This window comes from Devosia sp. 919 (genome assembly GCF_013185965.1).
Classification (GTDB): domain Bacteria; phylum Pseudomonadota; class Alphaproteobacteria; order Rhizobiales; family Devosiaceae; genus Devosia.
In genome coordinates this window covers 1,634,756-1,689,718 of record NZ_JABAOL010000001.1, presented here as the reverse complement: position 1 = coordinate 1,689,718, position 54,963 = coordinate 1,634,756, and the positions used below count along the sequence as shown (strand labels likewise).

Annotated in this window: 58 protein-coding genes, 1 tRNA gene and 1 riboswitch (2 of these 60 only partly in view); of the genes, 21 read left to right on the top strand and 38 right to left on the bottom strand. The window is 62.7% G+C overall.

The genetic code is table 11. The features are described 5' to 3' along the window. Both glpX and HRQ64_RS08120 read right to left on the bottom strand, forming a co-directional pair. Nucleotides 1-574, bottom strand: partial view of a class II fructose-bisphosphatase gene (gene glpX / locus HRQ64_RS08125; RefSeq protein WP_172122918.1) — the 5' portion only. 410 nt of this gene lie to the left of the window's left edge; only the first 574 of its 984 coding nucleotides appear in the window; it begins with the start codon at nucleotides 572-574; its stop codon lies beyond the left edge, outside the window. Between the two features lie 41 nt (nucleotides 575-615). Beyond that, the gene (locus tag HRQ64_RS08120; protein WP_248305319.1) at nucleotides 616-1,956 is read right to left on the bottom strand and encodes a homoserine dehydrogenase; all 1,341 of its coding nucleotides are present in this window, start codon (nucleotides 1,954-1,956) and stop codon (nucleotides 616-618) included. A 502-nt stretch (nucleotides 1,957-2,458) separates the two neighbouring features. Here HRQ64_RS08120 and HRQ64_RS08115 point away from each other — a divergent pair. The 5 genes from HRQ64_RS08115 to HRQ64_RS08095 all read left to right on the top strand — a co-directional run bounded on the left by HRQ64_RS08115 (nucleotide 2,459) and on the right by HRQ64_RS08095 (nucleotide 5,182). Continuing rightward, on the top strand, nucleotides 2,459-2,848 hold the full coding sequence (locus tag HRQ64_RS08115) for an AtpZ/AtpI family protein (protein WP_127752554.1): 390 nt from the start codon (nucleotides 2,459-2,461) through the stop codon (nucleotides 2,846-2,848). Nucleotides 2,849-2,873: 25 nt separating this feature from the next. Then, on the top strand, nucleotides 2,874-3,650 hold the full coding sequence (locus HRQ64_RS08110) for a F0F1 ATP synthase subunit A (protein ID WP_127752553.1): 777 nt from the start codon (nucleotides 2,874-2,876) through the stop codon (nucleotides 3,648-3,650). Between the two features lie 61 nt (nucleotides 3,651-3,711). After that, entirely contained in the window at nucleotides 3,712-3,939 is a 228-nt protein-coding gene (locus HRQ64_RS08105; RefSeq protein WP_127752552.1) for a F0F1 ATP synthase subunit C, read from the top strand. 101 nt (nucleotides 3,940-4,040) lie between these two features. Continuing rightward, the gene (locus tag HRQ64_RS08100) at nucleotides 4,041-4,691 is read left to right on the top strand and encodes an ATP F0F1 synthase subunit B (RefSeq protein ID WP_172122917.1); all 651 of its coding nucleotides are present in this window, start codon (nucleotides 4,041-4,043) and stop codon (nucleotides 4,689-4,691) included. Nucleotides 4,692-4,696: 5 nt separating this feature from the next. After that, nucleotides 4,697-5,182, top strand: coding sequence for an ATP F0F1 synthase subunit B (locus HRQ64_RS08095; protein WP_172122916.1), 486 nt, complete (start codon nucleotides 4,697-4,699; stop codon nucleotides 5,180-5,182). 842 nt (nucleotides 5,183-6,024) lie between these two features. Here HRQ64_RS08095 and HRQ64_RS08090 read toward each other — a convergent pair. Beyond that, complete coding sequence (locus HRQ64_RS08090) at nucleotides 6,025-7,239, bottom strand: LL-diaminopimelate aminotransferase (protein WP_172122915.1); 1,215 nt, start codon at nucleotides 7,237-7,239, stop codon at nucleotides 6,025-6,027. Nucleotides 7,240-7,651: 412 nt separating this feature from the next. Here HRQ64_RS08090 and HRQ64_RS08085 point away from each other — a divergent pair, with 412 nt between their 5' ends. Then, a complete protein-coding gene (locus HRQ64_RS08085) occupies nucleotides 7,652-8,956 on the top strand; it encodes a glycosyltransferase (protein WP_172122914.1) in 1,305 nt (434 codons plus the stop codon). A gap of 65 nt (nucleotides 8,957-9,021) precedes the next feature. Here HRQ64_RS08085 and HRQ64_RS08080 read toward each other — a convergent pair whose 3' ends face one another. The 4 genes from HRQ64_RS08080 to HRQ64_RS08065 all read right to left on the bottom strand — a co-directional run bounded on the left by HRQ64_RS08080 (nucleotide 9,022) and on the right by HRQ64_RS08065 (nucleotide 12,315). Further along, nucleotides 9,022-9,660 carry an SdpI family protein gene (locus HRQ64_RS08080; RefSeq protein WP_172122913.1) on the bottom strand — a complete coding sequence of 213 codons (639 nt, stop codon included), beginning with the start codon at nucleotides 9,658-9,660 and terminating at the stop codon, nucleotides 9,022-9,024. Between the two features lie 431 nt (nucleotides 9,661-10,091). Continuing rightward, nucleotides 10,092-10,574, bottom strand: a complete 483-nt coding sequence (gene rpsI, locus HRQ64_RS08075; protein WP_127752546.1) for a 30S ribosomal protein S9 — start codon at nucleotides 10,572-10,574, stop codon at nucleotides 10,092-10,094. Next, nucleotides 10,574-11,038, bottom strand: coding sequence for a 50S ribosomal protein L13 (gene rplM / locus HRQ64_RS08070; protein ID WP_127752545.1), 465 nt, complete (start codon nucleotides 11,036-11,038; stop codon nucleotides 10,574-10,576). Before rplM ends, rpsI begins: the two co-directional genes overlap by 1 nt. Nucleotides 11,039-11,187: 149 nt before the next feature. Next, on the bottom strand, nucleotides 11,188-12,315 hold the full coding sequence (locus tag HRQ64_RS08065) for a COX15/CtaA family protein (protein ID WP_349236683.1): 1,128 nt from the start codon (nucleotides 12,313-12,315) through the stop codon (nucleotides 11,188-11,190). A 79-nt stretch (nucleotides 12,316-12,394) separates the two neighbouring features. On the opposite strand from HRQ64_RS08065, the gene HRQ64_RS08060 reads away from it, so the two are divergent. Further along, entirely contained in the window at nucleotides 12,395-12,604 is a 210-nt protein-coding gene (locus HRQ64_RS08060) for a DUF2842 domain-containing protein (protein WP_172122911.1), read from the top strand. On the opposite strand, the gene HRQ64_RS08055 is transcribed toward HRQ64_RS08060, so the two are convergent. Both HRQ64_RS08055 and HRQ64_RS08050 read right to left on the bottom strand, forming a co-directional pair. Beyond that, nucleotides 12,601-13,635: a polysaccharide deacetylase family protein gene (locus tag HRQ64_RS08055; RefSeq protein ID WP_172122910.1), complete on the bottom strand. Its 1,035-nt coding sequence runs from the start codon at nucleotides 13,633-13,635 to the stop codon at nucleotides 12,601-12,603. The genes HRQ64_RS08060 and HRQ64_RS08055 overlap by 4 nt on opposite strands. An 8-nt stretch (nucleotides 13,636-13,643) precedes the next feature. Continuing rightward, nucleotides 13,644-16,178, bottom strand: a complete 2,535-nt coding sequence (locus tag HRQ64_RS08050; RefSeq protein WP_172122909.1) for a GumC family protein — start codon at nucleotides 16,176-16,178, stop codon at nucleotides 13,644-13,646. Nucleotides 16,179-16,330: 152 nt separating this feature from the next. On the opposite strand from HRQ64_RS08050, the gene HRQ64_RS08045 reads away from it, so the two are divergent. The 3 genes from HRQ64_RS08045 (at nucleotide 16,331) to HRQ64_RS08035 (ending at nucleotide 19,620) form a co-directional block, all read left to right on the top strand. Next, nucleotides 16,331-16,882, top strand: coding sequence for a polysaccharide biosynthesis/export family protein (locus tag HRQ64_RS08045; RefSeq protein ID WP_172122908.1), 552 nt, complete (start codon nucleotides 16,331-16,333; stop codon nucleotides 16,880-16,882). Between the two features lie 44 nt (nucleotides 16,883-16,926). After that, entirely contained in the window at nucleotides 16,927-18,024 is a 1,098-nt protein-coding gene (locus tag HRQ64_RS08040; protein WP_248307010.1) for a glycosyltransferase family 4 protein, read from the top strand. A 72-nt stretch (nucleotides 18,025-18,096) separates the two neighbouring features. Then, nucleotides 18,097-19,620 (top strand): undecaprenyl-phosphate glucose phosphotransferase, encoded by a 1,524-nt coding sequence (locus HRQ64_RS08035; protein ID WP_172122906.1) that lies wholly within the window; start codon nucleotides 18,097-18,099, stop codon nucleotides 19,618-19,620. Here the strand turns inward: HRQ64_RS08035 and HRQ64_RS08030 are convergent. Together HRQ64_RS08030 and HRQ64_RS08025 are read right to left on the bottom strand one after the other, a co-directional pair. Further along, entirely contained in the window at nucleotides 19,617-20,594 is a 978-nt protein-coding gene (locus tag HRQ64_RS08030; protein ID WP_172122905.1) for a phosphotransferase, read from the bottom strand. The genes HRQ64_RS08035 and HRQ64_RS08030 overlap by 4 nt on opposite strands. A gap of 37 nt (nucleotides 20,595-20,631) precedes the next feature. Continuing rightward, nucleotides 20,632-20,708: transfer RNA gene (locus HRQ64_RS08025), tRNA-Pro, on the bottom strand. Between the two features lie 858 nt (nucleotides 20,709-21,566). Between HRQ64_RS08025 and HRQ64_RS08020 the strand changes: the two genes are divergently transcribed. From HRQ64_RS08020 to purU, 4 genes are all read left to right on the top strand, one after another. Then, the gene (locus HRQ64_RS08020) at nucleotides 21,567-22,217 is read left to right on the top strand and encodes an isoprenylcysteine carboxylmethyltransferase family protein (RefSeq protein WP_127752536.1); all 651 of its coding nucleotides are present in this window, start codon (nucleotides 21,567-21,569) and stop codon (nucleotides 22,215-22,217) included. 84 nt (nucleotides 22,218-22,301) lie between these two features. After that, entirely contained in the window at nucleotides 22,302-22,613 is a 312-nt protein-coding gene (locus HRQ64_RS08015; protein WP_172122904.1) for a glycosyltransferase, read from the top strand. Nucleotides 22,614-22,707: 94 nt separating this feature from the next. Further along, nucleotides 22,708-22,848: riboswitch (FMN riboswitch) on the top strand. A 108-nt stretch (nucleotides 22,849-22,956) separates the two neighbouring features. Then, entirely contained in the window at nucleotides 22,957-23,871 is a 915-nt protein-coding gene (locus HRQ64_RS08010; protein ID WP_248305250.1) for a DMT family transporter, read from the top strand. A gap of 139 nt (nucleotides 23,872-24,010) precedes the next feature. Continuing rightward, on the top strand, nucleotides 24,011-24,880 hold the full coding sequence (gene purU / locus HRQ64_RS08005) for a formyltetrahydrofolate deformylase (RefSeq protein WP_172122903.1): 870 nt from the start codon (nucleotides 24,011-24,013) through the stop codon (nucleotides 24,878-24,880). Nucleotide 24,881: 1 nt separating this feature from the next. Here purU and HRQ64_RS08000 read toward each other — a convergent pair whose 3' ends face one another. The 6 genes from HRQ64_RS08000 to HRQ64_RS07975 all read right to left on the bottom strand — a co-directional run bounded on the left by HRQ64_RS08000 (nucleotide 24,882) and on the right by HRQ64_RS07975 (nucleotide 29,097). Then, nucleotides 24,882-25,337, bottom strand: a complete 456-nt coding sequence (locus tag HRQ64_RS08000) for a MerR family transcriptional regulator (protein WP_127752533.1) — start codon at nucleotides 25,335-25,337, stop codon at nucleotides 24,882-24,884. Between the two features lie 25 nt (nucleotides 25,338-25,362). After that, the gene (locus tag HRQ64_RS07995; protein WP_127752532.1) at nucleotides 25,363-25,674 is read right to left on the bottom strand and encodes an integration host factor subunit alpha; all 312 of its coding nucleotides are present in this window, start codon (nucleotides 25,672-25,674) and stop codon (nucleotides 25,363-25,365) included. Between the two features lie 222 nt (nucleotides 25,675-25,896). Beyond that, nucleotides 25,897-26,874, bottom strand: a complete 978-nt coding sequence (locus HRQ64_RS07990) for a beta-ketoacyl-ACP synthase III (protein WP_172122902.1) — start codon at nucleotides 26,872-26,874, stop codon at nucleotides 25,897-25,899. Further along, nucleotides 26,871-27,941 (bottom strand): phosphate acyltransferase PlsX, encoded by a 1,071-nt coding sequence (plsX, locus tag HRQ64_RS07985; protein WP_127752530.1) that lies wholly within the window; start codon nucleotides 27,939-27,941, stop codon nucleotides 26,871-26,873. Before plsX ends, HRQ64_RS07990 begins: the two co-directional genes overlap by 4 nt. Nucleotides 27,942-28,027: 86 nt before the next feature. Further along, the gene (locus HRQ64_RS07980; protein WP_172122901.1) at nucleotides 28,028-28,573 is read right to left on the bottom strand and encodes a DUF177 domain-containing protein; all 546 of its coding nucleotides are present in this window, start codon (nucleotides 28,571-28,573) and stop codon (nucleotides 28,028-28,030) included. Further along, on the bottom strand, nucleotides 28,570-29,097 hold the full coding sequence (locus HRQ64_RS07975) for a ubiquinol-cytochrome C chaperone family protein (protein ID WP_172122900.1): 528 nt from the start codon (nucleotides 29,095-29,097) through the stop codon (nucleotides 28,570-28,572). The genes HRQ64_RS07980 and HRQ64_RS07975 overlap by 4 nt, the downstream gene beginning before the upstream one ends. A 166-nt stretch (nucleotides 29,098-29,263) precedes the next feature. Between HRQ64_RS07975 and bamE the strand changes: the two genes are divergently transcribed. Next, complete coding sequence (gene bamE / locus HRQ64_RS07970; RefSeq protein ID WP_127752527.1) at nucleotides 29,264-29,716, top strand: outer membrane protein assembly factor BamE; 453 nt, start codon at nucleotides 29,264-29,266, stop codon at nucleotides 29,714-29,716. Between the two features lie 55 nt (nucleotides 29,717-29,771). On the opposite strand, the gene nusB is transcribed toward bamE, so the two are convergent. From nusB to glyA, 3 genes are all read right to left on the bottom strand, one after another. After that, nucleotides 29,772-30,266: a transcription antitermination factor NusB gene (gene nusB / locus HRQ64_RS07965; protein WP_127752526.1), complete on the bottom strand. Its 495-nt coding sequence runs from the start codon at nucleotides 30,264-30,266 to the stop codon at nucleotides 29,772-29,774. A 72-nt stretch (nucleotides 30,267-30,338) separates the two neighbouring features. Next, nucleotides 30,339-30,818, bottom strand: a complete 480-nt coding sequence (gene nrdR / locus HRQ64_RS07960; RefSeq protein WP_127752525.1) for a transcriptional regulator NrdR — start codon at nucleotides 30,816-30,818, stop codon at nucleotides 30,339-30,341. Between the two features lie 9 nt (nucleotides 30,819-30,827). Continuing rightward, nucleotides 30,828-32,129, bottom strand: coding sequence for a serine hydroxymethyltransferase (gene glyA / locus HRQ64_RS07955; RefSeq protein ID WP_172122899.1), 1,302 nt, complete (start codon nucleotides 32,127-32,129; stop codon nucleotides 30,828-30,830). Between the two features lie 184 nt (nucleotides 32,130-32,313). Here glyA and HRQ64_RS07950 point away from each other — a divergent pair, with 184 nt between their 5' ends. Then, nucleotides 32,314-32,730, top strand: coding sequence for a BA14K family protein (locus HRQ64_RS07950; protein WP_127752523.1), 417 nt, complete (start codon nucleotides 32,314-32,316; stop codon nucleotides 32,728-32,730). Between the two features lie 42 nt (nucleotides 32,731-32,772). Here HRQ64_RS07950 and HRQ64_RS07945 read toward each other — a convergent pair whose 3' ends face one another. The 6 genes from HRQ64_RS07945 to HRQ64_RS07920 form a co-directional block, all read right to left on the bottom strand. Continuing rightward, a complete protein-coding gene (locus tag HRQ64_RS07945) occupies nucleotides 32,773-32,979 on the bottom strand; it encodes a serine hydroxymethyltransferase (RefSeq protein WP_127752522.1) in 207 nt (68 codons plus the stop codon). 94 nt (nucleotides 32,980-33,073) lie between these two features. Beyond that, complete coding sequence (locus HRQ64_RS07940) at nucleotides 33,074-34,240, bottom strand: L,D-transpeptidase family protein (RefSeq protein WP_172122898.1); 1,167 nt, start codon at nucleotides 34,238-34,240, stop codon at nucleotides 33,074-33,076. 341 nt (nucleotides 34,241-34,581) lie between these two features. Continuing rightward, entirely contained in the window at nucleotides 34,582-35,091 is a 510-nt protein-coding gene (locus tag HRQ64_RS07935; protein ID WP_127752520.1) for a MarR family winged helix-turn-helix transcriptional regulator, read from the bottom strand. Between the two features lie 240 nt (nucleotides 35,092-35,331). Further along, nucleotides 35,332-36,144 (bottom strand): class D beta-lactamase, encoded by an 813-nt coding sequence (gene blaOXA, locus HRQ64_RS07930; protein ID WP_172122897.1) that lies wholly within the window; start codon nucleotides 36,142-36,144, stop codon nucleotides 35,332-35,334. Between the two features lie 38 nt (nucleotides 36,145-36,182). Continuing rightward, the gene (locus HRQ64_RS07925) at nucleotides 36,183-36,521 is read right to left on the bottom strand and encodes a DUF4440 domain-containing protein (RefSeq protein ID WP_172122896.1); all 339 of its coding nucleotides are present in this window, start codon (nucleotides 36,519-36,521) and stop codon (nucleotides 36,183-36,185) included. Between the two features lie 94 nt (nucleotides 36,522-36,615). Beyond that, complete coding sequence (locus HRQ64_RS07920) at nucleotides 36,616-37,005, bottom strand: hypothetical protein (RefSeq protein WP_172122895.1); 390 nt, start codon at nucleotides 37,003-37,005, stop codon at nucleotides 36,616-36,618. A 98-nt stretch (nucleotides 37,006-37,103) separates the two neighbouring features. Here HRQ64_RS07920 and hemB point away from each other — a divergent pair, with 98 nt between their 5' ends. The 3 genes from hemB to HRQ64_RS07905 all read left to right on the top strand — a co-directional run bounded on the left by hemB (nucleotide 37,104) and on the right by HRQ64_RS07905 (nucleotide 39,503). Further along, complete coding sequence (gene hemB / locus HRQ64_RS07915) at nucleotides 37,104-38,117, top strand: porphobilinogen synthase (RefSeq protein WP_210258525.1); 1,014 nt, start codon at nucleotides 37,104-37,106, stop codon at nucleotides 38,115-38,117. Nucleotides 38,118-38,185: 68 nt separating this feature from the next. Continuing rightward, nucleotides 38,186-38,704: an RDD family protein gene (locus tag HRQ64_RS07910; RefSeq protein WP_172122894.1), complete on the top strand. Its 519-nt coding sequence runs from the start codon at nucleotides 38,186-38,188 to the stop codon at nucleotides 38,702-38,704. A 61-nt stretch (nucleotides 38,705-38,765) separates the two neighbouring features. Beyond that, nucleotides 38,766-39,503, top strand: coding sequence for an arginyltransferase (locus tag HRQ64_RS07905; RefSeq protein WP_172122888.1), 738 nt, complete (start codon nucleotides 38,766-38,768; stop codon nucleotides 39,501-39,503). Here HRQ64_RS07905 and HRQ64_RS07900 read toward each other — a convergent pair. The 11 genes from HRQ64_RS07900 to dapA form a co-directional block, all read right to left on the bottom strand. Continuing rightward, nucleotides 39,500-39,817 carry a Dabb family protein gene (locus tag HRQ64_RS07900; RefSeq protein WP_172122887.1) on the bottom strand — a complete coding sequence of 106 codons (318 nt, stop codon included), beginning with the start codon at nucleotides 39,815-39,817 and terminating at the stop codon, nucleotides 39,500-39,502. The two genes, HRQ64_RS07905 and HRQ64_RS07900, sit on opposite strands and share 4 nt — an antisense overlap. A gap of 29 nt (nucleotides 39,818-39,846) precedes the next feature. Next, nucleotides 39,847-42,144, bottom strand: coding sequence for a DNA topoisomerase IV subunit A (parC, locus tag HRQ64_RS07895; protein WP_172122886.1), 2,298 nt, complete (start codon nucleotides 42,142-42,144; stop codon nucleotides 39,847-39,849). Between the two features lie 113 nt (nucleotides 42,145-42,257). Next, a complete protein-coding gene (gene recO / locus HRQ64_RS07890; protein WP_172122885.1) occupies nucleotides 42,258-42,968 on the bottom strand; it encodes a DNA repair protein RecO in 711 nt (236 codons plus the stop codon). A gap of 290 nt (nucleotides 42,969-43,258) precedes the next feature. Further along, a complete protein-coding gene (gene era, locus HRQ64_RS07885) occupies nucleotides 43,259-44,179 on the bottom strand; it encodes a GTPase Era (protein WP_172122884.1) in 921 nt (306 codons plus the stop codon). Continuing rightward, nucleotides 44,176-44,883, bottom strand: coding sequence for a ribonuclease III (gene rnc, locus HRQ64_RS07880; protein ID WP_127752510.1), 708 nt, complete (start codon nucleotides 44,881-44,883; stop codon nucleotides 44,176-44,178). Before rnc ends, era begins: the two co-directional genes overlap by 4 nt. After that, nucleotides 44,880-45,674: a signal peptidase I gene (gene lepB, locus HRQ64_RS07875; protein WP_172122883.1), complete on the bottom strand. Its 795-nt coding sequence runs from the start codon at nucleotides 45,672-45,674 to the stop codon at nucleotides 44,880-44,882. Before lepB ends, rnc begins: the two co-directional genes overlap by 4 nt. Nucleotides 45,675-45,703: 29 nt before the next feature. Further along, nucleotides 45,704-46,123 (bottom strand): holo-ACP synthase, encoded by a 420-nt coding sequence (gene acpS / locus HRQ64_RS07870; protein WP_172122882.1) that lies wholly within the window; start codon nucleotides 46,121-46,123, stop codon nucleotides 45,704-45,706. 39 nt (nucleotides 46,124-46,162) lie between these two features. Further along, on the bottom strand, nucleotides 46,163-48,454 hold the full coding sequence (locus HRQ64_RS07865) for a bifunctional (p)ppGpp synthetase/guanosine-3',5'-bis(diphosphate) 3'-pyrophosphohydrolase (RefSeq protein WP_127752507.1): 2,292 nt from the start codon (nucleotides 48,452-48,454) through the stop codon (nucleotides 46,163-46,165). A gap of 144 nt (nucleotides 48,455-48,598) precedes the next feature. Next, nucleotides 48,599-48,964 (bottom strand): DNA-directed RNA polymerase subunit omega, encoded by a 366-nt coding sequence (rpoZ, locus tag HRQ64_RS07860; RefSeq protein ID WP_127752506.1) that lies wholly within the window; start codon nucleotides 48,962-48,964, stop codon nucleotides 48,599-48,601. 153 nt (nucleotides 48,965-49,117) lie between these two features. Further along, the gene (gene smpB / locus HRQ64_RS07855; protein WP_127752505.1) at nucleotides 49,118-49,615 is read right to left on the bottom strand and encodes an SsrA-binding protein SmpB; all 498 of its coding nucleotides are present in this window, start codon (nucleotides 49,613-49,615) and stop codon (nucleotides 49,118-49,120) included. 6 nt (nucleotides 49,616-49,621) lie between these two features. Then, on the bottom strand, nucleotides 49,622-50,497 hold the full coding sequence (gene dapA / locus HRQ64_RS07850) for a 4-hydroxy-tetrahydrodipicolinate synthase (RefSeq protein WP_172122881.1): 876 nt from the start codon (nucleotides 50,495-50,497) through the stop codon (nucleotides 49,622-49,624). Nucleotides 50,498-50,737: 240 nt separating this feature from the next. Here dapA and HRQ64_RS07845 point away from each other — a divergent pair, with 240 nt between their 5' ends. Both HRQ64_RS07845 and HRQ64_RS07840 read left to right on the top strand, forming a co-directional pair. Continuing rightward, entirely contained in the window at nucleotides 50,738-52,843 is a 2,106-nt protein-coding gene (locus HRQ64_RS07845; protein ID WP_172122880.1) for a lytic transglycosylase domain-containing protein, read from the top strand. Nucleotides 52,844-52,911: 68 nt separating this feature from the next. After that, complete coding sequence (locus HRQ64_RS07840) at nucleotides 52,912-53,847, top strand: alpha/beta hydrolase (RefSeq protein ID WP_172122879.1); 936 nt, start codon at nucleotides 52,912-52,914, stop codon at nucleotides 53,845-53,847. A 9-nt stretch (nucleotides 53,848-53,856) separates the two neighbouring features. On the opposite strand, the gene HRQ64_RS20470 is transcribed toward HRQ64_RS07840, so the two are convergent. Next, nucleotides 53,857-54,963, bottom strand: the 3' portion of a protein-coding gene (locus HRQ64_RS20470) for an OmpA family protein (protein WP_172122878.1). Its footprint extends 330 nt past the window's final position; 1,107 of the gene's 1,437 nt are visible here — the last part of the coding sequence; its start codon lies beyond the right edge, outside the window — the gene reads right to left on this strand; it ends in the stop codon at nucleotides 53,857-53,859.

The window sequence follows — 54,963 nt, the reverse complement described above, 5'->3', positions numbered from 1 at the left end:
CGGTGCGCAGTTCCTCGATCAGCGCGGAGTGGCGAGGCCGGTCGAGCACGATGGCGGTGATTTCGCTCAGCGGTACGCCCTTGGCCTTGGCCAGCGCGGTGACGTTTTCGGTGGCGGTCCAATCGATGTGGACGGTATCGGCGGGATAATCCGAGCCGATGGCGATCTTGTGCATGTAGACATCGCGCGCGACGTTGAGCAGGCCGCCGCGCTCGGCCATGGCGAGGACCACAATCGAATCAGGCTGGTTCTTGGCGCAAAGGGTGACGCCTTCGAGGGGATCGACGGCGATATCGACCTGGGGCCCCGCGCCGGTGCCGACGCGTTCGCCGATGAACAGGCGTTCGCATTCATGCTCTTCGCCTTCGCCGATGACGATACGGCCATCGATGGCAACGGTGGCAAGCTCGTCGCACATGCCCCCGACAGCGGCCTCATCGGCCGCTTGTTCATTGCCCTTGCCGCGCCACTGGGCCGCAGCGATGGCGCCCCGTTCGGTGACGCGAACGAGCTCCAGCGTCAGGCTGCGGTGAAGATTGGCCGGGCTCTCGGCCTCGACCTTGCTTAGTTTCATGCTGGCTCCCCCCGGGCCCTGTTCTTATCCCGGTGGGAGTGTCAGAGCATTTCGATCCGGATCAACTGCGGTTCACCCACTATGAACCCGTCAGCGGCGATCTGCGCAAGCGATTCACGCACATCCGATTCCAAAGTCCGCTGGGTGATCATCACCACAGTGCGGACAGGCGTACCGTCTTCGGCCACAGCCTTAACGCCAAGATCGGACCGTTGAATGACAGAATCGATGGAAATCGAGCGCTCACCCATGCGGGTGGCGATGGCGGCGAGGGCGCCGGGCACGTCCTTGGCGCTGAGGCGGATATAATAGCCGCCCTCATGGGCCCGCATGGGCGCCTGTTTATAGGGCATCAGCTCTTCGGAGGGCACGCCGAGCGGGGGCACGCGGGTGCCGCGGGCGATGTCGAGAATATCAGACAGCACCGAAGCGGCGGTGGGCGGGCCACCGGCGCCGGGGCCGGCCAGGAGCAATTCGTGGACGTGATCGGTTTCGAGCGCGATGGCGTTCATCACCCCGTCGACGCCCGCAATGGCCGAGCCCTTGGGCACGAAAGTGGGGTGCACGCGCTGCTCGATGCCGTCTTCGGTGCGCTGGGCAATGCCGAGGAGCTTGATCTTGTAGCCCAGCTCGGCGGCGACCTTGATGTCGTGCTGGGTGATGCGCGAGATACCTTCCACATGGATCTTGTCGGGGGCGATCTCGTAGCCAAAGCAGAGGGTGGCGAGGATGGAGAGCTTGTGGGCGGTGTCAAAGCCCTCGACGTCAAAGGTCGGATCGGCTTCGGCATAGCCCAGGGCCTGCGCGTCCTTGAGGCAATCGGCAAAGGAAATGGCCTCATTGCCCATGCGGGTGAGGATATAGTTGCAGGTGCCGTTCATGATGCCAAAGACCTTGGCGATGCGGGCCGAGCCCAGGCCTTCACGCAGGGTCTTGATGACGGGAATGCCGCCGGCAACCGCTGCTTCGAAGCCGAGCTGGGCCGAGGATTCTTCGGCAAGGCGCGCGAGGGCGACGCCGTGCTTGGCGAGGAGCGCCTTGTTGGCAGTGACGACGGGGCGGCCGATCTCGAGCGCGGCTTTCACCGCAGCAAAGGCCGGGCCGTCTTCGCCGCCGATCAGCTCGACGAAGAGATCGATGCCGTCGGATTTGGCCAGGGCCACGGGATCGTCGAACCATTCAAGGCCCGAGATATCGATGCCGCGATCGCGCGAGCGGGAACGGGCGGCAACGGCAGTGACGACGATCTGGCGGTTGAGCTTGCGCGTGAGTTCGGCGCCATCGCGCTGCAGGATGCGCACGAGGGTCGCGCCGACATTGCCGAGGCCCGCGACACCGATGCGCAACGGCGGGGCGGTTTCCCCTTCCCCGAATTCCTGCATGGCGCGCAGAATACGGGCGCGGGTTTCGCTGCGCGGTTCACGCCCTTCGCGCAGGTCGAACACAAACAGCGGATCGCCCGCCACCGTGCGCCCGAACCGGGTCGGGGTCCAGCCGCGCGCGGCAATGAAAGATTCAACAGACTGGCGGAAAGACTTGATATCGCTCATGGGCGCGCATCTGCATAGGAAATGACCTAGAGGTCAATAGGAGTTCACCGACGAGCGCTATCGGCGATTGCGCCGGCCAGTCCATAGGCAGGAATGGCGCCGAATGGGAGGCCCGGGTGGGGCACAGAATCTGCCCTGCTCGCCTTAACTTTGCCACACCGGGGACAGGACAGCATGCCGCACCCCTAGGTAAAACCGGAAAGGCTATTATTAACAAGCATTTGCGCCAATTGCAGTGTTCTTGACACCCGTAGGGGGCGCCACTATGTTGCGGCCACTTAGAAAAGGGCGCCCTGCCAAGTGCAGGTTCAAGCCGGCCAAGGGGAAGAGGCGGATGCAAGAGCCGCAAGATACCGAAGGTCGGCCCAGTGCTGCAGGGGTAACGCGCGATCTGGCATTGCGCATTGCCCAGGCCAGGCGGGAACGGGAGCGCGAGGACAACAGAGCCTCGCAGGACCATTCCAGGCAGATGAGCGGACTGGCGCGCGGCATGCGCATCGGCACCGAATTCGTCGCCGCCATCATGGTTGGTACAGGTCTTGGCTACCTGATCGACCTGGGATTGGGCTCAAGCCCCTGGGGCATGCTGATCCTGCTGTTGGTGGGCTTTGCTGCCGGAGTATTCAATGTCATCCGCGTGGTGACGGAAATGAACGCCGCTTCACCGCCTCCGCCGGGCTCCGATATGGGACCCGAGCCGGATGAGGAAGAGCGGATCGATTAGATGATGACGCGCAAGGGGCTCTCCATTGGCCGGTACTGATCCGATCCACCAGTTTGTCATCGAAGACATTTTTCCCATTGCCACGATTGGTGGCGATGGCACCCCCGGCTCGGGGCTGAATATCGCCTTCACTAACTCCTCGCTTTATATGGTGCTGGCAGTGGTGGTGATCACGGGCTTTTTGCTGCTGGCAACGAGCCGGCGCAGCATCATTCCCGGCCGGCTGCAGCTGGTGGCGGAAATGGGCTATGAGTTCATAGCCAATATGCTCAAGAGTTCGGCCGGCACCGAAGGCATGCGCTTCTTCCCCTTCGTGTTCTCGCTGTTTGCCTTCGTTCTGGTGGGCAACCTGTTTGGCATGATCCCCTATGCCTTCACCTTTACCAGCCACATCATCGTGACCTTCGCGCTCGCCATGCTGGTGATCAGCGTGGTGTTCATCTATGGCGTGATGCGCCATGGCCTCAAGTTCTTCAAGCTGTTCGCCCCCGCCGGCATCCCGACCCCGATCCTTTTCATCGTCGTGCCGATCGAAATCGTGTCGTTCCTGTCGCGTCCGATCAGCCTGTCGGTTCGTTTGTTCGGCAATATCCTGGCTGGCCACATCACGCTTAAAGTGTTCACCGGCTTTGTGGTGACGCTGGGTGCCGCCGGGTTCCTTGGCTGGATGGGCGCCATCCTGCCGCTCTTCATGGGCGTTGCCCTGACAGCACTAGAATTCCTCGTGGCAGCAGTGCAGGCCTATGTGTTTGCAGTGTTGACTTCGATGTATCTCAACGACGCGGTTCACCCTTCACACTAGGCGTTGAGTTTTTCCCCGGCGAACCCGCCAACTTCTTTGACCCCTCGAAAGGACTACCCAAATGGACGCTGAAGCCGCAAAGTTCATCGGCGCTGGTATTGCAACCCTCGGTATGGCCGGCGCTGCCCTTGGCGTGTCATCCATCTTCTCGAACTTCCTGACGGGCGCACTGCGCAATCCGTCCGCTGCTCCTTCGCAGGTCGGTAACCTGATCTTCGGTTTCGCCGTGACCGAAGCACTGGGCATCTTCTCGTTCCTGGTCGCCCTGATCCTGCTGTTCGTCGCCTAATCCAAGGCAGCACGACGCTGATGCAGCCGGGGCTCTAGACCCGGCTGCCTTTTCTCGACCGGCCGACCGCCGGTTTCTCCGGATCGAACGGAACCAAGCCGATGGCCACGCAAGCCTTCGCCCAAGAGGCGGAAACACCGAGCGAGCAAAACCTCGACACGGTTATTGATGTCCCCCATGGGGAGCCTGTGGAAGGCGCCACGGGGCATGACCCCGCTGCCGAACACCACGGCACCGAAGTGGGCGCCGATGCCCATGACACCGGCGTGTTCCCGCCCTTCGACCCCGCAACATTCCCCTCACAGCTGTTGTGGCTGGCGATCACCTTCGCCGCGCTCTACCTGCTGATGAGCAAGCTGGCCCTGCCCCGCCTCGGTTCGATTATCGACGAGCGCAAGGCGCGGCTGGATGCCGACCTGGCTGCCGCCGATGCGAGCCGCCAGAAAACCGATGCCGCCATCGCTGCCTATGAGGCGGCCCTTGCCGCTGCCAAGAGCAAGGCGCAGGGCATTGCCACCGAAACGCGCGAATCCATCCAGACCGAACTGGCCGCGAAGCGCCAGGCCGTGGAAACCGACCTTGCCGCCCACATGACTTCGGCCGAGGCGCGCATCGCCCAGACCAAGGCTGCCGCCCTCACCCAGGTCGACGATATCGCCGCCGAAACGGCGCAGACCATCGTCGCCCAGCTCGTGGGCGAAGTTTCGCCTGAAAGCGTTCGCGCTGCAGTCGCCAAAGTTGGCAAGGAGTAAGCAGCATGGAATGGATGGATAACAGCTTCTGGGCCACCGTCGCGCTGGTTCTGTTTTTTGCCGTGGCTGCCTGTTTCGGCATTCCCAAAACCATTGCCAAACTACTCGACGGCCGGATCCGGCAGATCGCCGATGAGCTGGAAGCAGCCAAGCGGTTGCGCGAAGAAGCCGCGGCATTGTTGGTGGAATATGAGCAAAAGCGTGTTGCGGCCGAAAGCGAAGCGGAGAGCATCATCGCCACCGCTCGGGAAGACGCCGTGCGCCTGACCAATGAAGCCCAGGCGTCGCTGGCTGAACTTGTCGCCCGCCGCACCAAGACGGTGGAAGACAAGATCGCTCAGGCAGAGGCCCAGGCCATTGCCGAAGTGCGCGCCCGCTCCGCCGATGTTGCCATTGAGGCTGCGCGCGTGGTGCTCACCGACGAGATGAACAATCGGGGCGGCCAGGTAGTCGACCGGGCGATTGCCGATGTGGGTTCGCGGTTGAACTAAGGCTTTTGCGGTTTGAAGTTTGAAGAAGGCGGGTTTTCGGACCCGCCTTTTTTGTTGTTTTGGACCGGGTGGGCAGAAGCCGCGGCTTGGACTCCAGGGCTAAATGCAGGACCAGCGGCTCTTGGGCTTCCCTCCCCCTTGAGGGTGGGGGTGCTGGCTCCTCCGCCCATTGGAGCCCTGTCGGAAGCGCCGGTAACCCATCGTGACCTCCACTCCTATCCATCCACCTGAACCCCCACCCCTGACCCCTCCCCTCAAGGGGGAGGGGAGGCAGGCTGATGGGGTGGTGCAGGATGGTCGATACTGCTGGCGCCCTACAGAGACGCCAGAGAGCGCCCAGGCGCCTGAACCCCCACCCCTGACCCCTCCCCTCAAGGGGGAGGGGGACGGAGGGGCTGGTGGGTGGATATCAGGGGGCGGCCGGTCAGCCTCAGCTCTCGATCGGTAGCTTGGCTTAGTTCGGAACCAGCGGCTCTCGGGCTTCCCTCCCCCTTGAGGGGAGGGATTGAGGGTGGGGGTTCGGGCTCTTCCGCCCAGTGGAGCATTGTCGGAAGCACCGGTTAATCCTAGCGCCTCCCACTGCTGCCGATCGGCCTGAACCCCCTCCCTTGGCCCCTCCCCTCAAGGGGGCGGGGAGGCAGGCTGATGGGGTGGTGCAGGATGGTCGATACTGCTGGTGCCCTACAGACACACCGGGGAGCACCCAAGCGCCTGAACCCCCACCCCTGACCCCTCCCCTCAAGGGGGAGGGGGACGGAGGGGCTGGTGGAGTTAGGCGGACCGAGGGGTTGCGCGTGGGTTAGGTGGGGCGGGAAGTGGATTAACCCCTGCCCTGCCCAAAATCAGGCGGTCAGGGGGACGACGTTGCCGGTGCCGGATTTGGTGCCGAGGAGCTTTTTGATGTTGCGGGCGGCCTGGCGGATGCGTTGTTCGTTTTCGACGAATGCCAGGCGGATATACTGATCGCCATATTCGCCAAAGCCGACGCCAGGGGCCACAGCGACGCCGGTCTCCTGGATCAGCATCTTGGCGAATTCAAGCGAGCCCATATGGGCGTACTGGGCGGGGATGGGCGCCCAGGCGAACATGGTCGCCTTGGGGACCGGGATGTCCCAGCCGGCGCGGGCAAAGCTTTCCACCATGACGTCGCGGCGCGCCTTGTAGATCTTGCGCACTTCCTCGATCACTTCATCGGAGCCGTTGAGGGCGGCGGTGGCGGCGACCTGGATGGGGGTGAAGGCGCCGTAATCGAGATAGGATTTGACGCGCGCAAGGGCGGCGATCAGGCGCTCATTGCCGACGGCGAAACCGACGCGCCAGCCGGGCATGGAATAGGTCTTGCTCATGGAGGTGAACTCGACCGAAATGTCGATGGCGCCCGGGATCTGCAGCACGGAAGGCGGCGGGTCCTTCTCGTCGAAATAGATCTCCGAATAGGCGAGATCGGACAGGATGAAGATGTCGTTGGCGCGGCAGTACTTGACCACTTCGGCGTAAAAATCGAGCGAGGCCGTATAGGCGGTCGGGTTGGCGGGATAGTTCAAGACCAGCGCGATGGGCTTGGGGATGGAGTGGCGCACGGCGCGATCGAGCGAGCGCATGAAATCTTCATTGGGATCGGCCGGCATGGAGCGCACGACGCCGCCGGCCATGATGAAGCCAAAGGAATGAATGGGATAGGTGGGGTTGGGCACCAGCACCACATCGCCCGGGGCGGTAATGGCCGAAGCCATATTGGCAAAGCCTTCCTTGGAGCCAAGGGTGGCGACTACCTGGGTATCGGGGTTGAGCTTGACCCCGAAACGGCGGCCATAATAGCTCGCCTGCGCCTTGCGCAGCCCCGGAATGCCACGGGAGGTGGAATAGCGATGGGTGCGCGGGTCCTTCACCACTTCCTGGAGCTTGTTCACGATGTGCTCGGGGGTGGGCATATCGGGATTGCCCATGCCCAGATCGATGATGTCGACGCCATCGGCGCGCGCCTTGGCCTTGATCGGGTCGATATGGGCAAAAACATAGGGCGGGAGACGGCGGATGCGGTGGAAATCTTCGCTCATGGAATCCTCGGGCGGTCCGGGGTGGGACCTTGCTAGCGACAACGCGCTGGGGCCGCGCAGTCTGCAACAGACTGGCTTATTGTCGCGGAATTATGGTTTGAACAGGGTTAAGCGTTCTCGAAGGGATCGCAGATTTGTTCGGCTCTTCCCGGCCAACACCGTGGCCCAGCGGGAAGAGCTAGCGGGCGTTCGCCGCTGCCCCGACCGTGGCGGCTGCCACGGGACTGCCGGCGAGCAAGGCTCCAACCAATGCAATCATGTGGGGAAACGGCATGACTCTTGCCCTTAAGATGCGACGTAGTTATGAAAACCGGCTAAAGGTTCGTTGTTCATAAATGCTGACCCGGGTATTGTAAATGGTCTGCCGCAGGCCGATTTCCGCACCACATGCAGCGGATGACGAGGTCCAATCTTGAAGCGCATAGCCTTGGTGACGATTGGAACGCAAGGCGACGTTCAACCTTACCTGGCCCTCGCAATCGCCCTGCAGGAGCGCGGTTACGAGACGGTGCTTGGGGCTTCCGAAGAGTTCAAGGACCTGATCGAAAGCCGGGGCGTCGAATTCCATTCCCTCGGACCCTCCATCCAGGCATTTTTGCAGCAATCGCGGTTCGAGAACGCGATGAGCCAATCCATGCTGATCAATGCGCCCGCGCTGTTGCGCCAGGGCCAGCAGATCGTGGACACGGCGGCGCGCCACGCCTGGAATATGTGCCAGGGGTGCGACGCGATCATCATCAACATGAATACCAGCTTTGGCATCGACATTGCCGAAGCGCTCAAGATTCCCGCGATCATGACGGCGCTGCAGCCGCTCAACTCGACCAGCGAGTTTCCGCTCTGCATGTATTATGTGGGCAATGATCTGGGGCCGGCGCTCAACAAGCTGTCCTATACGGCGGCGACCGTGCAGCAGGCCTATTGGAACCTGCCGCGCAACAAGCTGCGGCGCGAGCTGATGGGGCTAGATGCGCGGCTGATGGGCGGGCTGTTCACCAATACCGAAGGCACGCCGCTGACCACGCTTTATGCCTATTCGGAAGCCGTGTCGCCGCGGCCGCGCGACTGGCCCAAGACCGCGCTGGTGACGGGATACTGGCAGCTCAAGACGCATGACGACTGGCACCCCTCCCCCGAGTTCCAGCGGTTCCTGGCTGCCGGGGACGCGCCGGTTTATATCGGCTTTGGCTCCATGCCATTCGGGGCGGAGCGCAATACGCAGATCTTGAAAGAGGCCGTGCGGCTCTGGGGCGGGCGCGCGGTGGTGGCGCGCGGCTGGGGCGGGATCGACCCGTCCGATTTGCCCGACAGCATCTTTGCGTTCGAGAAGGCACCGCATGACAAGCTGTTCCGCTATGTGAGCGGCGTGGTGCATCACGGTGGGGCGGGCACGACCTCGGCGGGGCTGCATCTGGGCCGGCCGACCTTTGTGGTGCCACAGGCGATCGACCAGCCCTATTGGGGGCGCCGGGTTTATGAGCTGGGCTGCGGACCCAAGCCGGTGCGGCTGCGCAAGCTGACGGCCGAAATTTTGGCGGCGGCGCTGCAGGATCTGAGCACCAACGAGACCTATCGGCGCAATGCGGGCGAGATCGCCGAATTACTGCAGGCCGAGGATGGCACTGGCAAGGCGATCGATGTGATCGAGGGCGTGATGACCAACTACAAGCCGGTGCGCACCAAGCCGCGGCGCCCGGCGCTCAAGCTGGTGGGCTGAGGCGCGTTGCGAGACAAAGAAAAAGGGGAGGCAGCGGCCTCCCCTTTTTGTTGATCCCGGGCCTGTTACAGGCGCCGCGTCAGTGCACTGAGCGTCGCGGCCAACAGGGGAACGGCTAGCAGGCTCGCGCCCATGGCCAGAACCAGTGGGCCGGCCCCGGCATCCATCCAGCCGAGCCAGATCAGGAGGCAGGCCAGGGCTACGCAGGACAGGCCGGTGAGGCGGTGGACGAGGCGCCAGGCGCGTTCGGAGGCGATCGGCCAGGGCAGGCGCAAGCCGCGATAGGTGTGGCGCTCAGCCTCGAATAGCACTGCCGCCAGCACGAGCAGGACGCCAGCCAGCACAAAGGCGGTGGCGCGGAAAAAGTCGAGATCGGAGCCGACACCCTGCATCAGGAGGGCAAACTGGCAAGCCGTGGCAATGGCGAGCGCGAGGGTCAGGGCGGGATCGAGGATGTGGCGGGTATCGGCCAATTGCTTATTGGACAGGCGGCGACCGAGCAGCCAGAAGCCGCCCATCAGCGCCAGTTCAACCAGCGGGGCGACCGCCAGGGCGATGTCGCGCGGCCAGGCCCAATCGGCGGTGCTGCCCTGCCAATGGGCCACAAAGACATAGCCCTCGGGCACATGGATGAGGGCGACCCCGGCAATGGCCAGGGTGATGCCAAACAAAAGCAGGTGGAAGCGGGTAACGAGGCTGGGCATAACGCGGGGTCCGGAGGCCCGTCACATATAGGCCGGTGCGGGGAGATGGGAAGTGGGGATGCGGGGCCTTGGTGTTTGAAACCAGGTGGGCAGCGGGGCTCCACTCCGTGGAGGGGCCGGCACCCCCACCCTCTCAGCCATTCGAGCGCAGCTCTCATGGCCTTCTCACCTGAAATCGGTCCACCGGAGCCATTTCACCTGCGGCCGGTTCGAAGCCCCTCAAGGGGGAGGGAGGCGACAGTTCTGGTCGCTGTGCATGGTGACGCCGTTCCATTGGCGGCTCAGGTGCAGGAGCACAATTACCCCCTCCCCGGCCCTCCCCTCAAGGGGGAGGGAGGGCAGGAGCTGAGATGTCTGCGGGAGGAGGCACCGCAATAGAAAAGGGCCGGTTGCCCGGCCCCTTTCGTAGTCGCGAATGAAAAATCCGAAGCTTAGCGCTTGGAGAACTGGAAGGACTTGCGGGCCTTGGCCTTGCCGTACTTCTTGCGTTCGACGACGCGGGCGTCGCGGGTCAGGAAGCCGCCCTTCTTGAGCACGGGACGCAGGTCCGGCTCGAAGAAGTTGAGGGCCTTGGAGATGCCGTGACGAACGGCACCGGCCTGGCCGGACAGACCGCCGCCGGCAACAGTGACGGTGACGTCATACTGGTCGGTGCGTTCGGTCGCGACGATGGGCTGCTTGACGATGAGCTGCAGCACGGGACGAGCGAAATAGGCAGCGAATTCGCGGCCATTGATCACCAGATTGCCCTTGCCCGGCTTGATCCAGACGCGTGCAACGGCGTTCTTGCGCTTGCCGGTGGCATAGGCGCGGCCCTGCGCGTCGAGCTTCTGGACATGGACGGGAGCGGTGTTGACGGCCGGGGCAACAGTGGAAGTGCCAAGGTCTTCAAGAGAGTTGATGGTCTCGGCCATTACTTAGCCCTCACATTCTTGGAGTTCATCGCGGCAACATCGAGCTGCTCGGGAGCCTGAGCCTCGTGGGGATGCTCGGCACCCGAATAGACGCGCAGATTCTTGAGCTGGGCGCGGGTCAGCGGGCCACCAGGCATCATGCGGCGCACGGCGTTCTCCAGAACGCGCTCGGGGAAGCGGCCTTCCAGCAGCTCGCGGGCAGTCCGGTCCTTGATGCCGCCGGGGTAGCCGGTGTGCCAGTAGAAGCGGTGCTGATCGAGCTTGCGGCCGGTCAGCTTCACCTTGTCGGCATTGATGACGATGATGTTGTCACCCATGTCCATGTGAGGCGTGAAAGTGGGCTTGTGCTTGCCGCGCAGACGCGAAGCGATGATGGACGCGAGGCGGCCGACGACCAGCCCTTCGGCGTCGATCAGGAGCCACTTCTTGTCGATCTCGCTCGGTTTTGCCGAGTAAGTGGTCATGTTGATATCCTTAGAAAGCTATGCCTGCCGACGACCACTCAGGAGCGGTTTCCGACATGTTCGAGTGGCCGTGTAGTGGGAGAACGAGCCCCCGTCAAGTACGAATAAAATCGCCAACAGAAACAAGCGCTTACAGACGTGGTATTATATTACCGCATCGATTCTGCAAGACCGACTGAGACGGGGGCAGCCGTGCGCTGGACGCCAGCTGAGCGCGCGGCGCGTAGCAGATCGGCCAAGTATAGCGTTACCGCGCCCGCGAGGATGAACGCCACGGCCTGGTGGGCCACGGCAAGGTCGATCTGCACCTGAGACAGGAGGGTGGAAATGCCCAGGACTACCTGGAGCAGCACGATCACAGCGAGGCGCGGCAGCCAGCGGTGAACGCCGGCAAAGCCCCCTGCCCTCGCCTGCGCCCAAAGCAGCCAGACCATATACAGCACGATGCCGTAGGCGATCATGCGGTGGTTGAACTGAACGGTCAGGTTGTTCTCGAAAAGATTGCGCCAGCCCGGCTGCATGGCCCCAAGGCCGTTGGGAACAAGGGCACCGTCCATGAGAGGCCAAGTATTATAGCCCATGCCGGCATCAAGCCCGGCAACAAAGGCGCCGGCCGCGATCTGGATCATGATGAGAACAAGAAGCAGCCCGGCGCTCCAGAGGTGCTTGGCACTCACCTGCCCCGTTACCGGCCTTGGATCGATGGAGCGGGGCACATAGGTCAGTGCGATCAGCAGTACGCCGGCAGCCGTGAGGTGAGCGGCGAGGCGGTATTGCGACACCGAGGTGAGTTCCGTCAGCCCCGAAGACACCATCCACCAGCCCAGCGCGCCCTGAAAACCACCGAGCAGGAAAAGGCCGAACAGCGGCAGCGCCAGCGTGCGCGGCAGGCGCTTCTGGAACAGGAAAACAACGAAGGGCACAATGAAGAGGAAGCCCAGCACCCGGCCGAGCAGGCGGTGGAACCACTCCCAAAAGAAGATCATCTTGAAGTCGGCCAGCGACATCCAGGTGTTGTTGACCTGATATTGCGGGATCTGCTTGTAGGCTTCGAATTCTGCGAGCCAATCGGCTTCGGTCAGCGGGGGAATGGCGCCGGTGATCGGCTTCCAGCTGGTGATGGACAGGCCCGATTCGGTTAGCCGGGTGATGCCGCCCACAACCACGATCAGCAACACAAAGGCGGCCAGGCCATAAAGCCAGATGCGCACCGGACGCAGGCGATCGGCGGCTGGCGAAATGGCAGGGCTCAGTGCGGCATCGTGGACAAGAGTCACGGGTGTATTCCCGGTATCGTGAAAGGCTGCCGAGTGGTATGCCCGGCCATCCTTTCTCGCAACAGGCGCGTTGCCGCACATGACCCAGCGTAACCGCAAGTTGATCGGCATCGTTTTGCTGCTGGGGTCCATCGTGGCCTGGCTATGGCTTGGCACGGCGATCTATCTGCAACTTCCGCCGGACCTGCATCCGCTGGTGTTGATCGTTTATTTTCTGGTGGTGGGCATGGGCTGGTGCTTGCCGGCCATGGCGATCGTCCGCTGGATGGCCAAGCCCGACAGCGCTTAAGCGCCGATCTTGCCCAGCCAGGTGAAGAGCGCCCCGGTGGCAAACACATCCACATAGCGACGGTTTTGGAAGAGGCCATTGAGCGACACGCGTGGGAGCGCGTGGAGCGTCTCGGCGTGGTGCGGGTAAAGCCCGCCCGGCCGGGTGGTGACGCCCGAAGCAAAGCCGAGATCGCGGGCGGCGGCGAATTCGCGCTCCCCAGCCGAGGCCGGGCCCCCGATGGGATAGGACAGATGGATTGGACGGGTGCCGAGGCGTGCGGCAAGGATGTCGGCCGAGCGCGCCATTTCCTGGCTGGCGTCTTCGGGCGGGAGTTTGGCGAGCTCATAATGGTGCACAGTGTGGGCGCCGATGGTGCAAAGCGGGTCGGCCGCAATCGTCGTGAGCTCGGCCCAATCCATGATCAGCGCGCGGCAATGAGCGGCCAGATCAAAGCCGTGGTCGGCGGCGAAACGATGGAGCAGCGCGACGCGGTCGGGCTCGGGCATCTGGCGCATACGCCAGTAGAGGGCATCGTAGGCGGCTTGTTTCTCGGCTGTTGTCAGGGTGTCGCGCGGGGCGGGCTCGTCAGCGATGGCGATGCGGTTATTGGCGGCGATGATGTCCTCGATGGCCTGCCACCAGACATCGCCAGTGCCATCGACCAGGGCGGTGGGTACATAAAGGGTAAAAGGAGCCGCGTGGCGCTCGAGGATGGGCAGCGCGTGGTGGAGATTGTCCTTGTAGGCGTCGTCAAAGGTGAGAACGGCAAAGGGGCGGGTCTTGGCAGGGGCGGCCAGGCGCGCGATGGCCTCATCGAGGGAGACAATGTCGACCCCGAGGTCGCGCAGCCGCTCGATCACGTAGTCGAGGAAGGCGGGCTCGATCTGGAGGATCGCGTTGGGCGAGAAATCGGGTGGGGTTTCGGGCAGGACGCGGTGGAGCGTGAAGATCACGCCCCGCGCGTTCGACAGCGTACGCACAAGGCCCGGTAGCCGGGACAGCCACAAGGCCTCGAACATGGCCCGGATGGCGGTGTATTTGAGCGACATGGCGCGGTTCAGGCCGCGACACGTTCTTCGGGGAATGACGCGACTTCCACCAGCCCGAAACCGGCCTCCAGCATCTGTTCGCGGGTTTGCTCGATCTGGTCGACATTGTCGATGGAGGCGGTGACGAGGATAACCCGGCCATCGAGCGCCTCGAACATGGGCAGAGTGGAATTGGGTCCGGCGGGGCCGGTCAGCAGCACCACGACCTCATAGATGTCGCCCAAAGCTTCAACCAGGGTCACGGGCCTGGTGGAGCGGCGATCGAGCATCGGGGACTGGCCCCATGGCACTTCGGCAAAGCTGTTGTCGGCCGATTTGTGCACGACCTCGCCAAAGCTTGCCGCTTCATTGGTCAGATCGGACAGGCCGGGCTCCTCGGTGAGGCGGGCGCTGCCCGCATCAACCAAAGCGACGCTGAGACCCCTAGCAAGGGCGTCGCCCACCAGTTCCTCGGCCATGGCGGCGCTTTCGTCATGACCGGCGAGACCGGCCAAGATCACGAGGCGGGTGCGGCCAAGCGCGAGATCGGCAGCCAGGTCGCTGAAGGCCACGGTGTCGGGCAGTTTTTCATCGCGGTAGTGGAGGCGCGGCGTGTCCAGATGGGATGCGGCATAGGCGTGGGCCAAGGCGTCGGGAATGGTTTGCTGTTCGGGCTCGTCCTCGACCACGAGATCGGGCGCGACATCAAGCAGGGCGCGGCGCAGGCGGGCATGACCGTCTTCGGCGGAAACCTGCTCGGGGGCGGGAACGTCCGCCTCATCTTCGTCGCTCGCAACAGGCTCGGGCTCGGCTTCGTCGGCTGGCGGCGGCGCAGCGAGGACGGGAACCACCACGACGGGCACGAGGGGCTCGGCCTGGGCGACCACGGGAACCTCGATCATGACGGGCTCATCCTCGTCCTCGGCGTCCTCATCCTCATTGTCCTCGGCCTCGTCAGCGAGCGTGACGTGTTCGGGCTCGTCGGCAAAGACGGGCTCGGAATAGCGGTGCAGGGGCTCGTCGGCGTCGATCAGGTGCGCGGCTTCGGGGCCCAGTTCGGCGGTGGCGGGCTCGGGTTCTTCCCAGCGCTGGTCGGGCTCGAGCTCGGCTTCCTGGAAGGGGACCGCGTCGAGCTCATCCTGGTTGCGCTGCACGACGAGGGTGCGCGCGGGGGCGATGGCGCGGCCCGAGATCAGCTCGTTGAAGATGACGAGGCCCAGCTGGAGCAGCAGGGAAGCCAACCCCACCAGGATCAAGGTGAACTGGGTGCGTGGCGAAGAAGGGGTGACGGCGGGAGCGGCCATGGTCACCACCCGCACATCGGGGAGAGTCGAGTTGGTATCAGTGCGCGACGCGGCTTCGCTGTAGCGCTGCAGGTAGCCTTCGAGCAGATTGCGCTGGGCCGCGGCTTCGCGCTGGAGGCTGTCGAGGGTGACGGTGTCCTGGGTCGCGGTGGAGGCCGAGGTCTTGGCGGTGGTGAGATCACCACGGAGCGACGCTTCCACATCAGCTTCGATCTGGGCTTCCGCTTCGAGCGCTTCGGCGACGCGGCGACCCTCAATGGCGATCTGGTTGTTGAGCTCGTTGATCTGGGCGTCGGCGGCGCGGATATTGGGATGGTTGCCGAGCAGGGTCGCCGAAAGCTGGGCCCGCTCGCCCTGGAGGCGCGCCTTTTCCTGGCTGAGCTGCTGGATCACGGCGGAGTCGCGCACATCGGCGACGCCGTCGATGGGCTGGCCGCGCTCCAAGAGGCCGCGAATCAGGGCAGCGCGCGACAGGGCGGCGTTCTTGCGCTCCTGGGCGGCGTTGATCTGGGTCGCAATGGTGGAAAGCTGCTGGTCGACGAGACTGGTATTGTTGTTGCCAACAAAGAGGTCGTTGTCGACTTTGAAATTGGCGACGGCGGCCTCGGCTTCGGTGACGCGGCTGCGCAGTTTCTGGATCTCGGCATCGAGCCAGCCCGATGCCTCGGCGGTGTCGGAAAGAGACAGCTCGGCGCGGCGCGCCACATGGGCCGCGGCAATGGCATTGGCGATATCGGCGGCCCGCTGCGGATCGGTCGAGCGGAAGATCACCGAAATGATGCGCGAGTCGCGCTCCTGGATCACGGTCAGCCGATCATAGATATTGGCCAGGACGGTTTCATCGATGTTGTTGGGGGCGCTGGGGCGGCCCAGCATCTGGGTCAGCATGGCGAGCGGGGAAAAGCCGGCACTGCCCCCATTGAATTCGGCAACCGAGCGCAGACCGATCTGGTCGATCACGCGCAACAGGGTGTCGCGCGATTTGATCAGTTCGATCTGGCTGGATACGACCCCGGCTTCCGCGCCGGTCACCGAAGGAGCCTGCTCGTTGGCCGAGCGGGTATAGATATTGCTGCGCGGCTCAACCAGGATCCCGGCCGTCGACTCGTAAAGGCGCGGCATGAACATCAGGATGGCAAAGGTTGCGGCGAGCAGCACCAGGGTGACGAGGATGATGCGCGGCAGCCGCCGCAGGACTGCCCCGCTCAGCGCAGCCATATCGATCCGTGCGTCCTGCACGGTTTGCGCCTCATAAGACATCGCCTACCTCGCCCAAGTTCTGCCTTGTTATTGCGCCGGCGTGGTAAGCAATCCGTTAAGCTGCTCGCAAAGCGCGACCGGCAAGCGACGAACTAAGCAAAATCTTAACCATGGCAGGACAAAAGTAGCGCAACTCAAATGCCGAGATTTGCATGCGCTGGCTTCCAATACTTTCCATTGCCCTGGTGATGCCTCTTGCAGCCTGTGCAACCACACGCGACGCAACCTATCTGGTCGAGACCAAGGGGCCCTATCAGCTCGACACCGGCGATACTTTGCGCGTGACAGTTTATGGCGACGAACAGCTGACCGACACCTACCGCGTCGATGACAGCGGCTCGGTGGCGTTTCCGCTGGTGGGTCCGGTGCAGGTGCGCGGGCAAACCACCCAGACCGCAAGCCGGCGACTGGCCGGGGCGCTGGCCAATGGCTATATGCGCAACCCCGACGTGGCAGTGGAAGTGGCGGAATACCGGCCGTTCTTTATCCAGGGCGAGATCGGCAATTCCGGCCAGTTTCCCTATGTGCATGGCATGACCGTTCGGGCCGCGATCAGCACGGCGGGCGGGTTCAGCGACACGGCGGATCGCAACAAGGCGGTGGTGTATCGCCGCCAGGGCGACCAGATGGCCAAGGGCACGGTCGACCTCGACTTCCCAATTTACCCCGGCGACACGATTGTTGTGCTGGAGCGCTGGTTCTAGGGGTGGCGGGGCGCCAAACAGGCAAGCTGCGGATCCTGCAAGTGATGCGCGCCCCAGTGGGCGGGCTGTTTCGGCACGTCGCCGACCTGACGCGGGCCCTTGCTGAAATGGGGCATGAGGTCGGGCTGGTGGTCGACAGCCTCGCCAATGACGCGCAGACCGAAACCAGGCTGACCGCCCTCCTCCCTCATGCAAGCCTTGGCATTCACCGCTTCGCCATGCCGCGCGTGTTGGGCGCGGGCGACCTCGCCACGCCGCTGGCAGTGCGCCGGCTGGCGGGCAAGCTCGATATCGATGTGCTGCACGGGCATGGGGCCAAGGGTGGCTTTTATGCGCGGTTGGCACGGCTTGCCGGGGCAAGGGCCGCGGCGGTTTATACGCCCCATGGCGGAGTGCTGCATTTTTCCTCGTCCAGCCGATCAGGACAGGTGTTCCACCTGCTGGAGCGGGCGCTGCTCAGGCAAACCGGCGCCATCATTTTTGAGAGCGCCTATGCCAGGGCTACCTATGCCGCCCTGATCGCCGAGCCGAGTTGCCCGACCGTGGTGATTTATAATGGGCTGACGCGCGAAGAGTTCGTGCCCCTGCCCCCGGCGCCCGATGCGGCGGACTTCGTGTTCGTGGGCGAGCTGCGTCAGCTCAAGGGCATCTTTGTGCTGGTGGAAGCGCTGGTGGATGTGCGCCGCCCCGATGGATCGCCGGCAAGGCTGGTGATGGCGGGGGATGGTGGCGACCGGCAGGCGCTGATCGAGCGGATCGGGCAATTGGGACTGAGCGATCGCGTCGTGCTGCCCGGCGCAATGCCGGCGCGCCAGGTTTTTCCTCAGGGCTGGTGCGCGGTGGTGCCGTCGCTGGCGGAATCACTGCCCTATGTGGTGCTGGAAGCGGCGGCGGGGCAGCTGCCCGTGATCGCCACCCGCGTCGGGGGCATTCCCGAAATCTTCGGGCCGACGGCCGGAAGTCTCGTCGCACCCAACGATCCGCTGGCCTTGCGGGCAGCAATGCAGCAGGCGCTGGATCATCGTGAACAAGCGCAAGCAGAGATGGCAACGCGGCTCGATTTTGTCCGCCAGAACTTCTCGCTCGAGCAGATGAGCGGGCAGATCGAAGCCCTTTACCGCGGCCTGTTAGATAAGCCTTAGCGTCATAATTTCACTGAGTTTTCATTCCTTTTGACCCACACTGCTCCCTTCCCAGGGAGTAGTTGCTGCGCCATGTTTCGTGTCGATCCCCAACAGGCCGTGGTTGAACACGTCAATAAGGCCTTGGGAGAAACACCTGGCCCACGCGCGCTTTCGCCCCAGGCTGAAGCCATCATCGCCCAGCCGGTGGAAGGGGTGATCTCGGGTCCCGTGATCGTTGGCGTCGCGCAGATCATCGAAGCGCTGCTTTTGGCCACGCTGGGCTACGGCATTTATCATTTCTATGTGCAGCTCGATGAACCCGGCTTTTACGTACCGGTGATCATTGGCGCTTGCCTGTTGGCCAATGTGCTGTTCAACGCGGCGCGCACCCACCGCATTGCCGCCTATCGCACCATCTTCAACCAGATCAGCCGCGTCCTTGTGGGCTGGACGCTGGTGATGGTGGCGCTCACCGTGGGCATGTTCTTTTTCAAGGCCGGGGACATGTTTTCCCGCGTCTGGCTGATCGGCTGGTATGGAGCGGGCGCGGCAACGCTGATCGCTTATCGGCTCAGCCTGCGCGGGGTGGTTGGCTATTGGACCGAGCGGGGCCGGCTCAAGCGCCGCACCGCGATTGTGGGCGGTGGCGCCGACGCCGAAGTGCTGATCCGCCAGATTCGCGCCAGTGCCAACAACGACATCAAGCTTCTGGGCCTGTTCGATGACCGGGTGGATGATCGCTCGCCCGACACGGTGGATGGGTGCCCCAAGCTGGGCAAGGTGGCCGACCTCCTCGAGTTTGCGCGGCGCACGCCGGTGGATCTCGTGATCGTGTCGCTGCCGCTATCGGCCGAAAAGCGCGTGCTCGAAATGCTCACCCAGCTTTGGGTGCTGCCGGTGGATATCCGGCTATCGGCGCATATGAGCAAGCTCAAATTCACCAACAAGGCTTATTCCTATGTCGGGGATGTGCCGGTGTTCGACATGGCCGACCGGCCGATTTCGGACTGGAACCTCATCTTCAAGTGGCTGTTCGACAAGCTCGTCGCGCTGGTGGCGCTGATCCTCCTGTCGCCGGTGATGATCGCCACGGCAATCGCCATCAAGCTCGAAAGCCCGGGGCCGGTGTTCTTTATCCAGAAGCGGCATGGCTTCAACAACGAGCTGATCCGCATCTTCAAATTCCGCTCCATGCGTACCGACATGATCGACCAGAGCGCGAGCAAGCTCGTGACCAAGGATGATCCGCGGGTGACCAAGGTGGGGAAATTCATCCGCCGCACCTCGATCGACGAGTTGCCGCAGCTGTTCAATGTGCTGCGCGGGGAGCTTTCCATTGTCGGCCCCCGCCCCCATGCGCTGCAGGCCAAGGCGGAAAACCAGCTTTATTACGAGGCGGTGGAAGGCTATTTCGCGCGGCATCGGGTCAAGCCCGGGATGACCGGCTGGGCGCAGGTGAATGGCTGGCGTGGGGAAACCGACACGATCGACAAGATCATGCAGCGCGTGAACCATGACCTTTATTATATCGAGCACTGGTCGATCCTGCTCGATCTTTACATCGTGCTGCTGACGCCGGTCTCGCTGGTGTCCAAGAACGAGAACGCCTACTAGCCCGGCCAGATCGCGCCGCCGAGATAGCGCTCGGCGAGCTCGGCGGTGCCTTGGGCAAAGCCGGGCAAATGGGTTTGGGCGAGCTCGGTTTCGATATGGGAGCCGATAAAGGTCAACAACGCCATGCGGCGCAGCATGACCATGGAATCGATCGAGGCAATATCGGCCGGGGTGAGTGAGCGTTTCGCTGTGTAGGCGGCGAGCCAGGCCTGGCGCAGGTCGGGCACCGAAGCATGGGTTTCGTGAAACGAGATCGCCGCAGCGAAATCATAAGTGAACCAGCAAAGGCCGCAGTCATCGAAATCGATGAGGCTGACGGTGTCGCCATCCACCAAGAGATTGCCCAGCCGCATATCGGCATGGATGAGGCCGTAGCGTTCGCTCGATGTGCCATAAGCCGCAAGGCGGGCGCGCAGTTCGGTATCGAGTCGGTCGAGCAGCGGGCGGATGGCGCCGTCTACGCCTGGGGCTACGCGCCAATCGCCCCAGAGGCCATCGGGATCAAGAATGGTGGCGGCGTTCCATGCCTGGCGGACAAAGCCGGCGGGGCGCGGCCAGGCCAGCGCATGGGCATGGAGGCGGGCGGCATAATCGCCGAGAGTAGCGAACAGCGGCGTCAGCTCGGCGTCGATGGCTGGCTCGGTGCCGGCAATGAAGCGGAACAGCACGGCATTGCGCGATTCTCCCGCCGCCGTGGTGACGGTCTGCAAGAGGCGCTCATTGGCGCCCGGCACGGGTTGGGGCAGCGGCAGATCGGTGTCGCGCTCGAGGGCGGCGAGCCAGGTCAGTTCACTCTCGATGGTCACCGGGCTTTGATAGGCCGGGCGATGAACGCGCAGGCAAAACCGCTCGCCACCGGGCAGATCGGCGCGAAAAGTGTGGTTTTCGGAATGATTGATGAGGGTGAGGGTGGCCGTGCCGAGCTGCGGCCAGAGCGTTCGCACGGATTCGAGATCGCGCTGATGCAACGGCATGGCGGGTGTGCCCGCTTCTTGAAGCGTGAATTGAAAATGGTCGGAGCGGCCGGATTTGAACCGACGACCCTTTGTCCCCCAGACAAATGCGCTACCAGGCTGCGCTACGCCCCGACTGCTGGGACACATAGAGAAGCTAGGGTTTTCAGGCAACCCCGAAATTCGGGAACAAAGGAACAAACCGAAAATTCGACGTCGAAAAACGCTGTTAGTGGGAGAAAGCCCCACCAAAGCGTCACAGAGGTTGCGCTTTTCGTTCACGGCGGTGGAGCAAGGCAGATGGCACAGTAGAATACGATAGATGACGCGCCGAAGGATGGGACCGTATTCTTGGGGTTCTACCGCCGTCTAGCGGCTTCGCGGCTGACCAGACCTGCAGCGATGCGTCTGGACCGTTTGGGGCGGAGGATGTTGGAATTGCTAGTTTGAGAAAGGCCGTCGAGACCCCACCCACTGGATGCCCCCTCCCACCCCTCCGGTCCAAAGCTAATGGGAGAGGGGAGATGGAACTGAGCGCCAAACAAGAGCAGCGGATTGGTTGGAGGATGCGCCACATTGATTGGCTCCTGCCCGGACGTCCGGAGGTACTGAGGACAAAGAGTAGTTTGTCGCAATGTTCGAGGCTACGCTTGATCAGAGCTTCTTAGAGGGCACGCTAGAGCCGCATCGGCTCGTTGAGCTTATTGCCACCAAAACCAGCAGGCCATCCCCTGCCTGCCATAGCTAAAGCAAAAGGCGATCTGGCTAATCGAAATAGAACGACCCTAACCGAAACCCCAAAGGAGGGAGAGGCTGGGGCGCGATGAACTGCCCAGGATTGGCAGGGACAGATCAAACACCTACCAGGCAAGTTCTGTGTACGTAGAATTGCTCCTTTAAACCCGTTGTTAAGTACGTTTTATAAGTGTTCGACAAAATTCCAGTTCGATATGGGGTTCGTTTACGAGATAATTGTTAGCTCGTACACCCGACATGCTGCGAGATAAGATGCATTCATCACAGCCGCTCCGCAATAATGTTCAAGTTTTTTTGGACGCCCTAGAGCGCGTCGTGCTGAGTGTAATTTTCAGCTTCTTCGCATGGAAGCTCGGTCAATCGTGGTTGACAACCGGAAGCATCATCACGCTTATCGCTCTTGTTTCGGAAGGCGCAGTTCTCTTTTTTGTGCTTTTCAGGCGCTTCACTACCGAAGTTTCGATGCTACCTGGGGATTGGCTGCTCGCTTTTTTGGGCACTGCAACGCCGCTCCTGGTACAGCCCTCTGGAAATGAAGGGCTTGCTCCGCAGGCTCTTTGCGCAGCGCTGATGTTGGTTGGAATGTCTGTCCAGATCGCTGCCAAATTAACGTTGCGACGGAGCTTCGGAGCCGTGGCAGCGAACCGGGGGGTGAAGAAAAAAGGTCCCTATCGGCTGGTTCGCCACCCCATGTACGCCGGCTACATCTTGACCCAGATTGGATTCCTCCTCTCCTACCCGAGCGTCTTCAACTTGGCGGTTTATTCTGCAGCATTTGCTTTTCAGATCGGGCGCATCTTGGCGGAGGAAAGAGTCTTAGCGCGCGATGCAAGCTATCGTGATTTCACTGCTGCCGTGCCTTATCGGCTGGTGCCTGGTGTATTCTGATTTGAGGCGCAGCGAACACAACGCCGATTTGGCCTAGTAGCTGAACATTGGACAACAGTTACAGCCGTCAGGGCGAAGGGTCGTATGCCTTTGGTGCTTGTCAGGACCCCGACCTACCGTGGCTCGGAACCGCTCCAACGAGCCATTCAGTGCCTACGGGCGCAAAGCCATGGCGAATGGATCTGCGAGGTGCGCGATGATTGCCCAGATGGCAGCGCGCGTAGTGTGCTCGAGGAGCTCGGGGATCCGCGCGTTCGCTATGTTCACAACCAGCCGCAGAAATTCGGCGTCCAAAATCTTGACGACTGCTTTAGCCTGGAGAACGCATTTCACGCCGACTACTTCTTCATGCTGGAAGATGACAACCAAGTTCGCCCCGAGTTCGGAGCGCCTTAGGACGCATGCGAGCCCTATCGGTTACACCGGTGTCCCCGTCTTGTCTGGCCTGCCCCCCTGCCCTATGTTTGGCGCTGCAGGAGATGTTTCCTGCATTCGTTCTCAGGGCGGGGTGTAATTCCCCACCGGCGGTAAGGGGAAACCCAAGCCCGCGAGCGCCCGGCGCAGGTCGGGGTCAGCAGATCCGGTGTGATTCCGGAGCCGACGGTCATAGTCCGGATGAGAGAGAACGGGTCTGGCTTTGGAGCTCGAGCTTCGTTGCGGTTGTGCCGCTGCGGGGGTTGAGCGCCATTCCTTCCCGTAAACCCTGAGGTAGCTGGGTCTTACGCGAAAGGATAACTCGTTGAGCCAGATTGCCTCCGCCTCCCCCCGTCGGCAGATTTCACCTTCCATCCAGGGCGCCATGCTGATGCTGGGCGCCGGGATTGCCTATGCCGGCGTCAATGTCGCCACGCCCATTGCCACTTATCAGTTGGGCTTTCCCTCCACCTCTGCCGTGTTCTGGCAGTATCTAATTGCGGCGCTGCTCTGCATCCCATTGGTGTGGAACATGGGCCTCAAGGCCCTAAAGACGCGTCATCCCGTGGTGCATCTCGTGCGCATCGTGCTGTCGGCCGCCGGCGCGCAGGCCTTTGGCTTTGCCTTTGCCTTGGGCGTGCCGCTTTGGCAGGTGATCGCGCTGGTGATGACCTCGCCGTTCTTCATTATCCTGGGGGCCTGGTTGTTCCTGGGCGAGCAGGTGCGGTTGCCGAGAATCCTGGCCACGGTGACCGGGTTTGCCGGCGCGATGATTATCCTGCAACCCTGGAGCTCAGTGTTCACCTGGGCGGCGCTGTTGCCGATCCTCGCGGCGGCGCTGTGGGCGGGATCGTCGCTGCTGACCAAATATCTTACTCGGTTCGAAACGCCCGAATCGATCACGCTTTACCTGATGCTGCTGATGACACCCGCCAATGCGCTGTTCCTGATCCCGACCGGGTTGGCCATTCCGGGCGGCGAAGTGCTGTGGCTGATGGTGCTGATCGGGTTCCTGTCGGCGGCGGCACAGTATCTGCTGGCCAAGGCCTATGCGGTGGCAGACGCGACCTATCTGCAACCCTTTGATGATCTCAAGCTGCCGCTCAATGTGCTGGCGAGCTGGCTCATCCTGTCCCAGGCGCCAGATCTCTGGTTCTGGCCCGGCGCGCTGTTGATCGTAGGGGCATCGCTGTTCATCATGCGGCAGGATAGCGGGCGCAGCGTTCCGGCGTCACGCTGAGCCGGGGCGCTACGGCGCCCCGGCCTCTCCCGGCGGGCGATTGATTCGGAATGATTGAGCATTCCGCCGGGAAAGCGTTGTCGATCGTGCCGGGGGGCGCTATCTCCTCGCCAGCCCAAGACCAAGCCGGAGGGAATCAATGGCGCCGACAAGCGAGCAACAAGCTGGATATGTGCTGACGCTAAGCTGCGTGGACAAGCCGGGCATTGTCGCCGCGGTGACCACCGAATTGGCGGCGCTGGGTGCCAATATCGCCGAAAGCAACCAGTTCTGGGACCGGCAGACCGGCACCTTCTTTATGCGGCTGGCCTTTGCTGCGCCCGAGGGCGTCGATCGCGATGCGCTGGAGCGGGCGCTGCGCGCCCCGATTGAGCGGTTCGGGATGAAGACCACGCTGGTGCCGCTGTCGCGCCGGCCCAAGATCGTGATCATGGTCTCGAAGTTCGACCATGCCCTCCTGCACCTGCTCTACCAGATCCGCGTTGGGTGGCTCGATGCCGAGGTGGTAGCTATCGTGTCCAACCACCCTGAGGCGCAGCGGATCGCCGATAACGAAGGCATTCCGTTTCATCTGTGGCCGGTGAATACGAGCAACAAGGCCGAGCAGGAAGCCAAGGTGCTGGCGTTGGTGCAGGAAAGCGGCGCTGATCTGGTGGTGCTGGCGCGCTATATGCAGGTACTGTCCGATACGCTCTCGACGCGGCTCTTTGGCAAGATCATCAATATCCACCACTCGTTCCTGCCCAGCTTCAAGGGAGCGAAACCCTATCACCAGGCCCATGAGCGCGGGGTCAAGCTGATCGGGGCAACGGCACATTACGTGACGCCGGACCTCGATGAGGGCCCGATCATCGAGCAGGAAACCGCCCGGGTCACCCATTCGATGAGCCCTGAGGATATGCTGGCGGCTGGCCGCGATATCGAGAGCCGGGTGCTGGCGCGGGCCGTCAAGCTGCACCTCGAAAATCGGGTGATGCTGAACGGGCACAAGACGGTGGTGTTCGGCTAGATCAGGTTTCGCGCGCCCGCTCGAGCAGGCGCTTGCATTCCAGGAGTTCGCGCAGCACGTCGGAGAGCTTGTTGCGCGCCTCCTTATCCAGTGCGGGGCTGGCGGTCATTACCGCTTCTTCGATCTCGGCTTCGTCGCCGGCTTCTTCGGCCATTTCGATCATGGGCAAGATGTCTTCCACCGGCTTGCCCTCGCCCACAGCGATGACATAGCGACTACCCTGATCCTTGAGAATGCGCTGGACGCCCTTGATGGTAAAGCCCTGATCATAGAGCAGATGACGGATGCCGCGCAGCAGCAGCACGTCTTCGGGCCGATAATAGCGGCGCCCACCACCGCGTTTGAGAGGCTTGATCGTGGAGAAGCGCGTCTCCCAGAACCGCAGCACGTGCTGGGGCAGGTCGAGTTCTTCAGCAGCCTCGGAAATGGTCCGGAAGGCGTCGGGAGACTTGTCCAACACACACCCCTTGGCAAAAAACGCCTTACTTTTCCGCGGTGACCATAGATTTGTTGATCTTGGATTTCAATACGTTGCTGGGTTTGAACACAAGAACCTGCCGCGGCAGGATCGGCACTTCCTCACCAGTCTTGGGATTGCGCCCGATCCGCTCGTTCTTGGAGCGTACCTGGAAGGAGCCAAACGAGGAGAGCTTCACATTGGAGCCCGAAATCAGCGCCTCCGAGATCAGATCGAGCACGCGCTCGACCAATTCCGCCGATTCGGTTCGGGACAGACCTACCGAGCCATAAACGGCCTCCGCCAGGTCAGCCCGCGTTACTGTCTTCTGAGTCATTCGCACCCCCGTTTGGACGTCAGGGCCGGCCCATGCAAACAGGCCGATTGCTTGCCTGCTTGTGGCGGCAGCACCCAGCGCGTTTCGCCCGGGCAGCGGCCACAGAACAGTGTTGCCACCCGCTCAGTTCACATGCTTCCAGCGATTGCCGCACCGGGCTCCTCCGGCCCGCCGTTAACACTAACGCCTTGAAACACCTCAGGTCAATGCAGCCAAAAAGGCTTACCAGCGAATAAGCGAAGCACCCCAGGTGAAGCCGCCGCCCATGGCTTCGAGCATCACCAGGTCACCCTCTTTGATGCGGCCATCGGCCACCGCAACGCTGAGCGCGAGGGGAACTGAGGCGGCCGATGTGTTCGCGTGGCGATCGACGGTGATCACCACCTTTTCGGGGGGCAAGCCGAGCTTGGCCCCTGCCCCATCGATGATGCGGCGGTTGGCCTGGTGGGGCACGAACCAGTCGAGGTCGTCCACGGTGTAGCCGGCCTTGTCGAGCGTGTCGTAGACCACATCGGCGATCTTGCCGACGGCATGGCGGAACACTTCGGGCCCCTGCATGCGCACATGGCCGACGCCCTTGGTGGAGGACGGGCCGCCATCCACATAGAGCTTGTCCCAATGGTGGCCATCGGAGCGCAGGGCGGAGGCAAGAACGCCGCGATCGGGCGCGCCATCAGCGATTTCCACCCGCTCCATGATCACCGCACCGGCGCCGTCGCCGAACAGGACGCAGGTGCCGCGATCGCTCCAGTCCAGCAGGCGCGAAAAGGTTTCGGCACCAATCACGAGGGCGCGGCTGGCAAGGCCGTTCTGCAGGTAGCTGTCGGCAGTGGCGACCGCATACACAAAGCCCGAGCATACCGCCTGCAGGTCAAAGGCCATGCCATGATGCATGCCCAGCTTCATCTGCACCAAGGTCGCCGCGGCCGGAAAGGTGTAATCGGGCGTGGTGGTCGCGACGATGATGAGGTCGATGTCGTGGGGCGTCATGCCGGCGGCATCGAGCGCCTGCTGGGCGGCAGCAACGGCCAGATCAGAGGTGAACTGACCTTCGGCGGCGATGTGGCGCTCCTTGATGCCGACCCGCTGCTGGATCCACTCGTCGGAGGTATCCACCATCTTGGCCAGTTCGGCATTGGTCAGGATTTTTTCGGGCAGATAGGCGCCCACGCCGCGAATAATAGAACGAGTCTTGGTCACGCCGGGTTCGCCTCGGATGGTGGAGGTGGAGTTTCGGCAACGGCACTGACGGGGAAACGCTTCATGCTGTCGCCGATCTTATCGATCAGGCGGTTACGCCCCATTTCATAGGCAAGGCCCAGGGCACTCTTGTAGCCGATTTCATCGGTGCCGCCATGGGACTTGATGACAACGCCATTGAGGCCCAGGAACACGCCGCCATTGACGGTGCGAGGATCCATCCTATGGCGTAGCTGCTTGAGGGCCGACATGGCAAAGAGCGCGCCGATTCGGCTCATCAGATTGGCCTTGAGGGCGTTGGAGAGGTATTTGCCAACCTGGCGGGCGGTGCCTTCGGCGGTTTTGAGGGCGATATTGCCAACAAAGCCTTCAGTGACGACCACATCAACCGTGCCCTTACCGATGTCATCGCCTTCGACAAAGCCGTGATAGGTGAAACCGGCGCCGCTGGCATCGGCGAGGATGCGGCCGGCCTCCTTGATGGAATCGAGGCCCTTCACTTCCTCGGTGCCCACATTGAGCAGCCCGATGGTGGGGGATTCATGGTTGAATAGCGCCCGAGCGAGCGCCGAGCCCAGAATGGCGTAATCCACCAGTTGGCGCGCATCGGCGCCAATGGTGGCGCCCATATCGAGCACGATGATGTCGGTGCGCAGCGTTGGCCAGATCGCCGCAATGCCGGGACGGGCAATGCCTTCCATGGGCCGGAGGCAAAAAGTTGCCATGGCCATCAGGGCGCCGGTGTTGCCGCCCGAGATTGCCACATCGGCCTGGCCATCCTTGACCGCCTGGATAGCCATCCACATGGACGACGTGCCCTTGCCCTTGCGCAGGGCCTGGCTCGGCTTTTCATCCATGGCGATCACCGCTTCGCAGTGATTGACGGTGCTGACCGGCTTGAGCTCCGAGAACTCATCGAGCAAGGGGCTGATCTGTTCCTGGCGGCCATGGAAAATGAAGCGGCTATCGGGGTGCTCGCGCCAGGCCAAAAGCGCACCGTGGATCACGGCTCGGGGGGCGTTGTCGCCACCCATTGCGTCCACTGAGATGGTTATCGTGTCAGTCATTTCGGCCTATGGTTGGTCCCCGGAAGGCTCGGCGGCACCATACCCCACCATGGGGTCGGCGCAAGCCCGGCCAAGAGGGCAAGTTCTTATTTATCGTCGCCAGTCTTGAGCTGGCGCAGGCTCGCGAACGGCCCCTGATCTTCGGGGGGCGCCACAATACCCAAGGCGTCGAGGCTTTCGCCGGGCAAGCGCGGATAGGGGTCGATGGCCAAGGCCAGGGTCTCGATCAGCAAGGCGCTGAGGTCAACCTCGGGCCCGTCGATGTGATCGGGAAAATCATCATCCTCGAGGTCGATGAACAGTTCCGAGCCGGGCGTGGCCTTGTGGGCCTGATCGGGCTCAGGCAGGAAGACGCGGTCCACCGGCTCGTCGATCTCCTGGGTCACGGGCTCAAAGGTCACGACGGATGGCTGCACGATGCGCGCGGTCAGCCGACCGAGCACCCGGATGCCGCCGCGCAGTGGGGTCGCCACCAGTTTGGCGCCGAATTGCTCCACGGCAGATAGCTTGAGTTGCTCGGCCAGCGCAGCGAGCGCTGCGGCTTCGGGGTGAACCTCGATCTCGCGGCCCGTTGCAGGCAACCGATCCACCCGGATCACAGCGTCGATAATGGGTGCATCAGTGTGCTTCATGCCGCTACCTCAAAGGAAAGGGTGCCAGTGGTGATCGCCTGGCTCGACTGGCGCGCCAAAGCCGCATCGAGCGCCAGCACATAATCGGCGAGCGCCGCGACCTGGGCCGGCTCGGCGCCATCGAGCACATTGCGCGTCAGCACCGATTCGAGAGCTGCACGATCATTGCTGTCGATGGCAACATTAAGGGCAGCGAGCAAACCAAAGAAGATATTGCCCATTTTCTGAATTTTCTTGGGCACTGCCATGTCGCCGACGCCCATTTCACGCAGGGAGCGGTCCATGTCCTTGAAGAACAGGTCAAACACTGCCTGGCTGAATTCCCTGGTGGGCGCATCTTCCGAGCGCAGGCGGCGAAACAGCAGCGCCAGATGCAGGCTGATCATGTCGAAGCGCCCGGTGACGGTGTCGGGCACGCCCCAATCGCGATAGAAGACGGGCTGCCGGGATTGAGACACAATGGCGCTATAAACGGCGTAAACGGGCTCGGCAGCAGGGTTCTTGCGGAACAGGGAGAGGATCATGGATTGCGCTCAGCGTCTTGATCGGTCAAACACGAAGCAGGACCTGCGGACGGGTGATTGCCACCTTGCCAGATTGGCGCCTTGGCAGGTACACATTTCGGCGGCCGGAAAGACCACGAATTCGTGGGGACGGCTATAATCGAGTGCCATCTGGAAAGTCAAATTCATGCCTGTGCGTTTCGCCCTCGGACCGATGATGCCGTTTGCTGCCGCCGCTGTGATTGCCGTGGCACTTGCCGGCTGTACCGGCAGCAGCACTGCCTTTGTCAAAAACCGGACCCAGGGCTATGAAATTTCGGAAAGCGCGCTGGCGCAGATCCGCGTCGGCCAAAGCAAGGAGCTGGTGACGCTGGTGCTGGGATCGCCCCAGACCACCAATACCTTTGGCGACCAGTCGGCCTTCTACTATGTCGAAACCAAGGTGCAGCAGACCAATTTCGGGCTGACCAACATCAAGTCCCGCACGGTGCTGGTGGTGTATTTCGACAAGAACAACAAGGTGGTCGACAAAGCGGTGTATTCGCTGGCCGACGGCAAGACGGTGACCATCGAGAGCCGCCGTACCCCATCGTTTGGCGAGGATCGCTCGTTTGTGGATTCGATCCTCAATTCGTTCTGAGGCAAGGCTGCCCCAGTGACACAAAAGCCCCGGGAGACCGGGGCTTTTTTATTGGCTAGAGCGTTTCGCTGAGGTTGTTGCCATGTTCGCGCGCCATGGCATCAAGCGTGGCATTGACCAGCCCGCTGGCATCGTCCTCGTAAAAGGCCTTGGCCACATCCACATATTCGGTGATGACGACGCGGGGCGGAATATCGCGGCGGCGTAGCAGCTCAAAGGCGGCGGCGCGCAGGATGGCGCGCAGCGTGGCATCGACGCGTTCCATGGGCCAGCCTTCCGCCAACGCCCGATCAACGGCAGGATCGACTTCGAGCTGGTGCTTGGCGACGCCAACTACGATCTGGCGGAAAAAATCGGCGTCAGCGGGCAAATACTGCTCGCCCTCGATCTCGCGGCCGAGATGAAAGGCGCCGAACTGCGCGAGGGTGTCTTCCAGGCTCTGGTGCCCGACATCCATCTGATAAAGCGCCTGCACCGCTGCCAGCCGGGCAGCACCACGCTGATTGGCGGGTCGGTCGGTTTGCGGATCGCGTTTGGGGGCTTGAGCCATGAGGGGGTAACTCGAATGGGGGGTGGCCGGTTCATTGCGCGTTGGAAAAGCGCGACCGGGTGAAACACGGGATCAGTCTTCAGGCAGCGGCGGGCTGCTGTTGGCCTGCGCCAATTCGGACAGAAACGAGCGGAAGTCGTCGGCAGCCGAGAAGTTCTTGTAGACCGAGGCGAAGCGGACAAAGGCCACGTCGTCGAGCCCCTTGAGGCCCTCCATGACATATTCGCCGATCTGGTCGGAGGTCACTTCCACGTCACCCAGGGATTCGAGTTGGCGCACGATCCCCGAGATCATGCGCTCGATGCGCTCGGGATCCACCGAGCGCTTGCGCAGGGCAGTGTAAACGGAGCGGGCAAGCTTTTCGCGATCAAACGGGACCTTGCGGCCGCTTTTCTTGACCACGGTCAGGTCGCGCAGTTGCACGCGCTCGAAGGTCGTGAAGCGGCCGCCGCAGCCGGTGCAGATGCGCCGGCGCCGGATGGCGCCGGAATCCTCGGTCGGGCGGCTGTCCTTGACCTGCGTATCGTCGTCGCCGCAATAGGGACAGCGCATGCCTATGCCTTACTGGTAGATGGGGAAGCGGTTGGTGAGGGCGACGACCTTGTCGCGCACCGCGGCTTCGACCATGGCATTGCCCTCTTCGGAATTGGCTTCCCGCAAACCATCGAGAACCTCAACGATGAGATTGCCGATCTCCTGGAATTCGGCGACCCCAAAGCCGCGGGTGGTGCCGGCAGGGGTGCCGAGGCGAATGCCCGAGGTGACGAAGGGCTTTTCCGGATCGAAGGGAATGCCGTTCTTGTTGCAGGTGATATAGGCGCGGCCAAGCCCCTGCTCTGCCCGCTTGCCGGTGGCGTTCTTCTTGCGCAGATCCACAAGCATAAGATGGTTGTCAGTGCCGCCCGAGACAACATCGAGCCCGTGGGACTTGAGCGTTTCGGCCAAAGCACGGGCATTGGTGACGACTTGCTGCGCATAAGCGCGGAACTCGGGCTGCAGCGCTTCCTTGAAGGCGACGGCCTTGGCGGCGATCACATGCATCAGGGGCCCGCCCTGCAGGCCTGGGAACACGGCGGAGTTCACCTTCTTGGCGATGTCCGCGTCATTAGTGAGGATCATGCCGCCGCGCGGACCGCGCAGTGATTTATGCGTGGTGGTGGTGACCACATGGGCATAGGGCACTGGGGAGGGATGGACACCGCCGGCAACGAGACCGGCGATGTGGGCCATATCGACCATGAGGTAAGCGCCAACCGCGTCGGCGATTTGGCGGAAGCGCGCCCAATCCCAGAAGCGGGAATAGGCCGTGCCGCCGGCCAGGATCAGCTTGGGCTTGTGCTCGTGGGCCAGGCGCTCGACTTCGTCCATATCAAGGAGGTGATCGTCGGGGCGCACGCCATAGGACACGACATTGAACCACTTGCCGCTCATGTTGACGGGCGAACCATGCGTCAGGTGCCCGCCCGAATTGAGGTCGAGGCCCATAAAGGTGTCGCCGGGCTGCAGCAGCGCCAGGAACACCGCCTGGTTCATCTGCGAGCCGGAATTGGGCTGCACATTGGCAAAGCCGGCGCCGAACAGCTGCTTGGCGCGCTCGATGGCGAGGTTTTCGGCAATATCGACAAACTGGCAGCCGCCATAGTAGCGCTTGCCCGGATAGCCCTCGGCATATTTGTTGGTCATGATCGAGCCCTGGGCTTCAAGCACAGCGCGCGAGACGATGTTTTCCGAAGCAATCAGCTCGATTTCGTGCTGCTGACGACCCAGCTCGCTGCTGATCGCGCCCGCGATTTCGGGATCGGTTTCTGCCAGACCGGCGGAGAAGAACCGAGGAAAGAGCGGAAGAGAGGCAGCAGCGCTCATGGCGTACTCCAGAATCCAAGATATTGGGTTGTGGTGGGTGGTATGGCGCAGCCTGTAGCACAAAGCGCGGGCTCAATCCAAGGGCGCGTTAGCTATTCGCTTATGTGACGCAACTTGCGGGCCGCTGGATCATTTTAGCAGTTGGAGACCGGATAGGCCGGCCACGTGGGGGCAGGAGTTTATCATGAAAACCATCTTCAATACCGTAGGCGCCGTAGCTATGGCCGGCTTGCTGGCCTTTTCCGGATCGGTCCCCGCCGAGGCGCAGGGCCTGTTCAGTCGCCATGATCGCGGCTGGCACGATCGCGACTGGCATGATCGGGGCGACTGGCGCCCGCGTCGGCATCATCATCGCGGCTGGCGCGGTAATGGCGGTGGCGCAGTTGCCGCCGGTGTGCTGGGCTTTGGCCTTGGCGCAATCGTGGGCGGAGCCATCGCCAACGACAATCGCCGCGGTGATCGCTTGATCGGCCCGGTTTATGATTACGGGCCGTCCTATAGTGCCCATGTTCGGGCCTGCTATGCGCGCTATCGCTCCTATGATGCGCGCACCGATACGTTCCTCGGCTATGACGGCTATCGTCACCGCTGCAATCTCTAGCAGCTAGCTCCTCCAAAAAGCCCGGGTTTGCCGGGCTTTTTACTAGAACAGACGTGGTGTTGCGGCGGGTGCCGGCGTTTCGGCGAGGCGCCGGCGAAGTTTGGCGAGCGCCACTTGCTGCATCTGGGTGCGGGTTGCGGCGGCCGGCGTGATCACAACGACCTCGGTCCCAGTGGCGCTGTCGATGGCCGCGACGCGCATCTGGGCGCCAACCTGAACGAATTCAAACAGAACCTGAACGTCGTTCATCTTGTCTCGGGGCGGATGTTACTCCCGCCCTGCCCTCAATTGTGGACCATACAAAAAAGGCCCTCCCGAAGGAGGGCCTCGATAAGTGCGTCGCTTAAGCTTCGAAGGTCGTCTTGCCCTGCGCGTCGAAGTTGTAAACGTCATCGCGGAAGCTGACCGTGCCCTGCCGGTTGGCCCAGGCGGTGATGTAGGTGGTGTGGATCGGCACCTGACCCTCGCACTTGACGTCGAGACGTTCGAGCGACTCGAAGGTGGCGTTGACCCGGTCCTGGGTCCAATCACCATTGTCCCGCAACAGCCAGCTCACCAGCTGATGCACGCTTTCGACGCGCACGCAGCCCGAAGAGTGGAACCGTGCATTTTCGCCGAACAGAGCCTTGGTCGGGGTGTCGTGCAGGTAGCAGTCATAGGGGTTGTAGAAGTTGATCTTGCAGTGGCCCATGGAGTTGGCGGCGCCTGGCTCCTGGCGATACATGTAGTTCACTTCTGCATCGCTGATATTGGCCCAGTTGATCGTGGCAGGATCGATCTTGTTGCCCGAGCCATCATAGATGAAGATGTTCTGCTCGGCCAAGTAGTTGGGGTTTTCTTGCATGTACTTGGTCAGGTCCTTGCGGACCAGCGACTTGGGCACGTGCCAATAGGGATTGAAGTTGATCTGGCTGATCTTGCTGGCCATGATCGGGGTGGCGCGATCGACACGGCCGACCACGGCGACGTGGCGCTGCTCGACCATGCCGCCAGCAACCGCCTCGATGGTGGCGGCGGGAATGTTGACCACCACATAGCGCTCGGACAGGTTCGGGGCGAGGTTCTGCACCCGCTGGAAATTCAGGTAGAGCTGGTTGAGGCGCGTCTGGGCGGGAACGTTGAGGGCGTACCAGGTGGGCTCGTCGATCTTGCCGTTGACGATCAGGCCGTGGCGGGCCTGGAAGGTGCGGATGCCGCGATCGGTGACTTCATCGACCACATCATCGACATTTTCGACCAGCGCCATATCGCCTGACGAGATCAGGCGGCGCTTGAGCGCGATGGCCGGCTTGCCCTTCTTGCCGCTGGACAGACCATAGGCTTCCTGGGGGACTTCTTCCCAGCCGCCGGCGGCGACAAAGGGCTCATACTGGGAGATCGCCAGCTGCAGATTATAGGCCGTATCAAAGGACAAGATCGGCTCATTGGTCGCAATCAAGGCTTCGGCGGCGGCCGTGTTGCCGTCGGAGTCGATTTCGCGCAGGGTCCGATTGCCCGAGAACAGATCCAAGATGCTGCCGTCCTGCGCCCAAACGGCGGAAGGAAGGGCAGCGCTGGCTCCGGCAACGGCCATGGACCGGAGGAGTGAACGTCGATTCAACCGCATCTAAACACATCCAATTTGCCCGTCGCGAGTTGCGAAGGGTCTTACCATCGTGTTCCGCAGCCCACCGCCAGGGTCACCCGAACGGGCGAGCTTCAGAATTCAGGAACCATCATTACGCGGGAAATGGTTTCAACCGCGTAACCAGCGCTGTGTCGTCAGTTTGCGGCACAAATAAGTAAACGCCGGCCGAGGCCAGCGTTTCACTTGGTGTGTGGCACCATTGCTACAGTTTTACTAAGACGAGCCTAGAGCTTGTAGAGGATCTGATCGACCCAGAAGCGTTCGAGGCGCGCGAGGGCCTTGTTGAGGCCGTCAAACTCGTCATCCCCCAGACCACCGACCTTGTCGATGGATTTGAGATGACGGTCATAGAGTTCGTCGATCACTTCGGCCACTTCCTCACCTTTGGGGGAAAGCTTGATGCGCACCGAGCGGCGGTCGGAACGCGAGCGTTCCTGGAAGATATAGCCGCTTTCGACGAGTTTCTTGAGGTTATAGGAAACGTTGGACCCCAGGTAATAGCCCCGCGAGCGCAGCTCTCCTGCAGTCAGTTCCGCATCGCCGATGTTGAACATCAGCAGCGCCTGAACCGGGTTGATGTCGTCCCAACCCATGCGGTCAAACTCGTCCTTGATCAGGTCGAGCAGGCGGCGATGGAGCCGTTCAACGCGTGAAACGGCTTCCAGATAGAGTGGCTTCAGCCGCTTGGGCTGCTCGGGTACCATGGCCTCGCTGGCGTTCGATTTGCCTACCATTTGAGCCTCGCTGTTGCTGTCCGTGCGACTTTTCGCATCTCATGAGAGGAAAATATGGCGTCCCCCGCTAACATGCGCCTAAGCCACACGCTTAAAACTATCTTACGGGAAAACAACGAGAATTTGGCTTTATTCTTCGTTACACCCACCAACACAATTGTAACCTAAAGACGGAGTTAAGGAGGAAAACCTCGTGAAAACGTCGGGTGGCAGTGGCTTCATGTGCCGGCTCGGCGAGCTCTACTGAGGAAGCCTCACGACAAGTTCATCCCAGTGCTCCAATACGTCGTTGCGCGCCCGGATTCCCCCTGAACTGCGCTGCCGCTCCTCGTCCTGAAGGAGGCGCGCGAAGACCAGGCGCCGTGTGTCGTGCTCGGCCCAGCCGACGAACCATCCCCAGCCCCTCGCGCGGTCGAACGAGCCATCAGCCCGGCGCGGATAGGCCGATCCGGTCTTGCCAGAAACCGTCCAGCCAGCGGAGGTCGGCCAACTCTCGACAATGGCCATGGTCATGTCGATTGCGTGCGGCTCCACCGGCAGAGTGCCATTGACGAGATGGCGCAAGAACGCCACCTGCTCGACCGGGGCGATCTGGAGGGACGAGCTGATCCAGGCGCGCTCAAGGGCATTGTCCTGCCCGGGATCGCCGGCCAAGTCGGCATTGCCGTAGCCGAAATCCTGGGCGTAGCCCTGCAGGCGCTCGACGCCAAGCTTTGCGGCGATCTGCTGGGAGAACCAGACCACGGAATGCTTCATCCAGCGCAGCGGGTTGGTGGGCTGCTGCCACTCCGGCCCACCCCAATCGGGGTAGCCGGGCTGGAACGGGAGGGTAGGCGTAGTGGCATTGGAGAGAACGCCGGCGTCATAGCCCATCGCGCTCAAGGCTAGCTTGAAGGTCGATGCCGGGGTGACGCGGGTGCGGCAATCCCCCTCTTCCAGCAGGATGGTGCCACTCTCCGCATCGGCCACAACAGTGCAGATGGTCTTGGCCTGAGTTGCCTGCAGTGGCAGCAGCAGGAAAGCAGCGGCAAGAACAAAGACGGCGGGCTGCATGAACACTCCAGGAGATCGGGTGAAAGTTTTGGGCAGGCTCAGGAGAGCTGGGTTTGCTGATGCTGCACGATCTTCCAGCCCTGGGGCTGGCGAAGGTAAGTCGAGGTGCAGAGAGCGCGGTAAGGCGGGGCGCCGGCGCGCTCGGCCTGCGCTTCATAGGACAAAACAGCCAGAACGTCGCCAGGTCGGATGGCGGTTTGACTGGCAAAGGCAACGCTGGACCAGCGCGGCGCGTGATCGAGACTGGAAAGGACTGCCGCGTTAGCCATGGTCCCCACCGGGCCGAAGGCCATCAGGCACTGGCCGGCCATATGGGTCCGGTAAGCCTCAACGCCATCGAGCCAGAGGCTACGCTCGATCTGCCAAAGGTCATCCACTGGAAAACCTCCCCCGGTTGATTGCGGTCTCGGTGCCATGGTTTCGCAACAGCGTGGCAGGAGCGCGGCAATGCCGATGGGGGCGTTGCGGGCCTCAGTCGGCGGCTTGGGCGCGGCGGTGGCGCCAGTTGAGCGCAAAGAGCACGATGATGGCGGCGACGAGGAACAGGCGCACGGCAAAGCCGGGTGCGGTCATGGTGACATCGGGGTTGCCGAGCAGGTAGAGCACGAGCTCGACGCCGGTGGCGCCGACGAGGAGCACCGCGCCCCAGCTCGCCTTGATCCAAAGGCCCACTGCGGCAAAGAGCCGGGCGCCGGCGAAAATGGCGAGGTAGACAAAGCCAGTGACGCCCCAGGCTTGGATCGGGCTTTGTGCCCCCAGCTGCACGCCAAGGAGGCGTGCAGCATCGTTGAGGCCGAGCATCAGGCTCACCAGGGCAATGACGCGGACATAAAGGGCGGTGGAGCGGGCGTTGAATTCCATGCGCGCAGTTCTAACCCTCTGCAAAGCACTGGACAAGGCAATGTCTTTCGGGGGAGCGCGGGCGCTGCTATGGATATGGGCGCAAAGGAGTTTTAGTGATGGCCGAGTATTGGCAGAAGCACGATATGGGGTTCCTTGACGGGCGGCGGCTGCGCCGGACAAGGCAATCGGCGTGGAGCCGGGCAATGGTGCGCGAGACCATGCTTACCCCCGCCGACCTGATCTGGCCCCTGTTCGTGATCGAGGGCAGCAATGAGCGCTCGAGCATCGAGACGATGCCGGGTGTGGAGCGGTTGAGCGTGGATTTGTGCGTGGCGGCAGCGCGCGAAGCGCGCGATGCGGGCATTCCGGCGCTGGCGCTGTTCCCCAATACGCCCGACCATCTGCGCAGCGAAGGGGCCGAAGAGGCGTATAACTCGGGCAATCTGATGTGCCAGGCGCTGAGCGCCATCAAGAGCGCGGTGCCCGAGATCGGGCTCATCGCCGATGTGGCCCTAGATGAATATTCCAGCGACGGCCAGGACGGGCTGGTGCAGGACGGCCGCGTACTCAATGACGAGACCGTATCGGTGATGATCCGCTCGGCGCTGGTGCAGGTGCAGGCGGGCGCCGACATCATTGCGCCCTCGGACATGATGGACGGCCGGGTGGGCGCCATCCGGCAGGTGCTCGATGCCGAAGGGTTCGACGACACCCAGATCATGGCCTATTCGGCTAAATATGCCTCGTGCTTTTACGGGCCGTTCCGGGAAGCGGTGGGTTCGGGCAGCCGGCTCAAGGGCGACAAGCTGACCTATCAGATGGATTACGCCAATTCGGACGAGGCGCTGCGCGAAATCGAGCAGGATATCGCCGAAGGCGCCGATAGCGTGATGGTCAAGCCGGGCATGCCCTATCTCGACATCATCCGCCGGGCCAAGGACAGTTTCAACATCCCCATCTATGCCTATCAGGTGAGTGGGGAATACGCGATGATCGAGATGGCCGCCGCGGCGGGCGCGATTGATCGAGGGGCCGCCATTCTTGAGAGCCTGCACGGCTTCAAGCGCGCGGGCGCCAATGGCGTTTTGACCTATTATGCGCTGGAAGTGGCGCGGGCGCTGGGGGACTAGGGTCCCGTCTGCGCATTCCTTGCGCCGGGGGTCTTGCACAGAGGCGCGGCTATGACAATTTGTTGGTCATGAGCCCAACTTATTCTGCCGCCCCTGCCCTGCCTGATCCCGCTTCCGCCCCGGAACTGTTCCAGGGTTTGCTGACGCGGCGCGTGTCGGCTTATCTGATCGATCTGGTGCTGATGGGCGTTATCGTGCTGGTGCTGAGCTTTGTCGGGCTGATCGCGGGGTTTTTGACCTTCGGGCTGGCCTGGGGTGCCCTGGCGCTGGTCGTGCCGCTGTCGGTCATCCTGTATTATGCAGTGACGCTGGGTTCGGCCCGGCGGGCGACCGTCGGCATGCAGATGATGGATCTGGTGCTGACGCCGGCGCGCGGGCAGCCGCTCAATGGCGGGATGGCGATCCTGCATGCGGCGGTGTTCTGGGTCACGGTCTGGATCTCCTGGCCCGTGTCGCTGCTGTTTGCGCTGTTCACGCCGCGTCGGCAGATGATCCACGATTTGTTGACCGGCACGCTGATGCTGCGTCGCTCCCCCATGGAGCGGCACTGGCGGATGCAGCGTGCGCGCATGAACCAAGCATATTGAACGATTGCAGGGCGGACGGGAGCGGATTACAGTTCCCGTCTTGGCAGCTAAAGGTCCCGCGTTGACCGACCAGACACCAGAAACGACCCAGCTCTTTTTGACCGCAGCGATGCCGTGTCCGTATTTGCCCGGCAAGCAGGAGCGCAAGCTCTTCACCCATCTGTCGGGGCGGCGAGCAGCGAGCCTGCATCACCTGCTCAGCGAGAACGGGTTCCGGCGCAGCCAGAACCTGATCTATCGCCCGGCCTGCGAGAATTGCTGCGCCTGCCAGTCGGTGCGGATCGTGGCCGATGCCTTCGAGCCCTCCAAACGCTTCCGACGCGTGCTGCGCAACAATGAAGACCTCGCGATCGAGGTGCGCCCGACCACGGCGACATCAGAGCAATACGACCTGTTCAAACGCTATCTCGATTCCCGCCATGCCGGGGGCGGCATGACGCAGATGAGCTTTGTCGACTATGAATACATGGTCGAGGACACGCCCGTGCAATCGGTGCTGGTGGAATATCGGCTGCGCAACCACCCGGACATGCCGCTGGTGGCGGTGGCGCTGACCGATGTGATGCCCGACGGGCTCTCGATGGTCTACAGCTTTTACGATCCGGACCTGGCCCATCGCAGCATGGGGACCTTCCTGATCCTTGATCACATCGCCCAGGTGCGCGCCGCCGGGCTCGATTATGTGTATCTAGGCTATTGGGTGAAGAACTCGCCCAAGATGGCCTACAAGGCGCAGTTCCAGCCGCTGGAAGTGCAAAAAGGCACGCTGGGCTGGTGCCGGCTCGAGGAAGCGGTCTAGGCTCCGTTCATCTCCAGATCAAAGACGATGAGGCCGTCACGGCCGCCCTGCAAGGAGGCAACGAGGCGGGCGCCGGCTTGCGCGTGGTCGGGATCGACGAGGTAATGATCGCGGGCCGCGTCATCGGCAAAATCCATGATGAAGCCATGGTTGAAGCCCTGCCCCAACCCTTCGGGCGAGGCATTGGGGCCGAACTGGGCGGACAAGAGGCCCGGAAGGCGGCCGACCAGCGCATTGAGCCCGGCATAGATGGCATCGCGCTCGTCCTGGGGCACTTCGGGGCGGAAGCGGAAGAAGACGCAATGGCGGATCATGGCCGGGCTTTCGGGTGCGGGTCGGTGTGCTAGCCGACGAATTTGTTGTTACGGGGGAAGCCGTTGGGGGGCTGGCGGCCGGCGGCGGCGCGATCGCCCATCCAGTCGGTCAGTTCCTCGGCAGGCTTGGTGAAGGTGCGCCCGGAACTGTCGGTCCAAGTCAAACCATCGGCGATGAAGAAGCATTTCAGATCGGAAATGCCGCCATCCTTGTAGCGTTGCAGGCGCACGCCGCGGCCGCGGTTCATGGTGGCGAGCTGGCTCAGGGGGAAGACGAGGAGCTTGCGGTTCTGCCCGATCACGGCGACGCGGTCGCCTTCGCATGGCACGAGCAGGCGCGCTTCATCGGGGGCGGTGACATTGAGGATCTGCTTGCCCTTGCGGGTATTGGCGATCATCTCGTCCTCACCCACGACAAAGCCGTAGCCATTGGACGAGGCGATGATGCGCTTGGCGCCGGGGCGATGCACGAAGAGGGACACGATGTCCTGGTCCTCGTCCATGTCCACCATGATGCGCACGGGCTCGCCCTGGCCGCGCCCGCCCGGCAGCTTGTCGCCAAAGAGGGTATAAACCTTGCCGCCGGTGGTCAGCATCAGGAGCTTGTCGGTGGTTTCGGCATTGAAGGCGAGCTTGAGGCGATCGCCGGCCTTGAAGCCCTTTTCGTCGATGGCGGCGTCATGACCCTTGAGGCTGCGGATCCAGCCTTTTTCCGACAGAACCACGGTGATCGGCTCGCGCTCGATAAAGGCGGTGGTGATTTCGGCGTGATCGGCATTGGGGGCGGCGCCATGGATGGAGCGGCGGGCGCCCAGCGGATGAGGCGAGCCGTCCTCCGCAAAAAGCGGATAGGCCTTCTTGAGGGCTTCGACCTGCTTGGCGATTTCGCCCCACTGACGCTTGTCGGAAGCGAGCAGCGCTTCCAGGCGGCCCTTTTCGGCCGTCAGGTTCTTGTGCTCCTGGCGCAGTTCCAGTTCCTCGAGCTTGCGTAAGGAGCGCAGGCGCATGTTGAGGATGGCTTCGGCCTGGTTGTCAGTGAGCGAGAAGGTCGCCATCAACGAGGCCTTGGCATCGTCCTCCTCGCGGATGATGCGGATCACCTCATCGAGGTTGAGATAGGCAATGATATAGCCTTCGAGCACTTCGAGGCGGTTGGCGATCTGCTGCAGCCGGTGCTGCGAGCGGCGCACGAGCACGATCTTGCGGTGGTCGAGCCAGGCCTTGAGCGCATCGGCCAGGCTCATCACGCGCGGCAGCGTGCCACGATCGAGCACGTTGAGATTGAGCGGGAAGCGGACCTCAAGATCGGTGACGCGGAACAGCTGCTCCATGAGGATCACGGCATCGACGGTGCCCGCGCGCGGCTCAAGGACGAGGCGAATATCGTCCGAGCTTTCGTCGCGCACATCCTTGAGCAGCGGCAGTTTCTTGGCGAGCAGCAGCTCGGCAATCTTTTCGACCAGCCGCGACTTTTGCACGCCATAGGGGATCTGGGTGACGACGATGTTGTAAACGCCGCGGCCCTTTTCTTCCTTGCTCCATTGCGCGCGCAGGCGGAACGAGCCACGGCCCGTTTCATAGGCATGCACAATGGCGGAGCGGGTTTCCACCAGCTGACCGCCGGTGGGGAAATCGGGGCCGCGCACCAGATCTTCGTTGCTGGGGGGAGCCGCGAAATCGCGATGGATCAGTTCGTCAACGGTGGCCGCCGGATTGTGGATCAGCTTGAGCGCGGCATTGCACAGCTCGACGAGGTTATGGGGCGGCACGGAGGTCGCCATGCCCACGGCGATGCCGGTGGAGCCATTGGCGAGAAGATTGGGGAAATTGGCGGGGAGCACCACCGGCTCTTCGTCTTCGCCGTCATAGGTGGGGCGGAAGTCGATGGCGTCTTCGGTAATGCCTTCAAGGAGGCGCGTCGCCACCTCCGTCATGCGCGATTCGGTGTAACGCATGGCGGCGGCGGAATCGCCGTCGATATTGCCGAAGTTCCCCTGTCCGTCGACCAGCGGGTAGCGCAGGGCAAAGTCCTGGGCGAGACGCACCAGCGCGTCGTAGATCGACTGGTCGCCGTGCGGGTGGAACTTACCGATGACGTCGCCGACGATACGGGCCGATTTCTTGTAGCCCTGATTGGGATCGAGCTTGAGCAGGCGCATGGCGTGGATGATGCGGCGGTGAACGGGCTTGAGCCCGTCACGCGCATCGGGCAGCGCGCGCTGGGTGATCGTGGACAGCGCATAGCTGAGATAGCGTTCTTCCAGCGCCTGCCGCAGATCGACAACGCGCTGGTTGTCGGCGGGCGGGAGTGTATCGGCGTCTGACATCACAGCACTTTCAGGAGAACGAATCGGGAAACACTATAGCCGCAAAGCCCCCAATGCGCAGGGTTTCTGGGGTTTTTGCCCAGACATTGCGGTGCTGCGGCCCCGCTTGGCCGCTAAGCGGCGGTGGTGAGGATTGCAACCAGGGTTTCACGAGTCGCAGGTGGCGCCAGCTGGCGGGGATACCAGACATGCAGATCGAGGAAATGGGCCGAAAGGCGAAAGGCGGCGGCGAGATCGGCAGGAGAGGCAGTGTCGTCTTCGTTCAGCAGGAAGGAGGGCAAGGGCAACAGGCGATCGAGATAGGGTTGAGCGGCGGCGCTGGAAACGGCGCGACCCGTACGCGGGGACACATGGGTCAGATTGTCCGTAACGCCGGTGGCAGCGCAGGCCGATAGGTCAAGACCGAAACCCAGTTCGTCGAGCACCGCGATCTCGAAGCGGGCGAGCGCCATGCCATCGAGCGGGCGATCGAGCAGGCGCAGCGCCATGGCGAGGAGGCGATCATGGGGGTCGCGTTCGGGCAGCAGGCGCAGCAGTTCACAGACAAGCTGGCTGAGGTAGAGCCGGGCCTTGTCGGCCATGAGGATGGCGGCGCGGCCGGTTAACAGTTCAACGGCAAAGATGCCGAGGTGATCTTCAAGACGGGCACGCCAGACCAGCTGGACGGTGTTGCCGGGCTGAAGGGCGGCGGCGAGCTTGGAGGAACGGCCCCCGCGCACGAGGCCCAAATGGCGGCCGCGCCCGGCCACCATGGCTTCAGCCACAAGGCTGGTTTCGCCGTGGCGGCGCACTCCGATCAGCAGGCCTTCGCCGGTCCATTCCATTTCAGGGGGTGGCCCGCAAGCTCTGATGAGATACTGAGGGACCCCCTCCCTTCATCCCTCCCCACAAGGGGGAGGGTGTCGACTGCGGGGCTGGTGACAAGAGAGCTTTCGCCCGACTGGGCCGTGGAAGGGCGCCGGGAACGCACTGGGCCAGCACTTCCCCCTTGATGGGAGAGGACGGGAGGGGGTGCAAGAGCCCCGGCACACTGGCCAGCCGCCCCCCACCCTTGATCCCTCCCCGCGAGGGGGAGGGTGTCGACTGAGAGCTCAGATGCAGAAAGGCGAAGCGCTCAGTTTTTCCCATGGGGGAATTCCAGGCCCATTTCGCGGTAGCGCTCGGGGTCGTCGGCCCATTTTTCGCGCACCTTGACGAAGAGGAACAGGTGGATGGGGACTTCGTACATCGCCATCAGCTCCTTGCGGGATTCCGCGCCGATGGCCTTGATGGTTTGCCCGCCGGCACCCAAGACGATCTTCTTGTGGCTGTCGCGGGTGACATAAACGACCTGGTCGATCTTGTAGGAGCCGTCCTTCTGGATCTTGAAGCTCTCGGTCTCGACCGTAGCGTTGTAGGGAATCTCGTCATGGACGCGCAGGAACAGCTTTTCGCGCGTGATCTCAGCGGCGGTGATCGCCATGGTCAGGTCGGTCAGGTGATCCTCGGGGAAGTGCCAGGGCCCGGGGGGAATGTGCTTGATGCACCAATCCATGAAGTCGCTGACGCCATAGCCCTTGAGGGCCGAAATCATAAAGGTGGCTTCAAAGCGCACCTTCTCGTTGATCGCCTGGCTGAGCGTAAGCAGGGCTTCGTTCTTGATGGTGTCGATCTTGTTGAGGATCAGGATCTTGGGATGGGTGACGTTGGCCAGCCCTTCCAGCAAGGTTTCGATCTCGGACGTCAGCCCCTTTTCGGCATCGACGATGAAGGCGACCAGATCGGCATCCCCTGCCCCGCCCCACGCACTATCCACCATGGCGCGCTCAAGGCGGCGCTTGGGGGTGAAGATGCCGGGGGTGTCGATGAAGACCAGTTGCGCCTTATCGATGGTGACGACGCCGCGCACCTGCGAGCGCGTGGTTTGGGCCTTGTGGGTAACGATCGAGACCTTGGTGCCGACAAGGGCATTGAGGAGCGTCGACTTGCCGGCGTTAGGGGCGCCAACCAGGGCGATAAAGCCGCAGGAGGTGTCAGTGGGGGTAATGTCGGTCATGCGGGATCCTTCCAGACCTGCTGGCGCACCAGGAAGAGTTCGGCGGCCTTGTGCTCGGCGATCTTCTTGGAAGGGCCGGTGGCGCTGAGGGGTTCAAAATCCCCAAGGGAAACGGTGATGGTGAATTCGGGCGCGTGGTCGGGGCCGGTGCGCTCGGTCTGGGTATAGGCGGGTGGCTCGAGCCCGCGCGCCTGGGCCCATTCCTGCAGCGTCGTTTTGGCATCGGCGCGCCCGGCATTGCCTTCGCTCAGGAATTCCTCAAACAAGCGCTCGACGAATTCATAGGCCTTGCCGAGCCCCCCATCGCAAAAAATGGCGCCGATCACCGCTTCGGTGACATCGCCCAGAATGGCTTCCTTGTGGGCGCCGCCGGTGCGCGCCTCGCTTTCGCCCAGCCGCAGCTCGGAGCCGAGATCGAGTTGGCGCGCGATGACGGCGCAGGTTTCCTTGCGCACCAGGGTATTGAGCGTGCGCGAAAGCTCGCCCTCATTGGCCTTGGGATAGCGCCGGTAAAGCATATCGGCCACGACGAGGCCAAGCACCCGATCGCCCAGGAATTCGAGCCGCTGATAGGAACGCTCGATGCGCCGCGACGGTGAAACGGCGCTGGAATGAGTCAGCGCGCGTTCAAGCAGGTCTTCGTCGGCAAACTGATAGCCCAGTCGAAACTGCAGCTTTTCGTGAGAACGGGCCCGCCGGCTCATTTGTCGATTTGCTGGAACATCCGGTCCCAGCGCACATTGGCAGGCCACTGCCAGAGCTGCCAGGGTGGGATATTGTCCTTGATGGAGAAGAAGCGCGCTTCAGCCTTGCCGATCAGGTTCACTGCCGGCACATAGCCGACCGAAGACAGGACGCGGCTATCGGCGGAGCGGTCGCGATTGTCACCCATCATGAAATAGTGGCTGGCGGGAACGACATATTCGGGGGTGTTGTCGAGCGGGCCGTTATCCCCGATTTCCTGGATGGTGTGGACGTTACCATCGGGAAAAGTTTCGCGATAAACGGCAACTTCGCGCGTATCGCCTTCGCTATCGGTATCCATGGCAGTGCCGAGGAACTCGCGCTCGACCATGGTGCCATTGATGTAAAGCCGCCCTTCACGCATCTGGATGCGATCGCCGGGGAGCCCGACAATGCGCTTGATGTATTCCATGTTCTGCGGCACCGGGCGGAACACCGCGACGTCGCCCCGATTGGGATCACGCCCCAGGATGCGACTGTTGATAGGCAGCTCGAAATCGAGCAGCGTGAAATCGCCGTAGCGTCCCAGCGAGAAGGAATGCTTGCCATAACCCCAGACGAATTTGTTGGCGACGAAGTAGTCGCCGATCATCAGCGTCTGCTGCATGGAGGCGGTGGGGATGGAAAAGGGCTGATACAAAAACGAGCGCAGCACGATGGCGATCAGCAGGGCCTCGACCACGACGACAATGGTATCCCACCACTCGTTGGTTTCGGCCTTCTTGACAGTTTTTCCGGCGGGCTGGCTCATGAATAATCCCGTTAAGCTACGCCGAAGCGTTAAGGCGTCGTGGTGGGTTGGTCAACCGGCACCGCTTCGATGATCACGAAGGCTTGGGCCAAGCCGGCATCATCGGTGATGGTCAGGTGGATCAACGGCTCGTGGCCGGGGGGAACCAGACGCTCCAGCGCCCGCGCCGCTCCATTGGTGAGCTGCATTGTGGGTTTGCCCGAGGGAAGGTTCACTACGCCCATGTCGCGCCAATAGACGCCGAAATTAAGGCCGGTGCCCAGAGCCTTGGAGCAGGCCTCCTTGGCAGCGAAACGCTTGGCGTAGGAAGCGGCACGCTCGGCGCGGCGATCGGACTTGCGCTGCTCGATTTCAGTGAAGCAGCGCTGGGTGAAGCGGTCGCCAAAGCGCACAAGGGTTTGCTCGACGCGGTTGATCTGGCAGAGGTCCGAGCCCAAGCCGATGATCATGGCGTGGCTCCGGCGGCGACAGGGTTTGGCGAGGCGGGTTTACTCCAGGTCTTCGTCATTGCCCCTCCGTTCAACCCGGCCATCCCATTCGAGGGTCGAGATCATGCCGGCTTCGCGCATGCCGGCGCGCTGCACCGAAGACAGGCCCGGGCTGCGCTTGAGCGTGGCCAGAACATCGGTGAGCTGAGCGAGGTCGCGCACTTCGATTTCAAAGATCATCTGGTGGAAGTCGGGCGAAATCATCCGCATCACGAGATTGTTGATGTTGGCGTCGCAGGCGGCAATGGCCGAGGAAATCTGCGCCAGCGAGCCGGGGCGGTTGACCGATTCCATGGTGACCACAGTGGGGTAAAGCCGCTCTTCACCGCCACCATCGAGGTTCCAGCGCACATCCACCCAAGCCACATCGCTGTCATGCAGGTCGACCAGCGCTTCGGAATGGATGGGATAGACGGTGATCGGCACATCGGGCTGCAGGATGCCGACCAAGCGATCGCCAGGCACGACCCCCTCCCCCGAAATAGTCACAGGCATGTGGAAGTCGAGCTGGGCAAGAGCGGCGCGGGCGCGGGCGCCGGCGCGCTGGCCGCCGGGCACGCGGAAGCGGAAGAGGTCAGTGGCGCGCAGGGCGAACCAGCCATCGGCGGTATCGGCGACGGGCAGATCAAGCTTGCGGCGGCGTTTGCGGAGGCCCTTGAGCGCGGCGAGTTCGGTTCCCAGCTGCTCGCTGCCGATCTTGCCTTCGCCCACCGCGATCAGCAGTTCGCGCTTGCTCGGCATATGCAGGGCTTCGGCCAGCGCCTTGGCTTCGCTTTCCTCGAGGGATACGCCTTCGCGATCGAGGAGCATGTTGAGAACGCTCTCGCCAAGCGCCAGGGCGCGCTGGGCGGCGGCGTTGCGCACGGAACGGCGAATGGCCGAGCGGGCCTTGCCGGTCGCGGCAATGCCGATCCAGTTGGCGGGCGGCAGGTGGTTGCGGTCGCGGATGATCTCGACTTCATCGCCACTGCGCAGCTGCGTAACAAGCGGCAGGATGGCGCCGTTGATCTTGGCGCCTACGCAGGTGTCGCCGATATCGGTGTGGAGCGCATAGGCGAAATCGATGGGGGTGGCGCCGCGCGGCAGCGCGATCAGCCGGCCGCGCGGGGTGAAGCAGAACACCTGATCCTGGAACAGCTCCAGCTTGGTGGATTCCAGGAAATCCTCGGTGGTGGCGCCGGCGGTCAGATGCTCAATGGTGGAGCGCAGCGAGCCATAGGCCTGCGATTCCTGCTCGAGCCGGCCCATATCGGCGGAGGCGCCATCCTTGTAGAGGCTATGGGCGGCGATACCGAATTCGGCGATCCGGTCCATTTCCTCGGTGCGGATCTGCAGCTCGGCGCGCTGCCGGCCGGGACCCACGATCGTGGTGTGGATGGAGCGGTAGTCGTTGTGCTTGGGGACGGAGATATAGTCCTTGAAGCGACCGGGCACGAGCTTCCAGCGGGTGTGGACCACGCCCAGCGTATGGTAGCACTCGTCGATCGAGCCCACGATCACCCGGAAGCCGATCATGTCCGAGAGCTGCTCGAGGGCGATGGATTTGCGCTCGATCTTGGTGAAGATCGAAAAGGGCGACTTGACCCGGGCCTTGACGCGCGCGGTGATCCCTTCGCTGGCGAGGCGCTCGGTCAGCTCGGTCGAGATCGTATCGATGGCTTCGCGGTAATGGACCTTCATCTGGTCCAGCCGCTCGGTGATGGCCTTGTAATGTTCGGGCTGCAGGATCTTGAAGGAGATGTCCTCAAGCTCGTTGCGCATGTCCTGCATACCCATGCGGCCCGCGAGGGGAGCATAGATATCCATGGTTTCCTGGGCGATGCGCTCGCGCTTGTTGGCCGGCATATATTGCAGCGTGCGCATATTGTGCAGGCGATCGGCCAGTTTGACGAGGAGGACGCGCACATCCTGGCTGATGGCCAGCAAGAGCTTGCGCAGGTTTTCGGCCTGGGCTTCCTCGCGTGACACGAGGTTGAGGCGCTCGATCTTGGTCAGGCCATCGACAATGGCGCCGATTTCGGGGCCAAAGAGCTGGTCGATCTCGGCGCGGGTGGCGTCGGTGTCCTCGATGGTGTCGTGCAGCAGCGCCACGGCGACCGAGGCGTCATCGAGCTTGAGGTCGGTGAGGATCGCGGCGACTTCGAGGGGATGGGCAAAATAGGGGTCGCCCGAGGCGCGCTTTTGCGTGCCATGCTTTTGCATGGCATAGACATAGGCCTTGTTCAAAAGCTGCTCGTCGACGTTCGGGTTATACGCCTGAACGCGTTCGACGAGCTCGTATTGCCGCATCATATCAGGGCCGCCCCGCCAGCGGTGAGCTTAGTGCATTGAAACCAAATGAGAAGAGGCGTTCGACAGCTGCCGAACGCCTCCCAGTGATATAGGGATATTGCCAGATCGTGCAATCTGCAGATCCGGCTAATCGCCGCTAAATTCCTAGTCGTCGCGACGCTCAGGCGGAGCAAGGCTCTCGATGCCGCGCAGCAGCTCTTCTTCGCTGATGGTGTCGAAGTTGAGCGAATCTTCGTCGCCGCTTTCGATCAAGGGTGCTGCATGCTGCTCGGGCTCGTCGACCTCGACATATTTCTGCAGCGAATGGATCAAGTCCTCGCGCAAATCTTCTGGGGAGATAGCGCCATCGCCGATCTCGCGCAGGGCGACGACCGGGTTCTTGTCGTTGTCACGGGCGACGGTGATCTGCGCACCCGAGGCGATCATGCGGGCGCGATGAGCGGCCATGAGAACCAGATCGAAACGGTTCTCGATCTTTTCAATGCAGTCTTCAACGGTGACGCGGGCCACGGACGTCTCCAAATTGGATGGGGATGAATGGGTTGCTTACACCAATGCCGGCAACAGCACAAGGTTTGGTGCGACAGCAGAAATGCAGGTGGCGCCGATGGTTCCGGCACCGAAAGAGCCAGCGGGGGAAAGGGACTGCCCTGCCCCAGCCCTTTAGCCGCGGCCACCTTCCTTCATGATGCGGGCCTTGTCGCGGTTCCAGTCGCGGTTGCGCTCGGTTTCGCGCTTGTCGTAGTTCTTCTTGCCCTTGCCGAGGCCAATCAGCACCTTGGCGCGGCCCTGATCGTTGAAGAACAGCTTGAGGGGCACAATGGTGTTGCCGGCGCGGGACACCTCGGCATCGAGGCGCGCCAACTGCTTGCGCGACACCAGCAATTTGCGCGGGCGGCGCTCTTCGTGATTGAAGCGATTGGCCTGCAGATATTCAGGAATATGGGCATTGATCAGCCACAGCTCGCCCCTTTCGGGCGAGGCATAGGCTTCGGTGATCTGGGCCTTGCCCAGGCGCAAGGATTTAACCTCGGTGCCGGTCAGCACCAAGCCTGCTTCAAGGGTGTCGACGATTTCATAGTCAAAGCGCGCGCGGCGGTTTTCAGCCACGAGGCCATGGCTGATCACGCCGTTCTTGGCTTTGTCATTTTTTGCGGACATAGGGGCCTAGATAAGACCTGCATGGGCCATTGCAAAGTCCATGGCCTCCTGAGCGGGCTTGCTGATCGGGCAGATCGGCAGGCGCATCTCATTGGCGCATAGATTGAGGCGATTGGCCGCATATTTGGCGGGAGCAGGACTTGGCTCGATGAACAGGTCCTTGTGGAGATAAGCCAGCTTGTCGTTGATCGCGAGCGCGGACTTGAAGTCACCCGCTAGGGACAGCTCCTGCATCTGCGAGCAAAGACGCGGCGCCACATTGGCGGACACCGAAATGCAGCCCCGGCCGCCATGGGCGTTGAAGCCCAGCGCCGAGCTGTCATCGCCCGAGAGCAAGATGAAGTCCTCACCGAGCTTGGCGCGCTGCATGGCCGCACGCTCGAAGCTGCCAGTGGCATCCTTGACGCCGATGATATTGGCATGGGCCTCGCGCAGGCGCGCAATGGTATCGACGGTGAGATCGACGGTGGTGCGGCTGGGGACGCTGTAAAGAATAACCGGAATGCCGATGGCGCCGGCAACGGCCGAGAAATGCTGGAACAGCCCTTCCTGGTTGGGCTTGTTGTAATAAGGCACAACCGAGAGCACCGCGTCGGCGCCGGTGGCTTCGGCAAAGCGCGCGAGCGAGACCGCCTCGTCGGTAGAGTTCGAGCCGGCGCCCGCGACCACGGGCACGCGCTTATTGGCGACCTCGACACAGATTTCGACCACGCGCTGGTGTTCGGCATGGGTCACGGTCGGGCTTTCGCCGGTGGTGCCAACAGGAACCAGCCCATGCGTGCCTTCGGCAATCTGCCAGTCCACAAAGCTGGAGAAGGCTTTCTCATCCACCGCCCCGTTGAGCATGGGGGTGATGAGCGCCGTTATTGATCCTCGCAGCATTTGATGGAAATTTCCTCGTTGAGTGCCACACTTGTGACTTGGGCGAATGCAATAGACCCACTCATAGTGGGCTCCTGAGACTGGGCAGCATAGTTTTTGTCGCCAGCGACCACAAGGGAGCCTGCAAAGGCAAGCTAGCCGACAAGGCAGCAACACAGCGTTTACCCTCATAGGGCAAGCTGGCGCTTCTCGCAAGAAAGTGGCGCCGGCCAGATGTGGATCAACCAGCAAGGCACGACGATGACCGGCCATATTTATGCAAGCCTTCTGGCGATGACGCTGGCGCTGCTGCCGGCCACCCCCGTGTCGCATCTGGCAGCCCACAAGGGGCAAGACCCGGTGATCACCGGCTCGCTGCCAAGTCCCCCTGCCCCCCTGCTCACGGCAGCCGCGCCCCCGGTCATGGCCAGCATGGGCATGGCACCAGTTCGCCCAATGCCGAGCAGCGTGCCAGCAGCGGCTAAAGCTGACCCCAAAGGCTCAGCCGCCTTCCAGGAAACACTGGCGGCGCTCGCCGATGGCGATGCCAGCACTGCTTTCACGCGGGCCAAGGGCCTGCCTAACCTCGCCGAGCGACGGGCGCTGCAATGGGCCGCGATTTATTTCCATCGCGGGGACGTTGGCTTTAGCGATATTGCCGAATTCGCCGCGGCCGCTCCGGCCTTTGCCGACGGCAGCGTATTCAAGAGCCGGGTGGAACAAGCCCTGCTGGCGCAGAGACCCAAGGACGCGGACGTGATTGCCGCGCTCGGTGACGAGCCCGCGACGCTCGAAGCTCAAATCCGGCTGGCTCAGGCCCTGCTTGCTAGCGGCGACAAAGAACGCGGCGCGGCTCTCGCGCGCCGCGTGTGGAGTGAAAATGCTCTTACGCGCGAACAGGAATCGCGCGTGCTGGCCAAGTTGGGTTCGGCGCTGGATCGCGAGGCGCATTGGGCGCGCGCTACCTATTTGATGATGCATGACCGCGCCCAGGGCAGCGAAAGGCTGCTGCCCTATTTGAGCGAAGCCCAGAAAACCCTGGTGGTGGCGCGCGCCGCAGTTTCCCGCGATGCCCCCAATGCCAAGGCGCTGCTCGACAAGGTGGATCCTGCCGTGCGGGACCACCCGGTCTATCAGTTCTCCCGGGCGCAACGGGCGCGGCAGTTCGAATTGTGGGACGATGCAGTCGCCTGGCTCAATCGCGCCAAGGGGGAAGTGCCCGAAGCAACGCTGTGGTGGGGCGAGCGGCGCGGGCTGATCCGGCAATTGCTGGCGGCTGGCAAGCCGGAGCTCGCCTTTGCGGCAGCGGCAGGCTTTACCTATGGCTCCGATGGTCGGCTCGTGGAGGCCAATTTCCATGCCGGCTGGATCGCACTGTCGTTCCTCAACGACGCGGAACTGGCCAAGACCCATTTCAGCGAAATGGCTACTCATGCCACCCTGGCTGATAGCGTGTCGCAGGCCAAATACTGGCTTGCTCGCGCCGAAGGCCAGCTCGGCGACACGGAAGCGGCAAAAGCCGCCTTTGCGGCAGCCGCCGCTTATCCAACCGCCTATTATGGCCAATTGGCCCGGGCCGAACTTGGGCAGACCGGGGCAGGCATTCGCCCCCTGCCCAGCTGGCGCGACAGCGCTGCACTGTTTGAAGCCAATGAAGTGGTGCGCGCGATCCGGATGCTGGAAGCCAATGGCCAGCACGGCATGGCCCTGACGCTGTTGCGCCAATTTGGCAGTGAACTCACTCAACCCAGCGACCTGTTGCTGGCGGGGCGTCTCGCGCAGGAACTTGGCGCACAGAATGTTGCCATCGCCATCGCTGCGGCCGCCGAGCAGCAGGGCATCGCCCTTGACCTCCTGGCCTTCCCCAAGGACGAGCGCATTGTCGAGGCCAAGCTCAAGGCCGACCCTGCGGCGGTGCTGGCGGTGGTGCGGCAGGAATCCATGTTCCAGATCGACGCCGTGTCGTCGGTGGGTGCCCGTGGGTTGATGCAGTTGATGCCGGGCACCGCCAAGGAAACCGCAGCCAAGGTGGGGGTGGAATATTCGCCCGAACGGTTGTTGAGCGATCCCGGCTATAATGCGCTTTTGGGCTCGTTCTATCTCGAGGCGCAGTTAAAGCGGTATGATGGCTCGCTGCTGCTGGCGGCGGCGGCTTACAATGCCGGGGCTGGCAATGCCAACAAGTGGATCAAGGCGTTTGGCGATCCGCGCGCCGACAATGTCGATCCGGTCTTGTGGGTGGAACTGATCCCCTTCCCCGAAACCCGCAAATATGTGCAGCGGGTTATGGGCAATTACCTCGTGTATCGCGAGAGGCTCGGGCATGACGCCATTTCCGCGCAAGCAGCGCTGCGCAGCATTCGATGAGCCGCGATTTTGCTTGAGAACCGGAGGGCGGCTGGCGTAACTGGGGCCACCTCAACAGCAGAAGCTTAATGGCCCGCAAGCGCTTCGTTCCACCCGACCACCCGGCTTTTGCCGGCTTGCCGATCCAGACCATCACCGCACGCGATACGCCCATCGCCGTGCATGTGCAGGGGCAGTTGTCGAGCCGGCGGTTGCCGATCCTCTGCATCCCCGGCTTTCAGCGCAATATGAGCGATTTCACCGAGTTCGCGGCATTCTTCCGCGGGTTTGACGGGGGGCGCTGGCCAGCGGTGCTGCTGGATCTGCCGGGCCGCGGCCGCTCGGGCGATCCGCAACGCATTGCCGACTATGGCGCCGTGCGGGCGGCCGAGGACGTCGCGGGTGTTCTCGCCGCCCTTGGCATTGATCGCGCGGTGGTGCTTGGCCAGGGTTATGGCGGGCAAGTCGCCATGGCGCTGAGCGTGGCGCATCCATTACTGCTCGCGGGGACCGTACTGCTCGACGCGGGGCCGGTAACCGACGCGCGCGGGATCGTGCGGCTGCGCAACAATATGGGCCATGTGGAAAGCCTGCGCGGGACGAAGTATCTAACGGCCAGCTTCCGGCGCATGCTGGCCGGGGACTATCCCGGGCTGGGCGACGCACGGCTCGAAGCACTGATGGGTCGCACGCATTTCGTGGATCGGCGGGGCCGCGCGAAGCCCCTTTATCACGCCAAGCTGCTTGAGGCGCTCAATAGCATCAGCATCGATGATGAACTGGAGCCGCAATGGCCGATGTTCGACGCCCTGCGCTGTGCGCCCCTGCAATTGCTGCGCACCCAGCTTACCGACCAGTTGCGCCCGCAAATCTTTCGCGAAATGGCCCGCCGCCGGCCGGACGCCCAGGCACTGACCATTGCCGGGCAAGGCTCCCCGGCCCTGTTCGACCAGAAGGAAGAGATGGAGGCCATCTGCGCCTTTCTGGTCGGGATCAGCAAACAAGAGCTCGGCAAAGCGGCGTAGGGCGACCCGCTATTCGGGAATGGTGACGACGATACGGCGATTAAGCCGGCGGCCTTCGGCCGTGGCATTGTCGGCAATGGGGTTGGATTCCCCATAACCGACGGCATAAAGCCGATCGGGGCTGATCCGGCGCAGGATCAGTGCATCAACCACAGCCTCGGCGCGGGCGACAGACAGGGCCAGATTGGCGCGATCGTCGCCCTCTGAATCGGTATAACCCTCAATATGCACCACGGCCTCCGGACAGGCGGCGAGGTCGCCAGCCAGCTCGTCGAGCGCGCCCTCGGATTCCGGCGCGATCCGCGCGGCTCCAGATGAAAAGAGAATGGAATTGCGGGCAGAGAACTCCGCCAGCGTCGCGCGGCAAGCGGTGAGGTCTGCCTTGGTGGACGAGGGGGCGGGAGTTGGGGCGGCTGCAGCTGGCTTGGCGGCCGGTGGCGGCGTGGGCGCTGCGGGGGCCTTGGCTGGTGCAGGTGGTGGCCCAGCGGGCGCCTGCGCCGGTGCGGGCACGCTCGTCGCGGGCGCCGGGCTTTGAACCGGGGCCACTGCCGGTGCGGCAGGCACTGAAGGCGTGGCGGGCTCCTCGACAGGCTCGGGAGCGCTGGGTGCTTCCGCTGGTGGGGGAGTTGACGGCATGGCTGTGGGTGCGGGGCGTGGCTCGGCGGGCGCAGCAGCCGCAGGCGTGCGAGACTGGGGCCTTGGTGCGGGCGCCTGAGCCAGCTTGAGTGACCAAGCCGCGGGCGGAATGCGGCCGGCATCGAGCGCCTCGGTCACTGCGGTCTCATCACGATCCAAGGGCAGTTCGCCCGTAAGGCTCCAGCCAGTGCCGTCAAACCGAACGGTGCCCGAGCGCAGCAATTGGAGGGCATCGAGCCCAGCGAGGATATTCTCGCCAAAGCCCGACGGGGCGCCTGGCGCGATGCTGGTTTGGTCAACTGCCGAGGGACCGGCATGCGACAAGGCTTCAAGACCCAGATCCCTCGTGGGCAAGGAACCCGATAGCAGCACTTCCCCGGTAGCGGACTTGCTGGCCGACCAGCTATAGGCGGCGGGTTCAGGAAGCGCGATCTCCGCCCGGGCGAGCACCAGGCCCGCCGAAAGGCCTGCAAGGCTCTG

Coding starts and splice junctions, on each gene's coding strand:
- HRQ64_RS08120 (WP_248305319.1), bottom strand. CDS start 1,956: ATGCAGGAATTCGGGGAAGGGGAAACCGCCCCGCCGTTGCGCATCGGT.
- HRQ64_RS08115 (WP_127752554.1), top strand. CDS start 2,459: ATGCAAGAGCCGCAAGATACCGAAGGTCGGCCCAGTGCTGCAGGGGTA.
- HRQ64_RS08105 (WP_127752552.1), top strand. CDS start 3,712: ATGGACGCTGAAGCCGCAAAGTTCATCGGCGCTGGTATTGCAACCCTC.
- HRQ64_RS08100 (WP_172122917.1), top strand. CDS start 4,041: ATGGCCACGCAAGCCTTCGCCCAAGAGGCGGAAACACCGAGCGAGCAA.
- HRQ64_RS08095 (WP_172122916.1), top strand. CDS start 4,697: ATGGAATGGATGGATAACAGCTTCTGGGCCACCGTCGCGCTGGTTCTG.
- HRQ64_RS08090 (WP_172122915.1), bottom strand. CDS start 7,239: ATGAGCGAAGATTTCCACCGCATCCGCCGTCTCCCGCCCTATGTTTTT.
- HRQ64_RS08080 (WP_172122913.1), bottom strand. CDS start 9,660: ATGCCCAGCCTCGTTACCCGCTTCCACCTGCTTTTGTTTGGCATCACC.
- rpsI (WP_127752546.1), bottom strand. CDS start 10,574: ATGGCCGAGACCATCAACTCTCTTGAAGACCTTGGCACTTCCACTGTT.
- rplM (WP_127752545.1), bottom strand. CDS start 11,038: ATGACCACTTACTCGGCAAAACCGAGCGAGATCGACAAGAAGTGGCTC.
- HRQ64_RS08060 (WP_172122911.1), top strand. CDS start 12,395: ATGACCCAGCGTAACCGCAAGTTGATCGGCATCGTTTTGCTGCTGGGG.
- HRQ64_RS08055 (WP_172122910.1), bottom strand. CDS start 13,635: ATGTCGCTCAAATACACCGCCATCCGGGCCATGTTCGAGGCCTTGTGG.
- HRQ64_RS08050 (WP_172122909.1), bottom strand. CDS start 16,178: ATGTCTTATGAGGCGCAAACCGTGCAGGACGCACGGATCGATATGGCT.
- HRQ64_RS08045 (WP_172122908.1), top strand. CDS start 16,331: ATGCGCTGGCTTCCAATACTTTCCATTGCCCTGGTGATGCCTCTTGCA.
- HRQ64_RS08040 (WP_248307010.1), top strand. CDS start 16,927: ATGCGCGCCCCAGTGGGCGGGCTGTTTCGGCACGTCGCCGACCTGACG.
- HRQ64_RS08035 (WP_172122906.1), top strand. CDS start 18,097: ATGTTTCGTGTCGATCCCCAACAGGCCGTGGTTGAACACGTCAATAAG.
- HRQ64_RS08030 (WP_172122905.1), bottom strand. CDS start 20,594: ATGCCGTTGCATCAGCGCGATCTCGAATCCGTGCGAACGCTCTGGCCG.
- HRQ64_RS08020 (WP_127752536.1), top strand. CDS start 21,567: ATGCTGCGAGATAAGATGCATTCATCACAGCCGCTCCGCAATAATGTT.
- HRQ64_RS08015 (WP_172122904.1), top strand. CDS start 22,302: ATGCCTTTGGTGCTTGTCAGGACCCCGACCTACCGTGGCTCGGAACCG.
- purU (WP_172122903.1), top strand. CDS start 24,011: ATGGCGCCGACAAGCGAGCAACAAGCTGGATATGTGCTGACGCTAAGC.
- HRQ64_RS07995 (WP_127752532.1), bottom strand. CDS start 25,674: ATGACTCAGAAGACAGTAACGCGGGCTGACCTGGCGGAGGCCGTTTAT.
- plsX (WP_127752530.1), bottom strand. CDS start 27,941: ATGACTGACACGATAACCATCTCAGTGGACGCAATGGGTGGCGACAAC.
- HRQ64_RS07980 (WP_172122901.1), bottom strand. CDS start 28,573: ATGAAGCACACTGATGCACCCATTATCGACGCTGTGATCCGGGTGGAT.
- HRQ64_RS07975 (WP_172122900.1), bottom strand. CDS start 29,097: ATGATCCTCTCCCTGTTCCGCAAGAACCCTGCTGCCGAGCCCGTTTAC.
- bamE (WP_127752527.1), top strand. CDS start 29,264: ATGCCTGTGCGTTTCGCCCTCGGACCGATGATGCCGTTTGCTGCCGCC.
- nusB (WP_127752526.1), bottom strand. CDS start 30,266: ATGGCTCAAGCCCCCAAACGCGATCCGCAAACCGACCGACCCGCCAAT.
- nrdR (WP_127752525.1), bottom strand. CDS start 30,818: ATGCGCTGTCCCTATTGCGGCGACGACGATACGCAGGTCAAGGACAGC.
- glyA (WP_172122899.1), bottom strand. CDS start 32,129: ATGAGCGCTGCTGCCTCTCTTCCGCTCTTTCCTCGGTTCTTCTCCGCC.
- HRQ64_RS07950 (WP_127752523.1), top strand. CDS start 32,314: ATGAAAACCATCTTCAATACCGTAGGCGCCGTAGCTATGGCCGGCTTG.
- HRQ64_RS07945 (WP_127752522.1), bottom strand. CDS start 32,979: ATGAACGACGTTCAGGTTCTGTTTGAATTCGTTCAGGTTGGCGCCCAG.
- HRQ64_RS07935 (WP_127752520.1), bottom strand. CDS start 35,091: ATGGTAGGCAAATCGAACGCCAGCGAGGCCATGGTACCCGAGCAGCCC.
- blaOXA (WP_172122897.1), bottom strand. CDS start 36,144: ATGCAGCCCGCCGTCTTTGTTCTTGCCGCTGCTTTCCTGCTGCTGCCA.
- HRQ64_RS07920 (WP_172122895.1), bottom strand. CDS start 37,005: ATGGAATTCAACGCCCGCTCCACCGCCCTTTATGTCCGCGTCATTGCC.
- hemB (WP_210258525.1), top strand. CDS start 37,104: ATGGCCGAGTATTGGCAGAAGCACGATATGGGGTTCCTTGACGGGCGG.
- HRQ64_RS07910 (WP_172122894.1), top strand. CDS start 38,186: ATGAGCCCAACTTATTCTGCCGCCCCTGCCCTGCCTGATCCCGCTTCC.
- HRQ64_RS07900 (WP_172122887.1), bottom strand. CDS start 39,817: ATGATCCGCCATTGCGTCTTCTTCCGCTTCCGCCCCGAAGTGCCCCAG.
- parC (WP_172122886.1), bottom strand. CDS start 42,144: ATGTCAGACGCCGATACACTCCCGCCCGCCGACAACCAGCGCGTTGTC.
- recO (WP_172122885.1), bottom strand. CDS start 42,968: ATGGAATGGACCGGCGAAGGCCTGCTGATCGGAGTGCGCCGCCACGGC.
- era (WP_172122884.1), bottom strand. CDS start 44,179: ATGACCGACATTACCCCCACTGACACCTCCTGCGGCTTTATCGCCCTG.
- rnc (WP_127752510.1), bottom strand. CDS start 44,883: ATGAGCCGGCGGGCCCGTTCTCACGAAAAGCTGCAGTTTCGACTGGGC.
- lepB (WP_172122883.1), bottom strand. CDS start 45,674: ATGAGCCAGCCCGCCGGAAAAACTGTCAAGAAGGCCGAAACCAACGAG.
- acpS (WP_172122882.1), bottom strand. CDS start 46,123: ATGATCATCGGCTTGGGCTCGGACCTCTGCCAGATCAACCGCGTCGAG.
- HRQ64_RS07865 (WP_127752507.1), bottom strand. CDS start 48,454: ATGATGCGGCAATACGAGCTCGTCGAACGCGTTCAGGCGTATAACCCG.
- smpB (WP_127752505.1), bottom strand. CDS start 49,615: ATGTCCGCAAAAAATGACAAAGCCAAGAACGGCGTGATCAGCCATGGC.
- dapA (WP_172122881.1), bottom strand. CDS start 50,497: ATGCTGCGAGGATCAATAACGGCGCTCATCACCCCCATGCTCAACGGG.
- HRQ64_RS07845 (WP_172122880.1), top strand. CDS start 50,738: ATGACCGGCCATATTTATGCAAGCCTTCTGGCGATGACGCTGGCGCTG.
- HRQ64_RS07840 (WP_172122879.1), top strand. CDS start 52,912: ATGGCCCGCAAGCGCTTCGTTCCACCCGACCACCCGGCTTTTGCCGGC.